The following is a 45923-nucleotide window of genomic DNA, read 5'->3' as shown; positions in this document are numbered from 1 at the left end:
GTGCCCAGTGCCCAGTGCCCAGTGCCCAGTGCCGCCGAGTGCCGTCGCAGCCGCAGCGGCCGCCGCCTGCAGCCACAGCCGCCGCCAGCCGCAGCCAGCCGCCGCCAGCCGCCGCGAAACCGCAGACGCTCTACCGCCAGTGCGCGCGAACAATGACGAACACAGACCAGACACCTCCCGCGTCCAGCGCCATTCGCCACCGTCCCCAACCCGCCGCATACCAGTTCACTTCAACCACTTATCCCTCACAGCCTGATACTCGCCGGTGGCCCGCGCCAGATGCAGCCACTGATCGACGTACTGCTGGAATGCCACATCGCCGCGTGGCAGCAGCCAGGCCTTTTCGCCGTACTGGAACGGCTTGTCGGGGTGCACCGAACAAAGTCCCGGATTCAGCTTCTGCTGCAGCAGGGTCTCGGACGCGTCGGTCACCATCACATCGGCCTTGCCAGCAAGAATCTGCTTGAAGATCGTCACGTTGTCCGGATAGACCGTCAGGTTTGCGTGCGAAAAGAACTGCTTCGCGAAGCGCTCGTTGGTGCCGCCCGGATTCACGATCACGCGGGTCGCCGGCTGGTCGATCTGCGTGACGGTCTGATACTTGTCGACGTCGTCACATCGAACAATGGGGGTCTTGCCGTCGACCATATACGCCTGCGTGAAGAACGCGCGCTTTTGCCGCTCGAGCGTAGGCGACACCCCGCCCACGCCGATGTCGCATCTGGCGACGAAATCGTTCATCAAATTTGGCCATGAGGTCTTGACGTACTCTGCCTTCACGCCGAGCGACTTGGCGAGCGACTCGGTCATGTCGATGTCGATTCCCTCGAACTGGCCATCCGTCTTGTAAAACGAGTACGGCTTGTAGTCCCCGGTAGTGCATGCGCGCAGCGTGCCGCGAGCGAGAATTTCGTCGAGCCGCGAAGCCGCGGAAGCCGCGGAAGCCGTGGAAGCCGCGGGCGCCATGCCGCCAGCGCCGGACGCCTGCGCCTGAGCGGCGCCGTTGTGAATCAGCACGCCTGCCAGCGTCCCGAGCAGTGAGAGTGCAACTCTATTCATGATGTCTCCTTCCGTTATCTCTTGTTGTGTAGGTTTGGCGGATCATAGCCCTGCAAGCCGCCGCTGAACATCGGTCGTTCGGCCAGGTTGCGTTAGGGCAGCAGGGTGCGCAAAATGGCCGCGAATATCGAGTTCCGCAGTGATTGCCCGCATCCAGCCGAATGCGGCGGGCCCCCGTCCGGTAAAATGCCCCTTTGCCCTCAGTCGCACGCAACGTGGCCCATAACCTCCTGAACGACACCTTCCTGCGCGCGCTGCTGCGCCAGCCCACCGACTACACACCTGTCTGGCTGATGCGGCAGGCCGGCCGCTACCTGCCGGAGTACAACGCCACGCGTTCTCGTGCGGGCAGTTTTCTCGGTCTGGCGAAAAATCCGGCGTTCGCGACGGAAGTTACGCTGCAGCCCCTCGAGCGCTATCCGCTCGACGCCGCGATTCTGTTTTCCGACATTCTCACGGTGCCGGACGCAATGGGCCTCGGCCTTGAGTTCGTCGCCGGCGAAGGGCCGACATTCGCGCGCCCCGTCCGCACGGAAGACGACGTGGCGCGCCTCGCGGTGCCGGACATCGACGCCACCTTGCGCTACGTGACCGACGCGGTGCGTGAGATCCGCCGCGCGCTAACGGACGCGCAGGGTCGGCAGCGCGTGCCGCTCATCGGCTTTTCGGGCAGCCCATGGACCTTGGCCTGCTACATGGTGGAAGGCGGCGGCTCCGCGGACTTTCGCATCGTCAAGTCGATGCTGTATGCGCGCCCGGATCTCATGCATCGCATTCTCGAAATCAATGCGAATGCGGTCGCGGCTTATCTGAACGCGCAGATCGAAGCCGGCGCGCAGGCCGTGATGATCTTCGACACGTGGGGCGGAGCGCTGGCGGACGGCGCGTATCAACGCTTCTCGCTGCACTACATCCAGCGTGTCGTGAATCAGTTGACACGCGAGCGCGACGGCGAAAAGGTGCCGGTCATCGCGTTCACGAAGGGCGGCGGGCTCTGGCTGGACGAAATCGCCGACACGGGCGTCGATGCCGTAGGTCTCGACTGGACGGTCAACCTGCGTAAGGCGCGCGAACTCGTGGGCGGCAAGGTCGCTCTGCAGGGCAATATCGACCCTTCCGTGCTGTTTGCGCCGCCGGCGTCGGTCCGCATGGAAGCCCGCGCGGTGCTGGACAGCTTCGGGAATCATCCGGGACATGTCTTCAACCTCGGTCACGGCATTTCGCAGTTCACGCCTCCGGAAAACGTCGCAGAACTCGTGGACGAAGTGCATCGTCACAGCCGCGCCATTCGCAGCGGCGCTCATACGCCGGGCTAATGCCGTAAGTTCTACCGCTTTTTTGCTGCATTGCAATGCGCTGGGCTCCGGGACTAAGGAAAATTCGCGGTACGCGGGCCGTCCACAGGCACTCTTGCAGTTGTCAAGACTTGACTTATACACATTCATCACGTTGCGGCGCGGTAGAACGTTTAGTCGTGTCCCGACCCTTGCAAAGTGCTGGCGCGCATGATCTCCGCCTTGTCTGGCAAGGCTTTGACGGCTTCGGCGGGAAGTGTGCGGAACCCCACAGAAGGCCGCTGCGACGCGGTTTTCGGGCCGTTCGGGCGAAGTTCTCAACAAAGTTATCCACAGGCGCGCGGGGGCGAAACCAATTGTTCAGCGGAATCCAAAACTTAGCGCCGAATTTGAAGTTTTACTTTAACTTCGGCCAGGCGGCTTACCATCCCGCGAACCTCGGCGCCGAATGCGGCCCCATGACGCGGCTCGCCGCTGCGGAAAATCACGCCGCCGAATGACGGAACTGTTCGTTCGCGTCGCGCTGGACCACCCACTGCCGACTCTATTCGACTACCGCTGGGGAGCGTCGCAACCTGCCGTCCCCGGCACGCTGGTCAGCGTGCCGTTCGGCCGGCGCGACGTGGTGGGGCTCGTGTGCGAAGTGACTACTCACAGCGAGGTTCCCGCCGATCGCCTGCGCTCAGTCAACGCAGTGTGCACCGCGTGTCCTCCGCTATCGGCCGAATGGCTGGCGCTTGCTGCGTTCGCCGCGGATTACTATCAACGCGGCCTGGGCGAAGTGGCGCTGCCGGCGCTGCCGCAGGCACTGCGCGACGCTTCACGCTGGCAGCGCCTGCTGGCTCCCGAGGAACGCTATAGCCTGACGCCGCAAGGTCGGGCCGCTCTGCCCGACGTCTTGCCGGCCCGCGCGACGGCGTTGCGCAATCTCGCGCAGGCGTTGGCCGGCGCGGACTTTCTCCCTGCCGCAGACGCCCGGGCGCTGCACCCGAAGGCCATCGCGACGCTCGCTGCATGGCAGGCGGAGGGCTGGGTGGCGCTCGATCTAGTCGATGCCGCCACGGCGCTGCCCGCAGCATCGTCCACGACTACGCCGCCGCGAGCACCCCAAGCGCTGCCCACGCTCACCGGCGAACAGTCCGTTGCCGTCGAAGCGATTCGCGACGCGCGCGGTTTCGCGCCCTTCCTGCTGCACGGCGTGACCGGCAGCGGCAAGACGGAAGTCTATCTGCGCGCGCTCGCCGAGATTCTCGCCGCCGACGCACACGCGCAGGCGCTCTTGCTGGTGCCCGAAATCAACCTGACGCCGCAATTCGAGGCGGCGTTCCGCGCCCGCTTCGCGGCGCTGGCCGATAGCGCCATCGTCACGCTGCACAGCGGCCTTGCCGAAGGCGAGCGGGCGCGCAACTGGTTTGCGGCGCACGCGGGCCGCGCGCGGATCGTGCTCGGCACGCGCCTCGCGGTGCTCGCGTCGCTGCCGCGGCTTGCGGTCATCGTGGTCGACGAGGAGCACGATCCCGCTTACAAGCAGCAGGAAGGCTTGCGCTATTCGGCGCGCGATCTGGCGATCTATCGTGCGAAGCAGCTCGGCTTGCCGGTCGTGCTCGGCTCGGCCACGCCGTCGCTGGAAAGCTGGTGGCAGGCGGAGCAGGGGCGCTACCGGCGGCTCACGTTGTCGCGCCGCGCCGTCGCGGACGCGGCGCTGCCCACCGTGCGCCTGATCGATCTTGAGGAGGAACGTCGCCGTGGACGCGCGTCGGTGGAAGGACTGTCGGGCCCGCTGATCGCGGCGCTGAAAGCGCGGCTCGCGCGCGGCGAGCAGAGCCTGGTGTTTCTGAACCGGCGCGGCTACGCGCCGCAGCTCGCGTGCGACGCCTGCGGCTGGGTCGCCGGTTGTCCGCGTTGCAGCGCCTATGTCGTGCTGCACAAGCCCGAGCGCGCGTTGCGCTGCCATCACTGCGGCTGGGAGTCGCGCATTCCGCGCTCGTGTCCGGACTGCGGCAATGTGGATATCGCGCCGATGGGCCGAGGCACGCAACGCGTCGAGGAAACCCTCGCGAGCGCGGTGCCGGGAGCGCGCGTGCTGCGCATCGACGCGGACAGCACGCGGCGCAAAGGCAGCGCTCAGGCGCTTTTCTCCGACGTGCACGCGGGCGAAGTCGACATTCTCGTCGGCACGCAGATGATCGCGAAGGGTCATGACTTTCAACGCGTGTCGCTAGTCGGCGTGCTGAATGCGGACACCGCGCTCTTTTCCCACGACTTCCGCGCGAGCGAACGCCTCTTTGCGCAACTCATGCAGGTAAGCGGGCGGGCTGGCCGTGCCGGCTTGCCCGGCGAGGTGCTGGTGCAGACGCGCTACCCGCGTCATGCGCTTTATCACGCGCTGGGGCGTCACGATTACGTGGGTTTCGCCAATTCGACGCTGGCCGAGCGACGCGACGCGCATTTGCCGCCGTTCGTCTATCAGGCATTGTTGCGCGCCGAGGGCCGCACGCTCGAAGCGGCGCTCGCCTTTTTACAGCAGGCCGCGGCGGGGCTCGCGGGCATTGCCGCTGCCGAACGCGTGACCGTCTACGATGCGGTGCCGCTCACCATCGTCAAGGTGATGCATGTGCACCGCGCGCAATTACTGGTGGAGAGCGCGTCGCGTGCCGCGTTGCAGGCCACGCTGCGCGCGTGGCAGCCGTTGCTGCGCAACTTGAAGGGCGTATTGCGCTGGAGCCTCGAAGTCGATCCGCTCGACATCTGAGCGCCGCCCCGTGCGCGGCGGCGCGGCATGCGTCAGTACCGGCAGCGACTGCGCGCGGTACGAGCGCGGGCCCGCACCGAATTCGAATAACTCGCAGCGGGAACCGCGACGGGCGCTGCGGTGCGCCTCGCCAGTACAGCCGATGCGCGCGAGGAAGCATGCGTACCACGCGCCGCGAGTTGCCGGTAGCGCGCGGAAGACCTGTAGTCGCTGGAACAAAGCATGATGGATCTCACAGTATTTGCTTCTTCGCGTCACTGACGGCAATGGCCGCCAGAACCCGCGCGCCAGCTCGCGCAGAGCTGGCACGGCCCGGCGGCTCGCCGCCGTGCTCACTTCCATGCCGGTTCGTCTACTCGTGCAGCGCGGCCTGCGCCTGACCCGCCGATTCACGCGCTTCGGCCGCTTCGCGTTTGTCCGACCTGCCGGTCGCGCCGCGGATGAACAGCACGGCGCAACTTGCGCACATCGCCCAAATGCCCAACACAACGAGCCACTTTTCCATTTCTGTCCTCAACCCCGTACCTGTTGTTGTGCGCGCCGTGAAGCTGTGCCCGCCATGACTTCTATAACGGCGCGCCATCCGCTTTGATAAGGGCTCGACGCAAAAGAAATCGCGCCAGGGAAAATACCGATCCTTACCGCCGTCGACGGCGCTGCCGGTATTTGCCGCAAACCCCCGCCAGGCAAGGGTTACGCCGGGGTGCAACCAATCCTGTGCGGCGGTTGCACCTTTTTATTGAGAAGGGTACGATTCGCCAACTTTTAGTCTTTCACCAGCATTGCGTCTGGTCTCCGAAGAAGGAAACATGGCTAGCACCACCCTTGGCGTCAAGGTCGACGACCTCCTGCGTTCCCGGCTGAGAGATGCCGCTACTCGCCTCGAACGCACTCCGCACTGGCTCATCAAGCAGGCGATTTTCGCGTACCTCGAAAAGATCGAGCAGGGCCAATTGCCGCCGGAGTTGTCGGGCGCGGTGGGTTCGGCCGATATGGCAGACGGCGCGGCCGTCGAACACGACGAGGACAGCGCGGCTCATCCGTTCCTCGACTTTGCGCAGAACGTGCAACCGCAGTCGGTGCTGCGCGCGGCGATCACGGCGGCCTACCGGCGGCCCGAGCCGGAGTGTGTGCCGTTTCTGCTCGGTCAGGCGCGTCTGCCGGCGAAACTCGCAGGCGATGTGCAGGCGCTTGCCGGCAAGCTCGTCGAGACGCTGCGCGGCAAGAGCCGCGGCGGCGGCGTCGAAGGTCTGATTCACGAATTCTCGCTGTCGAGCCAGGAAGGCGTCGCGCTGATGTGCCTCGCCGAGGCTTTGCTGCGCATCCCCGACCGCGCCACGCGCGACGCGCTGATTCGCGACAAGATCAGCAAGGGCGACTGGAAGTCGCACGTCGGCCAGGCGCCGTCGCTGTTCGTCAACGCCGCTACGTGGGGCTTGATGATTACCGGAAAGCTGGTCACCACCAACAGCGAGACGAACCTTTCGTCGGCGCTCACGCGCCTGATCGGCAAGGGCGGCGAGCCGCTGATCCGCAAGGGCGTGGACATGGCGATGCGCCTGATGGGCGAGCAGTTCGTCACCGGTGAGAACATTTCCGAAGCGCTCGCCAACAGCCGCAAATACGAAGCACGCGGTTTCCGCTACTCGTACGACATGCTCGGCGAAGCGGCCACGACCGAAGCCGACGCGCAGCGCTACTACGCCTCATACGAGCAGGCGATCCACGCGATCGGCAAGGCGGCCGGCGGCCGCGGCATCTACGAAGGTCCGGGCATCTCGATCAAGCTCTCGGCGCTGCACCCGCGCTACTCGCGCTCGCAGCAGGAGCGCACGATGAGCGAGCTGCTGCCGCGTGTACGTTCGCTCGCGATCCTCGCACGCCGCTATGACATCGGCCTGAATATCGACGCTGAAGAAGCCGACCGCCTCGAACTGTCGCTGGATCTGCTCGAGGCGCTGTGCTTCGATCCGGAACTGGCCGGCTGGAACGGCATCGGCTTCGTGGTGCAGGCTTATCAGAAGCGTTGCCCGTTCGTGATCGACTACATCGTCGATCTGGCGCGCCGCAGCCGTCACCGCATCATGGTGCGCCTCGTGAAGGGCGCGTATTGGGACACCGAGATCAAGCGCGCGCAAGTGGACGGACTGGAAGGCTACCCGGTCTACACGCGCAAGGTCTACACGGACGTCTCGTATCTCGCGTGCGCGAAGAAACTGCTCGGCGCGCCTGACGCGGTGTATCCGCAATTCGCCACGCACAACGCGCACACCCTGTCGGCGATCTATCACCTCGCGGGCAACAACTACTATCCCGGCCAGTACGAGTTCCAGTGCCTGCACGGCATGGGCGAGCCGCTGTACGAGGAAGTCACGGGCCCCGTCTCGGCCGGAAAGCTGAACCGTCCGTGCCGGGTGTATGCACCGGTAGGCACGCACGAAACGCTGCTTGCCTACCTTGTGCGCCGTCTGCTGGAAAACGGCGCGAACACCTCGTTCGTGAACCGCATTGCCGATGAAAACGTCGCGATCCAGGACCTGATCGCCGATCCGGTGGAAGAAGCGTCGAAGATCATGCCGCTTGGCGCGCCGCACGCGAAGATTCCGCTGCCGCGCAATCTGTATGGTGCCGAGCGTCTCAATTCGATGGGCCTCGATCTGTCGAACGAGCATCGTCTGGCATCGCTGTCGTCGGCACTGCTGGCAAGCGCGAATCATCCGTGGCGCGCCGCGCCGATGCTCGCCGACGATCAGATCGCGTTGGGCAATGCCCGCGACGTGCGCAATCCGGCGGATCATCGCGACCTCGTCGGTACCGTGGTGGAAGCGAGCGCCGAACACGTGAGCGCCGCCCTGACACACGCGGTCGCCGCCGCGCCGATCTGGCAGGCCACGCCGGTCGAAGCGCGTGCCGATTGCCTCGCGCGCGCCGCCGATCTGCTCGAAGCGCAAATGCATACGCTGATGGGCCTCGTCGTGCGCGAAGCGGGCAAGTCGCTCGCCAACGCGGTGTCGGAGATCCGCGAAGCCATCGACTTCCTGCGCTATTACTCGACGCAGATTCGCAGCGAGTTTTCGAACGACACGCATCGTCCGCTCGGGCCGGTGGTGTGCATCAGCCCGTGGAACTTCCCGCTTGCCATCTTCATGGGCCAGGTGGCGGCTGCGCTCGCGGCCGGCAACACCGTGCTCGCGAAGCCGGCCGAACAGACGCCGCTGATCGCCGCGCAAGCTGTGCGCATTCTGCGCGAGGCCGGTGTGCCGGCCGGCGCGGTGCAACTGCTGCCGGGCGACGGCGAGACGGTAGGTGCGGCGCTGGTTGCCGACGCACGCACGCGCGCCGTGATGTTTACCGGTTCGACGGAAGTGGCGCGGCTCATCAACAAGACGCTTTCGGGCCGTCTCGATCCGGAAGGCAAGCCGATTCCGCTGATCGCCGAAACGGGCGGCCAGAATGCGATGATCGTCGACTCGTCGGCGCTCGCCGAACAGGTCGTGGCCGACGTGCTGCAGTCATCGTTCGATTCGGCCGGTCAACGCTGTTCGGCGTTGCGCGTTCTCTGCCTGCAGGACGACGTCGCCGACCGCACGCTCGAAATGCTGACGGGCGCCATGCGCGAACTGAGCGTCGGCAACCCGGATCGCCTGTCGACGGACGTGGGCCCGGTGATCGACGTGGAAGCGAAGCGCGGCATCGACGCGCACATTGCCGCGATGCGCGAGAAAGGCCGCAAGGTCGAGCAGTTGCCGCTGCCGGAAAGCTGCGCACAAGGCACGTTCGTGCCGCCCACGCTGATTGAGCTCGACAGCATCGACGAATTGAAGCGCGAAGTGTTCGGCCCGGTGCTTCATGTGGTGCGCTATCGCCGCAGCCAGCTCGACACGTTGCTCGAACAGATTCGCGCAACCGGCTATGGCCTGACGCTCGGCATTCATACGCGAATCGACGAAACCATCGCTCACGTGATCAGCCGCGCACATGTCGGCAACATCTACGTGAACCGTAATGTGATCGGCGCAGTGGTCGGCGTGCAGCCGTTCGGTGGGGAAGGACTGTCGGGCACGGGTCCGAAAGCCGGCGGCGCGCTGTATTTGCAGCGCCTGCTGTCCACCCGTCCGGCCGGTTTGCCGAAGTCGCTTGCGCAGGCGCTCGTCGCCGATGTACCGCAAGCGGCGGAAAAGGGCGACAATCCGTCCGCCGCGCTGACCGCGCTGCGCGACTGGCTGATCGCCGAGCGTGAGCCGCAACTTGCGGCGCGCTGCGACGGCTACCTGTCGCACATGCCGGCCGGCGCGACCGCGGTGCTGTCCGGACCGACCGGCGAGCGCAACACTTACACGCTCGGCGCGCGCGGCACGGTGCTGTGCATCGCGTCAACGGCAAGCGGTGCGCGGCTGCAACTGGCCGCCGTGCTGGCTACGGGAAATCGCGCGTTGTTCGAGGGCGCTGCTGGTGAACAATTGGTTGCGCAGTTGCCGGCGTCGCTCAAGTCTTATGCAAGCGTGCGCAAGAGCGCCGACACACCGTTCGACGCCGTGCTGTTCGAAGGCGATAGCGACGAACTGCTGACGCTCGTGAAGGAAGTGGCAAAGCGTCCCGGTCCCATCGTGTCGGTACAAGGCGCCGCTTCGCGTGCGCTCGAAAACGGCGACGAAGACTATGCGCTCGAGCGTCTGTTGACCGAGCGCTCGGTCAGCGTGAACACGGCAGCTGCCGGCGGTAATGCGAATTTGATGACGATCGGTTGAGCGAACCTCGACGGTTGAAGCAGTCATTAAAACGGAAGCGGTAACGGCGATCCCGAAAGCCGCTCCATCCACACCTGGTACCAAGGAGAAGATATGCAACACAAGATGAAACAGCTGGCAGGCGCAGCATTGGTTGCGGCGATGTCGCTGGCGGGGACGGCCAACGCTCAATCCACGGAAGACGTGAAGATCGGTTTTGCCGGTCCGATGACGGGCGCACAGGCTCACTACGGCAAGGACTTCCAGAACGGCATCACGCTCGCAGTGGAAGAAATGAACGCGACGAAGCCGGTGATCGGCGGCAAGCCGGTTCGCTTCGTGCTCGACTCGGCCGACGACCAGGCTGACCCGCGCACCGGCACGACCGTCGCGCAGAAGCTCGTGGACGACGGCATCAAGGGCATGCTCGGCCACTTCAACTCGGGCACGACCATTCCGGCATCGCGCATTTACGCGAACGCGGGCATTCCCGAAATCGCAATGGCGACGGCGCCGGAATACACGCAACAAGGTTTCAAGACCACGTTCCGCATGATGACGTCCGACACGCAGCAAGGTTCGGTTGCCGGCGCGTTCGCGGTCAAGACGCTGGGCGTGAAGAAGATCGTGATCATCGACGACCGCACGGCATACGGCCAGGGTCTCGCCGACCAGTTCGAAAAGGCAGCGAAGGCGGCGGGCGGCACGATCGTCGATCGTGAATTCACGAACGACAAGGCTGTGGACTTCAAGTCGATTCTGACCAAGGTGAAGTCGGTCAATCCGGATCTGATCTACTACGGCGGCGCGGATTCGCAAGCAGCGCCGATGGCCAAGCAGATGAAGGCGCTTGGCATCAAGGCGCCGCTGATGGGCGGCGAAATGGTTCACACGCCGACCTTCATCAAGATTGCAGGCGACGCAGCGAACGGCACGGTGGCTTCACTCGCCGGCCTGCCGCTGGAAGAAATGCCGGGCGGCAAGGACTACGTTGCGAAGTACAAGAAGCGGTTTAACGAGGACGTGCAAACGTACTCGCCGTACGCTTACGACGGCGCAATGGCGATGTTCGCAGCAATGAAGAAGGCGAACTCGACCGATCCGGCGAAATACCTGCCGGAACTCGCGAAGACGTCGATGCCGGCTGTGACGTCGTCGAACCTCTCGTACGACGCCAAGGGCGACCTGAAGAACGGCGGCATCACGCTGTACAAGGTTGTCGACGGCAAGTGGACGACGCTGCAAAGCGTGGGCGGCAAGTAAGTCTCCGAAATCTGAAGTAACGCCTCGCCGCGTCAGAATGGAGCGGCGGGTCGTGGCAAGTTGCTGGAAAACCCCGTGAGCGCATGAGCTTGCGGGGTTTTTTTGTTTCTGTTGAATCCCGCGCATTCATCTCCGTTCATTCCATTTCCTGCATCAAGTCTTGCAGAGTTCTCAATTGGCTGATCTTCGTCAAGCCGTCTGATGTATTCCTAGTGGCCACTGCGGTTATGCTGGCCCTTCGATTCACAGTCACAGCGCAGAAAAAACTTAGTACGACTACGCAAAAAAATCGAGTTCCTGAAGGGATGAAGGCGCCGCGCACTTGTGCGCCGGGCGCGTTCCGACCATATAAAAAAGGGCGGCCTGAATGTCGAATACAAACACAAGAGAAGTCACTGCATGGCTGATGGAATACACCCGTTCAAATTTTCAGAGCCAATGGGACGGTGCGAACACAAGTCTGGCCGATCTCGGAATTGACTCTCTCACTGGCGTGGATCTCATTTGCGCGTTGGAACGCCGGTTCGCTGTTTCTATTCCTGCAGATCTGTTGACGCTTATTTCCACCTCAGACGATCTCGTCGATGCGCTCGCAACCATGCGCGAGCATCGGCAAGGCGATGTCGCCGAAGCAAGTCTATATCAATCGTTTGTTAACCCCTGGCTTGCCGGAAAGCTTCAGCAACTGAAGATCGACCGCTCTTTCGTTCGTGCGCATGGGCCTTTTCTTTACGATGAGGACGGCGTGCAGTACCTCGACTTTCTGGCGCAATACGGAGCCGTGCCGTTCGGCCATCATCCGGACGAGATATGGCAGGCCGTGAAAGCTCTGCACGACGACGGCGAGCCGGTCTTTGCGCAGCCCTCACTGTTGCCGGCTGCAGGGCGTCTTGCAGCGCGCTTGATAGAACTGGCGCCAGCCGGCCTCCGGTATGTGACGTTCACCAACAGCGGCGCCGAATGCGTCGAAGCGGCGCTGAAGATGGCACGACTCGCGACCGGTCGCCTGCGCATCCTCGCCACGCACAACGCGTTTCATGGCAAGACGTTCGGGGCTTTATCGGCAACCGGCAAGCCTGATTATCAGACGCACTTCGGCTTGCCCCTCGCCGGCTTCGATCACATCGAATACGGTGACGCAGCCAGGCTCGACGAGCACCTCACAGCGCTTGCGCAGCAGTACGCAGCTTTCATTGTCGAGCCAATCCAGGGGGAGGGCGGCGTTTGCGTTCCACCTAAAGGTTACCTCGCGCAGGTCGAAGCAATATGCCGACGGCACGGCGTTGTATTGATTGTCGACGAGGTGCAGACGGGGCTGGGACGAACCGGCGCTATGTTCGCCTGCGACTATGAAGGCGTGCGTCCGGACATTCTTCTGCTTTCCAAAGCGCTAGGCGGCGGCCTGGTGCCCGTCGGCGCCGTGCTATGCAGCGAGGCGGTGTACCGCGAAAAATTTGCATTGAAGCACTCATCGACCTTTGCCGGGAATGCTTTAGCCGCACGTGTAGGCCTTGCCACGATAGAACGCCTCGCGCGCAACCAGGGCGAGCTATTGCAACAGATCCGCGAACAGGGCGCCTATCTGAAGCAAGGGCTTGAAGCGCTGCGTGAGCGCTATCCGCTTCTAATAGAGGAAATTCGCGGCCGCGGCCTGATGCTCGGTATTCGCTTCAGTTCCGACCGCAGCGGCTGGCCGGAGAACTTCCTTGGCATCGCGGCGCAGGAAGGCGAGCTCGCACAGTTTGTCGCCAGCTATCTGCTTAACGTCGAGCGAATCCGCTTCGCGCCGACGCTCAACCGTGGTGACGTGTTGCGGGTGCAGCCGCCGCTCACTGTTACGCGAGAGCAGTGCGACATGGCCGTCGAGGCGCTCGATCGAACGCTTCGCGTCCTGTCGACACGCGACACCGGACTTTTCTATCGCGCGCTGCTGCGGCGCGAAGCTCCGTCAACGCAAGCCGTCGAGACAGTAAACGCGGCGCTGGAGCGTACTTCCACCGCAGCGGTCAAAACCTCGCCGCACGTGTCGGTGCCTCCGGACACGCATCGCTTCGCATTTCTGCTCCATCCGCTCGACGCCCAAAGCTACGCAGACTATGACATCAGCCTGCGAGGGCTCGATGCAGAGGAGCTCGCCGAGTTCGAGCAAAGCATGGACGGCATGGTCGATCCGGTAGTCGGCTCCACTGTCGATATCCGCTCCGCTACCGGAGCGCATGCGCGTGGTGACTTCATCATGATCAGCCACACCGCCGCTCAACTGAGGCGACTCTCGCAACGCGATGCAGTCGTGGCGCTGCAACAGGCCGTCGCGCTCGCTCACGCGCGGGGTGCACAGATTGTCGGGCTCGGTGCCTACACGTCTGTCGTGAGCGGAGGGGGCGCCCAGTTGCTCAACTCGGAGGTGCCGTTGACATCGGGCAACTCCTACACCGTTGCCGCTGGCATCGAGGCGCTAGACGATGTCATCGTGCGTATCGGACAACGCTGGGATACCCGCACGGCTGCGGTCGTCGGCGCAGCTGGTGCGATCGGCGCGTGTATGGCAGTTTTGCTTTCGCGGCGCGCGCAACGGATTATTCTCATCGGCAATCCGGCTCATACGAGGGCAATCGGCCGCGAGCGCCTTTTGGGCACTGCCCGGATGATTATCGAGGACGCCCTCGCCGCGCCGTTCGGCGCCGCTCATGACGGCTCCGTCGCCGCACACATCGTCAACGCAGTGAGGGGCTCTCGCCCTGCGAACGCTGACTCGGTCATCGCACAGATGGAGGCAGACGGCGTGCTCGTGCTGAGCGCAGATATCTCGTCGTTGCGTGGCGCGAATGTGGTGCTTGCTGCGACCAGTTTTCCGGGCGAAGTCGTTCCCGCCGATGCACTCAGTTCGGGTGCAGTTGTTTGCGACATATCGAGACCTCGCTCAATTCCTGCATCGATCGCGGAAGGTCGTGACGACATTCTCGTCATCGACGGCGGGATCATCGCTCTGCCAGGTGCACCGCGAATTGGTCCTTATGGGATAGCTCCAGGTACTTCCTACGCCTGCATGGCAGAGACGATATTGCTTGCACTCGAAGGACGGTTCGAGAACGTAAGTATCGGCAGCACCTTGAGCATCGTGGAGATCGCGCGCCAACAGGAGCTGGCCAGGAAGCATGGTTTCTCGCTCGCAGGTCTACAGAGTTTTGGCCGCCCGCTCGCCGATTCCGTATTGCAACGATACATGCAGTGCACGCGCGAGCCAGCATTCGACAGCATAGTCGAGCTCGCCTGAGCCTTCCTGCCCACCGCCCTGATTTCCGTGGATTCTTTATGAGTATTCAACTCGCCCCACTCGAACTATTGGTTCCAGCAAGCCCCTACAAAAGTTCGAGTCTCGTGGATGTGGCTCGTGACTATGCACATATCGCACCGTCAGCCACGCCGTTCACCTTCGTCGACTTCTCGTTTGCCGAACCGCAGGACCGTGGAATCACCTACGCGCAACTCGACGCGAGGGCCCGTCGCATCGCCGCACTGCTTCAAATGACCGGCAAGATCGGCGACCGCGTGCTGTTGCTCTACCCGGCGGGGCTTGATTACCTGTGCGCGCTGTTTGGTTGCCTCTATGCAGGCATGATTGCGGTGCCCTCCTATCCACCGCTCAATCCGCGTCTGCGTGACCGTTTGTGCTCGGTTGCCGCGGATTGCGGTGCAACTGCCGCACTGACCACTGCGGCAACCCTCACGCAATGCGGCGAAGCGGTGAATGCGCTGCCTACGCTGCGTTGGCTTGCATCCGACGGCGCGCTCGATCACCTCGAAGGCGAATGGTGCGATCCGTTTGTATCTCGCGAACATATTGCCATTCTGCAGTACACGTCTGGCTCCACCGGCACGCCGAAGGGCGTCGTGCTCACGCACCGTAACCTGCTCCATAACGTTTATCTGATCGCGCTGCATCTCCAGTTCAGGCCCGGCGATCATCACCTGACGTGGCTGCCGCCTTATCACGACATGGGGCTCATTGGCGCGCTGCTGGGTTCCTTCTGCGCCGGCGTGACGGTCAGTTTCATGGCGCCTGCGGCGTTCCTGCGGCGTCCCGAGCGTTGGTTCAGAGAACTTTCGAAGCGGCGTTGCACCGTGAGCGGCGCGCCGAACTTCGCGTACGAGTTGTGTATCGACAAGGTGCCGGACGAGGCTTTGCACGAGTTCGACCTCTCTTGTTGGCAGCTCGCTTATTCGGGCGCGGAGCCCGTGCGAGCCGACACGCTGACACGTTTCGCTGCGCGCTTCGGTCAATGCGGATTCAACCGGCATGCTTTCTATCCGTGTTACGGCATGGCCGAGACCACCCTTTTTGTCACCGGCAAGCGGCGCGACGAAGCGCCTCGCACCAAATGGGTGGATAGCGTTGCCTATGCAAACGAAGGACGCGCGATTGCCTGTGAACCATCGGGTGCCGGCGTGCCCGCAAGCGAATTCGTGAGTTGCGGCCAGACGGCTATAGACCTCGACGTGCGGATTGTCGCGGTGGAGAGCAGGCAGGAGCTTCCCGCGGGTCGCGTCGGCGAGATATGGGTGGCGGGCGCGTCGGTGACGGCTGGCTACTGGCAACGCGAAGAAGAGACAGCCGCTGCGTTCAACACACGCCTTGCCGGTCGTTCCGAAGCCTATCTGCGTACCGGCGACCTGGGGTTCATGGACGAAGGACAACTGTACGTGAGCGGGCGGCTCAAGGACTTGATCATCATTCGCGGCGTCAATCATTATCCGCACGACATCGAACATACCGTCGACGAGTGCCACGATGCGGTCCGTCCAGGCTGTGGAATCGCGTTTAGCGTCGGCGTCCGCAACGACGAACAACTGGTGTTCGTGCAGGAGGTGGGCCGCCGCGACGAACTGCGCGCCGACGAGATCATCTCCTGCATGCGCGGCGCGATCTATACGCATCACGGCATCCAACCCTATGCGGTTGTGCTGATCGCTAATGGAAGCATTCCAAAAACGACGAGCGGCAAGCTGTCGCGCCGGCCTTGCCGTCAGCAGTTTCTGGAGGGCCGTCTGCAAGTGGTGTCGCAATGGATTAACGCGGCATTTACAGGCGAAAACGCCGCTGGCCCGACCCATACCACGGCCACAGTCGCCGCCTGAAGCGTCGCTTCAAAAGGAGGTTTTGATGTCTATGTCCCTGATGCAACCGGCTGCCTTCGCGCCGGCGTTCGACCCGCTCGTCCCCCATCCCGCTCATGTGCGCGATCCCTACCGCGTCTATGCGCAACTGCGCGAGCACGCGCCGATGTACCGGTCGCCACACGGCGTATGGATAGCGAGCAGGTATGCCGAGGTAGCGTTCATGCTGAAGGACGCCCGTTTCGGCCGCGGCTATTTCTACTTCGAAAATCTCGCACACCGTCTCGGCGCGGGCATCGTTGACCAGCCGGTGTATTCGTCCGCGCGCAACATGATGGTGATGAAAGACGGCCGCGATCATCTGCGCCTGCGCGAAGTCGTGGCGCGGTCCTTTTTGCCTCGACGGATCGAGGCGATGCGTCCGTTCATGTTGTCGGTCATGTACGAGCTCATCGAAGCGGCACGTAAGAAACCCACCTTCGACGTGATGCTCGATCTCGCCTTTCCGCTTCCTAGTGCAGTGATCTGTCACATGATCGGCGTTCCGAAAGAAGACTGGCAGAAGTTCTGCCAGCGCAAGGCCAACGGTTCGCGCGCCTTGGAGCCTGCGCCCTTGAGCCCGCTTGAGATGTTCGAGCAGAACGAAGCAGTCAACGAGGCTCGCCAATATTTTGAATGGCTGCTCGAACTGCGCCGACAGCACCCGGGCGATGACCTCACCTCTCAACTTGCCGCGGCCGAAACCGCCGGTTTGATCACACGAGCCGAGGCCGTGGACAACCTGCGGATGATGTTCGTGGGCGGCCAGGAAACCACGGTGAACACAATTGGCAACGGTCTTCTCGCGCTCTACCGCAACCCTGAGCAACTGCATGCGCTCCGGAACGACCTGACGCTGCTGCCTCGCGCCGTAAGCGAGATGGTGCGCTACGACTCTGCCGTTCAGATGACGCCCCGGCAGGCTCGCGAAGACGTCGAGGTCGCCGGGGCGTCCATCCAATCCGGCGAGACGATCCTTTGCATTCTCGCGTCGGCCAACCGCGACGCAGCGGCGTGGCCAGACGCTGAGCGCTTCGACGTCACACGCACGAGCAACCACCCGCTCTCTTTTGGCGGCGGCCCACATTTCTGCCTCGGTGCGCACCTGGGGCAAGTAGAGGCCGAGGTAGCTCTTCGAGCCATTTTTGAGCATCTGCCAAACCTCCAGCCAGATATCGAGGAGCCGCGCTGGCTGCCGGGCACGGTGGTATTCCGTGGACTGCAAACGCTGCCGGCTACAGCGTAAGAGGAGCCCGACATGATCCGCAAGTTTCTCACCGGTCTCGCCGCCGTCGCGTTGATCTTCGCGCTGCCGGCCTTGCTGCTTCAGCCGCAGGCGCTTCTCTCGTCGAAACTCTGGGCGGTCGCCCTGGCAGGCATGCTCGCCTCGCTGACGCAGCCAGCGTATAGCCCACTCGATCATGATGCGCCGCCCGAAGATCGAGGCACGGCGAAGCAGCTCGTGTGGACGGTCTACCTAACCCTGCTCGCGGGCATGGTCGAGTCTTTGACACTGCGCTACCCCGAGAGCATGTCATGGGACGCGTTCGCGGTTGGCGCGTTTGGCGTCGCGATTGCCGGGGCGTTGCTGCGCGGATGGGCTGTGGCGGCCTTGGGACGGTTTTTCACCTGGCACGTTCGGGTCCAGAGCGGACAGCAGGTCGTATCGAGCGGACCTTATCGTCTGATGCGTCATCCGGGCTACACCGGAGCGTGGTTCCTCTACGTCGGAATTCTTCTTGGCATGCACGCCCCGCTTGCCGCGGCGCTGGCTGGCTTCCTTCTGCTGGTCGCATTCGTGAGGCGCATCGGGTACGAAGAACAACTGATGCTGCAGACCTTCGGCGACGAGTACCTCAGCTATAGCCGCCGCGTAAAACGCCTCCTTCCACTCGTCTGGTAATTTCGGAGAGATACACCGTGCTGACACTTCATCACTCGCCGTTTTCAGTTGCTTCACAAAAGGTCCGGCTCGCGCTTGCCGAAAAGCAGCTGGAATGGAACGACAGACTCATCGATCTCCTTGCGGGGGAGCATCTTTCGGCGGACTTTCTCCAACTCAACGCCCGCGCCGAGGTTCCCGTCCTCGAGCACGACGGACGCGTGCTGACTGACTCGTGGTTCATCTGCGAGTACCTCGACGAGGCTTTTGCACAGCATCCGCTAATGCCTGCCGCCGCACCGGATCGCTATGTGGCGCGCCAATGGAATCAGTGGATAGAGCGCGAATTGCATCATGCGTCAGGTGTGGTGACGTATGCCGTGCTCGCGCGGCCTTTGCTGCTCGAGCAGCCACATGAGGTCGTGAGCGCTTTGCTGGAGGCGATCCCCGATTCGAAGGTTCGTGCCTGGCGCACGAGCGTGCTCGAGCATGGTCTCGACGCACCGGATCTGAAGCACTGTGTTGGCCAGTATCGCGCGTTCTTCAGGCGCATGGAGGCGCAACTCGGCGACGCACACGCATGGCTCGCCGGCCCCACATGCAGTCTTGCTGACTTTGCGGCCCTGCCCTATGTCATGCGCGCCGAACACGTGGGACTGAGTGACATGATGACTTTTGAGGAAGTGCCGAACGTCCGCGCGTGGTATCTGCGGATGCTCGCAAGGCCCTCCATGCAGGCGTCGTTCGTACGGTACGTGGATGCAAACTCGCAGAGTCTGCTGACGCAGTTGGTGATCGCGGCACATCACAAGTTAGCGGCGCTAGTGCAGCAGACGGCCTGACGAGGAACCGATGGATCACCACAACCTCTTTGAGACGCCGGTTACGTACAGACTGATCCGCCTCGAGTACCTGGCCGCGCTCACCATATGCGTCGGGTTGCTCGTCGCGCACTGGACACAGATTCGCTGGTGGGCGTTCGCGTTCCTGTTTCTATATATCGATTTGATCGGTTATCTGCCAGGCGCCGTCGCACACCGGCGTCAGTATGGAAGAAGAATCGCGCGTCGTTTTTATGTTCTGTACAACGTTGCGCACAGCGCTTTATCAGGGATTTTCGTCGCAGCGGCGTGGGCCTGGTTTGTCGAGCCCGAATGGGCCCTGCTGGCCATTCCCATTCACCTGTGCGGCGACCGGGCGATATTTGGCAATTTCCTGAAGCCGTTCGGGCTGAGTTTCGAGCCTGCGTTGCATCCGGACTTCGCGGCATTCAAGACAAGCTATGCACAAAGTGTCGCGCACGAGAGAGGAGGCGCAGATGCAGCCTGAGCTTTGTGTGACCACGTCAGTGGCTACCACGCCTGCAGGAGCGTTGAACACGCTGCGGGCATACGCTGATCATCCATCCGCACTTCTGGCATTGAACCGGCACACCTTACGATTTCAAGTGCCGGATATCGGCGGCATGATCGCCTATCGGTTCGCGGGGCGGGCGCACGTGGTGATGGTCGCGGGGATTACCGCGGCACCCGACAAGCGCGCCGCATTGCTCGATCGGTTTTTGCAATGGGCGTGCCGTGAGCGCCGCAAAGTTGTCGCGGTGCAGTTGCTGCGCGGCGACGCGGAGCTGTTTGTGAGCCGCGGGTTCAGCGTTAATCAGATCGGCGCTTCGTATAGCGTGACGCTCGAGCAATTCAAGCTTTCGGGCACGCCGTTCATCAAGCTCCGCAACAAGATTTCCCGCGCCCGCCGCAGCGGCGTGCGCGTGCTCGAACTCGGTGCCGACCTGTCGGCCACGGCCCCTATGTGGGACGCCATCGCAACTATCGACCGCGAATGGATCGGCGAAAAAGGCGCGAAAGAGCTGGCGTTCCTGATAGGCGAGGTAGGTGCTCCTGCAGACTTCGACCGGTCCTGCAAGCGGATATTGGTGGCCATGCTGAACGACACACCGGTTGCATATGTGCTCTATACCGCGAGCTTCGGTCAGCACGCGGGCTGGATGCACGACCTCAGCCGTCGCAAGCCCGACGCCCCGAGCGGGGTGATGGAACTGATCAACGTAACGGCCGTCGAGCGCTTTATCGCCGAAGGCGCCCGCATGCTGAACTTTGGTTTTACGCCGCTGACGTCGCTGAATCCCGCGCATGAGTTGCCAGCATTCAGCCGAATGACGGCGTGGGCCTTCCAGCAACTGGCTCAGCACGGCAGCTTTATCTACCCCGCGCAGGCGCAACTGCAATACAAACTCAAGTGGGCACCGGACCTGGTTCAGCCTGAGTACGTGGCGTTCGAGCGAGGCGGCACGCTCGGGGGATTGTGGCAATTCCTGCGTCTGACGAGGGCCATCTGATGGCGCGTGTCGTTCCGCCAGCCGTTCAGGGTGCTCATACAAGCGTGTGGCTCGACAGTCCAATCGACGAGCTCACTGCCGCTGCGCCCGGCGACACAGCTTGCGACGTTGCGATCGTCGGCGGAGGTCTCGCGGGACTGTCCACGGCCTTGCATCTCAAGCTGCTTGCGCCGCGGCTCGATGTACTAGTGCTCGAAGCGGGTCGCATCGGATATGGGCAGAGCGGCTTGAATTCGGGCCAGTGCGCGCCGCGAATCGGCCCGCCGATAGAAACGCAGGTGAGATCGCTCGGAGCTGAGTTCGCAAGAGCGGCGCATCAATATTCGCTCGATGCAGTTGAGCTGGTGCGGCAGGTCGTGGCGGAATTCGCCATCGACTGTGAGATGCACCACGCGGGCCAGTGGCAGGTCGCGTTGCGGGACACCGACGCATTGCAGCTTGAGAAGCGCGCGCAGATTTTCTCTTCACTGGGCTTCGACCTGCCGTTGCTTTCGGCTGATGCAGTGCGCGCGTCGCTACCGGATGCCCACCGCATTCGCAACGCGCTCGTGTTTCCGGCGAGCACGCTTAATCCCGCGCGACTGTGCATCGGCCTGAAGCGAGCTGCGCTCGCACTCGGCGTTCGCATTCACGAAAACACTTGCGTTATCCGCATCGAGCGCAGCATCAGCGCACTCGTGACAGCTCGCGGCGCGGTTCGGGCGTCGCGCGTCGTCCTGGCGGTGGACAGCGGCATCGGCAAGCTGGGTCTGCTGCGGCTCAACGTCATACCGGTCGCTGCGTTCGGCGCGCGCACGCGGCCGCTCTCGGAGGCGGAGCGCGCTTCGATTGGCTGGACCGATGGGCAAGGTATTTTCGATGCGCGTCCTCTCTTCAATTTCATGCGTCCTCTCGCTGACGGACGTCTGCTGATTGGGGGTAGTTACCGGTTCGCTGGCAATAACGCTATTGCTCCGCCCCTAGCCGCGCGCTGCACAGAAGAACTCAGCGAACAGTTAGCGATGTTTTTCCCGTCTCTTCGCTCGGTACCGTTCGACGCCCGCTGGCATGGCTTACTCGGATGCACGCTCAACGACTGGCCAATTGTCGCGCCGCTCGACCTGGACTGCCGCCATTGGCATGTCGGAGCGTGGAACGGGCACGGCATTGCGCTGGCCATGTCGGCCGGGCGGGATCTCGCTCGCACGCTGGCCGGGCTCAGCCCCATGCCCGAGGTTCCGTGGTGTTGTCCGCGTGCGCCTCGCGTTCCGCGCCGCCTGCTCGCACGGTTGTTGCCTCTTTACCTCGGATGGCTGCGCCGTTCGAGCCGAATCACCTACTAGAAAAGGAAAACTCATGCTTCTGCAAGATTCCCGCGCCGTGCTCGAACAGTACGCGCCAGGATTGGATGGCGAACTCGCTGAGCAAGGCCTGCTCGTCATGGAAGGCAAAGAACCTGCGGCTATCAGAGCTCTTATCCGAAGGTACCGGTTGCCGCGCCTGTGGGTGCCATCGTCGCTAGGCGGTGCGGCGATCTCGCCATATGACGGCATTCGCATGCAGCGCGCCGTGGCGGCACGCGCGCCGTCCATGGCGCTCATGCTGACCATGCACAATTTCACGGTGAGTTTCTGTAACGCACTTGCGGCCTATGTGCCATGCTGCGAGAGAATGTTGCGCGACGTCGCGCATGACGACCTGCTTGTCGCGTCCGCTTTCGCTGAAGGACGGCGCGGAGCTGGCATCCTCGACTCCACGGTCTACATGACGCCAGACGGTGCTGACTTCCTGATCGACGGCAGCAAGAAGCCCTGTACGATGTCGGGCTGCATGGACATCATCACGGTGGGGGTGGCGGTGAAGACGCCGGACGGCGGCAAACGGACCGGCCTTGCGGTTCTTCCCGCTGGCGAGCCGGGCGTCACGCAGCGGCCATTCTGGAGCGTGCCGCTGCTCGCCGCCGCTGATAACCACGAGCTGCGCTTCGACAAGGTCAGGGTCTCAGCGGATCAGGTGCTGCTTGCAGCCGAAGGCGACAACGAGACCGCGCAAGTCGTGGCGTCCGCCGAGGTGTTGGGTCTGTGCTGGTTCGAGATCGTTGCATCGGCCAGTTACCTCGGCGCGGTGAGCGGCATGGCAGAGCGCGTTGTGGCTGATACGGGCGTTGACGAGACCGAGCGCGTGCTGCTTGGCGGTGAGCTGGAGTCGGCGCAGGCGGCGCTGGACGGCGCGGTTCATCTGATGCAGACGTGTGAGCCTAACGAAAGCCTGCTTGCACGGGTGCTGATGATCCGCTTCGGCGTGCAACGCATTATCGAGCGATGCGCGATGCAGGCAGCGGAGCTCGCAGGCGGCCTTGCCTTCGTTCGTGACCGCGAGCTTATGACGCAATTGGCAATTAGTCGCTGTCTTGCGTTCCATCCCATCAGCCGCAAGGCCGCGCGCCCGCTGCTCGCGGCATGGCTGGAGGCCGGCGCGAGCGGCCCGTCGGCGGCAGTCGCGGCCGCAAACTAGGCAATCGGGCGAGCACCGCGTATGGAAATCCACGCGGTTCGCCGCCGCACGCTCTGCTGAGTCATTCGACGAGGACTATATGAAGCTAGTTGTTTCGGCGTCGCTGATGTTCGCCGCCGTAATCCATCTTTTGCCGCTCTCGGGCGTGCTGGGCGTGCGCCGGCTTGCCAGCCTCTATGGAATCGAGGTTGGCGAGCCGAATCTGTCAGTTCTCATGCGGCATCGCGCGGTGTTGTTTGGGCTGCTTGGCTTGTTTGTCTTTCACGCCGCCTTCAATGCTGAGTTGCAGCCGCTCGCGTTCGTCGGCGCTTTCGTGAGCGTCTGCGCTTTTCTGTGCCTCGCATGGCTCGGCGGCCCGGTCAATGCGTACTTGCGTCGCGTCGTCTGGATAGATCTCATTGCAGTAGTCGTGCTGGCGTGCGGCGCCGCGGTACGCATATGGGCCGGTGCTGGCGAGTGAGGCCGACTACTCTCCGCGCAACTTTCTCCCTTGCTCGCGAATCTGTTCCAGCGTCGCGCCCGGCGTGCTCGCCTCTTGCGGCATGCGGATCTCGATCACCGCGGCGCGCTCTGCTTGCAGTGAACGCTGCAGCGCCGGCAGAAAATCTTCAGTGCGCTCGACAAGCTCACCATGCGCGCCGAACGAGCGAGCGAACGCTGCGAAGTCCGGATTGGTGAGCCCGGTGCCATGCACGCGATGCGGATAATGCCGTTCTTGGTGCATGCGGATCGTGCCGAACTGACTGTTATTCACGACGATGAAAAGCACGTGCAGATCGTATTGCATCGCGGTGGCAAGTTCCTGCGCGGCCATCATGAAGCAGCCGTCGCCGGCCAGAGCGACCACCGCACGCTGCGGATACAGCGACTTCGCGGCAATCGCTGCGGGCACGCCGTAACCCATCGCACCGCTCGTCGGCGCAAGTTGCGAGCGGTACTGGCGATACGAAAAGTGCCGATGCAGCCACGTCGCGTAGTTGCCGGCGCCGTTGGTGAGGATCGCGTCGTCGGGTAGATGCGCGCGCAACTGTTGGATGACTTCGCCCATTTGCACGTTGCCGGGAATGGGCCGAGGCTTGCGCCATTCGAGATACGCGCCATGCGCTTCTTGCGCCGCGCCGGCCCATGCGAGCGGACCTGCTGAAGGTTGCAAGCCCGCAAGCGCCGCCGCGAGTTCCGGCATGCCGGAGACGATCGGCAGATCGGCGGCATACACACGCCCCAGTTCCTCCGCGCCCTGATGCACGTGAACGAGCGTCTGCTTCGTCTTCGGAATGTCGAGCAGCGTGTAGCCGTTCGTCGTGGCCTCGCCCAGACGCGGTCCCAGCGCGAGCAACAGGTCGGCGTCGCGAATACGCTGCGCCAGCGCCGGATTGATGCCGAGGCCGACATCGCCCGCATAATTCGGGTGCTCGTTATCCAAAGTGTCCTGGAAGCGGAATGCGAGGCCGATCGGCAATTGCCAGTTTTCGACGAAGCGTTGCAGGTCCGCACACGCGGCGGCCGTCCAGCCGCTGCCGCCCGCGATCACCATGGGCCGCTGCGCGCGTTCGAGCAGCTCACGCAGCCGGTCGATCTGCGCGGCCGAGGGCGAGGCCGCCACGCGTTGATAAGCGGGCGCGCCCGGCACGGCGGCGCAAGCATCGCTCAGCACGTCTTCAGGCAAGGAAAGCACCACGGGCCCGGGCCGCCCCGAAGTCGCGGTATGAAACGCGTGGCTCAGATACTCGGGAATGCGCTTCGCATCGTCGATTTGCGCCACCCACTTTGCCATCTGCCCGAACATGCGCCGGTAGTCGATCTCCTGAAACGCTTCGCGGTCGAGATGCTCGCGCGCGCACTGGCCGATCAGCAGAATCATCGGCGTGGAGTCCTGGAACGCGGTGTGCACGCCGATGGACGCATGCGTCGCGCCGGGGCCGCGCGTGACGAGCGCCACGCCCGGGCGGCCGGTCAGTTTGCCGACCGCTTCTGCCATGTTGGCGGCCGCCGCTTCATGACGGCAGACGATTGTCTGAATGCGTCCGGTTTCATCGTGCAGCGAATCGAGCACCGCGAGAAAGCTTTCGCCGGGCACGCAGAAAACACGCTCGACACCGTGCGTGAGCAAAGCATCTACGACGAGGCGTGCGCCAGTCGTTTGGGCGACAGCGGATTCGGAAACGGGAGCATTCGGCAGCGACATCGCGATGGAGCCTCCAGGCTATGAGTGCATGAGTGCGGTGAGAGCAATGAATAGCCGGCTCGATAGCATGCCTGCTGACCGGCGCCCCGACAGCTTACGCCGACAGCGCGCGCAGTGTCACGGCGCAGCGCAATGCAATGTGAGTTCGCGCAAGGTGCTGGTGGTTGCGATGAGCAAACAAAAACGCGGGCCCGAGGGCCCGCGTTTGCCTGTTGCTGCACGTGGTCCGATAGATGTCCGGTTTAGCCGGACGAACCCCGGACAAACCCCGGACAAACACGGCGCAAACACCGGTCAGCATTCGACGATATTGACCGCCAGGCCGCCGCGCGACGTCTCCTTGTACTTCGTCTTCATATCCGCGCCGGTTTCGCGCATCGTCTTGATCACGGAATCGAGCGATACGTAATGGCTGCCGTCGCCGCGCAATGCCATGCGCGCCGCGTTGACCGCCTTCACCGACGCCATCGCATTACGCTCGATGCAGGGAATCTGCACCATGCCGCCAACCGGATCGCAGGTGAGCCCGAGGTTGTGCTCCATGCCGATCTCCGCTGCGTTTTCGACCTGCCTCGGCGTGCCGCCCATTACCGCCGCGAGCGCGCCCGCGGCCATGGAGCACGCGACGCCCACCTCGCCCTGACACCCCACTTCCGCGCCGGAAATCGAGGCGTTCAGCTTGTACAGAATGCCGATGGCTGCCGCCGTCATCAGGAAGTCGATCACGCCCTGCTCGTTCGCGCCGGGCATGAAGCGCGTGTAGTAATGCAGCACGGCCGGAATGATGCCGGCCGCGCCGTTGGTCGGCGCGGTGACGACGCGCCCGCCCGCGGCGTTTTCCTCATTGACGGCAATGGCGTACAGATTGATCCAGTCGACCATGGAAAGCGGATCACGTAGCGCGAGTTCCGGGTGGCCCGACAGCGCGCGGTACAACTGCGGCGCGCGGCGCTTGACCTGGAACGGGCCGGGCAAGTTGCCGTCCGCGTCCGGATTATTGATGCCGCAACCGCGCGCCACGCACGACTGCATCACGTCCCAGATTTTCAGCAGGCCCGCGCGTGTTTCCTCTTCCGTGTGCCACGCGCGTTCGTTGTCCCACATCAATTGCGCGATGCTTTTGCCGGTGGATTCGCACAGCGCGAGCAACTCGTTGCCGCTGCGAAAAGAATGCGGCAATTGATCCACGGCCGCGAGCACCCTGGTATTAGGCGCGCCGGCCGTCACCACGAAGCCGCCGCCCACGGATAGATACGTCGACTCGCGCAACGTCTCGCCTTGCGCGTCGAAAGCACGCAGCTTCAGGCCGTTCGGGTGTTCGGGCAGCGCCTGGCGATAGAACGCAATGTGTTCTTTCTGCGCGAACGGCACCTCATGCGTGCCGAGCAAGGCCAGCTTGCGCGTGCTGCGCACCGCTTCAAGGCGCTCGCCGATCGTGTCGGGGTTCACGGTGTCGGGTGCGTCGCCCATCAGGCCGAGCATCACGCCGCGGTCGGTGCCGTGGCCCTTGCCCGTCGCGCCGAGCGAGCCATACAGATCCACCTTGACGGACGCGGTATTCGCCAGCAGCCCGTCGCGTTCGAGCCCTTGCGCGAACATCAGCGCCGCGCGCATCGGCCCGACCGTATGCGAGCTTGACGGACCAATGCCGATTTTGAAGAGATCGAACACACTGACTGCCATTTACTGCTCCTGCTGATGATGTTGGTTTAGCGCGCCGTCATGGGCAAACACACGGCAAGCCATGCGGGCGGCGTTGCTGCGAGTTGCAGCGCGATTGGCGTGTAGCGCCCGTCGAGGCGCGCCGCGAGATGAAAGAGTTCCGCCGCGTTCTTCGGATCCCACTGACCGGAATAGCCGGGTAAGCCGGCTTCACGGCGTTTTGCGTCGAATGCCACGCTCGAATGCACGAATTCCTCATGCGTCTTGTTGCCGGACGCATAGGGTGCGAGCCAGTTGAGCGCGGCTTGCAGCGACGCGCCGTTCGCCCCTTTCTCTGGCAGCCAGTTGCGGTTGTGACGACGCGCCGCGAGCGCGGCCGTGACGAGCGGCTGCAGATCGTACGTGACGTAGTGCAGCGCGTCGCGTTCGGCGAAATCGATAGTCGAGCCGTCCGGCTCGATGTTGTCGCCGATATGCTCGACAAAGAGACGCTGCGCCGCGTTGATCATCTTGCGGTTATCGAGCGTGAACGCGGCCATTGCGATCAGTTTGATGCGGTGGCTTTGCCAGTTGTTGCGGTAATTGCCTTTGAGCGGGCGTGGCTGCTCGTCGATCTGCCCGATATAGCCGTTGGCGAGTTTCGTCAGAAACGCCATTGACGCATTGCGCGTTTTCACGGGCAGCGCGCTCGCGGTCATGTCGTACGCGAGGATCAAGCCTTCGAAATGCGTTTCGTCGATGGGATTGAAGCTCGGCTGATAGGTCGTGACCCACGCGTAAAGCAAGCGGTCGACGAGCTTCAGATAGCGGTCGTCGCTGGTGGCGCGCCAGGCGAGCGCGGCGTCGCGCAGCAGCGCGAGGTCCTTCTCCGCTTCCACGCTCTGATCGTAAATGCCTTCGTGCGGCAGCGTGCCTTCCGTATGCAGTTTGGCCTGCGCATGGGGCGGGTCGTTCAGATGCGCCTGCACATTGCTCACCAAAGCCTTCACGCCCGGATCGGCGTTCGTGCGCTCGCTGGTTTGCCACGCGGGGGCCGCACAGAAATTCATGGCGGCCTGCGCGTGCCGCAGCGGCAGCCAGGCCATAGCGCCGGCAATGAGCCATGCACAAGCCTGCCGCTGCCTACGGATTCGCGTTGCTTCGGCCGGGCCTTGCATCAATCGCACCTTTCGCACCATGCGGAACTCCTCGTTGGGCTGATTCGGTGTGAGATGTTAGCCGTTTGCGGCGTGAAGCGACAGAACCGCGCAGCGCCCGCCTCGCAGCAGTACGGACGATGCGCGGCAAAGCCAGCGCTTACTCGTAGTCGGCGACCGGCACGCAGGAGCAGAACAGATTGCGATCGCCATACGCGTTGTCCGCGCGGCCGACCGGCGGCCAGTACTTCTTCGCGATCAACGTGGGCAGCGGATACGCCGCGGTTTCGCGTGCATACGCATGTTTCCACTCGTCGGCGATCACGACTGCCGCGGTGTGCGGCGCGTGCTTCAGCGGGTTGTCCTCGCGGTCCGCGCGACCTTCTTCCACGTCGCGAATTTCCTGGCGGATCGCGATCATGGCTTCGATGAAACGGTCGAGTTCTTCCTTCGATTCCGATTCGGTCGGCTCGACCATCAGCGTGCCGGGCACCGGGAAGCTCATGGTCGGCGCGTGGAAGCCGTAGTCGGCGAGGCGCTTGGCGACGTCGTCGACGGTAATGCCGCTTGTTTCCTTGATGGGACGCAGGTCCAGAATGCATTCGTGCGCAACGAGGCCGCCGGGGCCGGAGTACAGCACCGGGTAATGCGGCGCCAGTTTCTTCGCTACGTAGTTTGCATTGAGGATCGCCGTTTCGGTCGCGGCCGTGAGGTTCCTGGCGCCCATCATCGCGATGTACATCCACGAAATCGGCAGGATCGACGCCGAGCCGTACGGTGCGCCGGACACCGCGCCGATGCCGTTCGGCGCGCGTTCATAGCCCGACGAAATCTGGTTGGGCAGGAACTGCGCGAGATGCGCGCCGACCGCGACCGGGCCGACGCCCGGTCCGCCGCCGCCGTGCGGAATGCAGAAGGTCTTGTGCAGGTTCAGGTGCGAGACGTCGCCGCCGAACTGGCCCGGCGCCGTCAAGCCGACCATGGCGTTCATGTTCGCGCCGTCCACATACACCTGGCCGCCGCGCGCATGCACGATCTCGCAGATTTCGCGCACGTTCGCCTCGAACACGCCGTGCGTGGACGGATACGTGATCATGATTGCCGCGAGTTTGTCCGCGTGCTGATCGGCCTTCTTCTTCAGGTCTTCAATGTCGACGTTGCCCTGCGCGTCGCAGGCCACCACGACAACCTGCATGCCGGCCATTTGCGCCGACGCCGGATTGGTGCCGTGCGCCGACGCGGGAATCAGGCACACGTTGCGATGCGCTTCGCCGCGCGACGCGTGATACGCGTGGATGATCAACAGGCCCGCGTACTCGCCTTGCGAGCCGGCGTTCGGCTGCAAGGACACGGCTGCATAGCCGGTAGCGGCGACCAGCATCGCTTCGAGCTGATCGATCATTTCCCGATAGCCAACGGTTTGCTCAGCCGGCGCGAACGGATGAATCTGGCCGAATTCCGGCCAGGTGACCGGCAGCATTTCCGAAGTCGCGTTCAGCTTCATCGTGCAGGAGCCGAGCGGAATCATCGAACGGTCGAGTGCGAGGTCCTTGTCGGAGAGGCTGCGCAAATAGCGCAGCATTTCCGTTTCGGAGTGGTGACGGTTGAACACGTGGTGCGTGAGATACGCGCTCGTGCGTTCGAGCGATTGAGGCACCGAGGCGGCGTTCGAAGCGGTCAAGGCTGCGTCGAGTGCATCGACTTGCGGCACTTCGCTCGCGCCGGCGGCTTGCGCGAACACCGCGAGCAGATCGGCGAGATCGCCGCGTGTGGTGGTTTCGTCGATCGACACGCCGACTCGCGTAGCGCTCACACGGCGCAGATTGATGCGCTTCGCTTTGGCCGCGTCGTGCAGCGCTTCGGTGCGCGCGCCGCTTTCGAACGTGAGCGTGTCGAAGAACGTTTCGTTGACGAGCGGGTAGCCGAGCTGCCTTGCGCCCTGCGCGAGCAAAGCGGCGATGCGGTTCACGCGCAGCGCAATGGTCTTCAGTCCGCGCGGGCCGTGATAGACCGCGTACATGCTGGCCATGATGGCAAGCAGCGCCTGCGCCGTACACACGTTCGACGTGGCCTTCTCGCGACGGATATGCTGTTCGCGCGTTTGCAGCGCGAGACGCAGCGCGGGGTTGCCTTGCGCGTCGACCGTCACGCCGACCAGACGGCCCGGCATCTGACGCTTGAATTCGTCGCGCACCGCGAGGTAAGCCGCATGCGGGCCGCCGAAACCGACCGGCACGCCAAAGCGCTGGGTATTGCCCACGGCCACGTCCGCGCCCCATTCGCCGGGCGGCGTGAGCACGGTCAGCGCGAGCAGGTCGGCGGCGACTACCACGTGGCCGCCGGCTGTGTGGATCGCTTCGGTGAGCGCGCGGTAGTCGCGCACGTCGCCGTTCACGCCCGGATACTGCAGCAGCACGCCGAACGCGTTGGCGTTCGCGGCTTCGTCTGCCGGGCCCACTTTCACTTCAATGCCGACCGGCGTGGCGCGCGTTTTCACCACTTCTATGGTTTGCGGCAGCACGTCGTCGGCCACGTAGAACACGTTCGACTTCGGCTTGCCGACGCGCTGCAGCAGCGTCATGGCTTCGGCCGCGGCGGTCGCCTCGTCGAGCAGCGAGGCGTTCGAAATGGCGAGGCCCGTCAGATCCACCACCATCTGCTGGAAGTTCAGCAGCGCTTCCAGTCGGCCTTGCGAGATTTCCGGCTGATACGGCGTGTAGGCCGTGTACCACGCCGGATTTTCGAGCACGTTACGCAGAATCACCGTCGGCGTGTGCGCGTTGTAATAGCCTTGGCCGATGTAGGAGCGGAACACCTGATTCTTGTCCGCGAGTTCGCGCAATGCGGCGAGCGCTTCCGCTTCGCTCTTTGGCTGCGCGAAGGGACCGAGCGGCAGCGGCTCGGTGCGGCGGATCGTCTGCGGAATGACGGCGTCGATCAACGCGGCGCGCGACGCGAAGCCGAGTGCTTCGAGCATGGCCTGCTGGTCGGCCGAATCCGGGCCGATGTGCCGTTCGGCGAAGGCGTCATGCACTTCGAGCGCGGCAAGCGAGAGAGGAGTGCGGTTCATCAGACGATCCGGGTGTTCGAGCTTCATGGTGTTCCTGGCGGTGCGGCTGTCCTTGTGCGAAGGGCGCGCCGCACCTGACGGTTAGACGAGATAAGACTCAGCGACAGATCGCTCAGGCGCCGATGGACTTCGTGTACGCGTCGGCGTCGATCAGGCGATCTTGCGTGGCGCCGGCAGCCGGCTTGATCTTGAAGAGCCAGCTTTCGTACGGGGTGCTGTTGACCGAATCCGGCGAGTCTGCGACGGCGCTGTTCGCCTCGATGACTTCGCCCGAGACCGGCGCGTAAATGTCCGAAGCGGCTTTGACCGACTCGATCACAGCGACCGTGTCGCCGGCCGTCACGGTTTTGCCCAGTTGCTGGACTTCGAAGAAGACGATGTCGCCGAGCGCTTCCTGCGCGTGGTCGGTAATGCCGACCGTCAGCGTGCCGTCCGCTTCGGTGCGGACCCACTCGTGCGATTCGGTGTATTTCAGATCGGCCGGGATGCTCATCGGATGCTCCTATGCGGTGTGATTCGGTAATGGCTAATAAAGGGACGTGCGTGGTATTGCCCGCAGCGGCTCAAACCGCCGCGAGCACTTTCCCGTTGCGCACGAACGGCAGTTTTACCACGCTTGCAGGAACGGACTTGTCGCGAATCTGCACGTGGACGGTATCGCCCGGCTGCACGCCCTTCGGCACGCGCGCGAAGGCGATGGATTCCTGCATCGTGGGGGAGAAAGTGCCGCTGGTGATTTCGCCTTCGCCGTGCGGCGTGACGACCTTCTGATGCGCGCGCAGCACGCCCGCGGCCTTGCCGTTTTCCTTGCGCAAGATCAGGCCGACGAAGGCAGCCTTGGAGCCGTCGACTTCCAGCCTGCTCTTGCCGACGAATTCGCGCGGCGAAGCCAGGTCGACGGTCCACGCGAGACCGGCGTCGAGCGGCGAGATGTTGTCGTCCATGTCCTGGCCGTACAGGTTCATGCCGGCCTCGAGGCGCAGCGTGTCGCGCGCGCCAAGTCCGGCCGGGCGCACGCCTTGCGCTTGCAACGCATTCCACAGCGCGACCACGTGATCTGCCGGCACGATGATCTCAAAGCCGTCTTCGCCGGTGTAACCGGTGCGGGCGACGGTCAGTTCGCCGAACGGGGTGCCTTCGACGCGCGCCGCGTTGAACGGCTTGAGCGCCTCGGTGGCGGCGCGCGTGGCGGGCACCGTTTGCCAGAACTTCTCACGCGCGTTCGGCCCCTGCACGGCGACAATCGCGAGATCGCGGCGCGGCGTGATGGTCAGGCCGAAGCCGCCTTCGTTCAACTGATTGAACCACGCGATGTCTTTGTCGGCGGTGCCGGCGTTCACCACCACGCGGAAATGCTGCTCGCCGAAGTAATAGACGATCAGATCATCGATCACGCCGCCTTCCGGATTCAGCAGGCACGAGTACAGCGCGCGGCCCGGCGTTTGCAGCTTGGCGACGTTGTTGGCCAGCGCGTATTCGAAGAAGGCACGCACGCGCTCGCCGGTGAAGTCGACGACGCACATGTGCGAGACGTCGAACATGCCCGCGTCGGTGCGCACCGCGCGGTGTTCGTCGATTTGCGAGCCGTAGTTGACGGGCATGTCCCAGCCGCCGAAATCGACCATGCGGGCATTGAGCGCACGATGGGTGGCGTTGAGCGGGGTGTGTTTGAGTTCGGTCATGGGGCCTCGGGCGTCTCGCGAAACAAAAAAGGCCATGCGGCGCCGCGCCTCGCGCCTTGTGGCTGCGAGCGTGGTGCTGCATGGCCCCTCTGTCCTCGATACCTGAGAGATTGCGCTGCCGTGGCGATGACTCGCCGCGGTTGAACGCGCGCCCCTTCGGTGGGCAGCTTGCCGGGTCTGCGCGCCGTATGCGGTGCATGCGGTGCAGACGGCTACTGCCGCTCTCCAGAGTGCGAAAAACGGCGCCTAGGTGTTGCCAGGTGCTGCGTGACTGATACTTTGGCGGAGTTCTTCGACGCGTTCGGTCCTTTTGCCTGAGAGTTTGCGGGTGTGCCCCTTCGGCGGCGCGGCCTGCGAATTTCAGCGGCCAGCGCGCTCTCCCGACGCGTGCGGCGAATTTACGCGAGGCCCGGGGGCTTGTCAAATAAAGGTCTGATCCGGCGACGTCTGGCCCTGCGTCGTCATTCCCCGATTGCGCGCGCCGCGCCGTCCAATTCCTCGTTGAGCACGCGCTGTTCGTCGGCGGACAGGCCGCCGCCGTGGTTGGCGGCCATGTCGTGCGCTTCGCGACGGATTACATCGAGCCGGTGATGCAGATCGCCGCCCTGCGGGGGCGGGTAATAGCCGAGGCTCACGCGCCTGTCGATACGGCGGCTCAGATTGTCGATGCGGCCGTCGACCTGGCGCAGGCGTTTGTCGGCAATCTGCTGAGGGCTCGGACGCGGTGCCGGCTCGGGCTGAGGCGCAAGCGCGCAGGCGGCGAGCGAACTAAGCAACGCGCAGGCGGCGAGCGCGCGGATGGTACGTGGCATGGACTCTCCGTGAAGTCGTTGTCGCTTTGGTTGTCGTTTTCGTTGTGCGGTGCTACACGCGTACCAACGGATCACTGCTGGATCGCGCTGACTTTGGAAGCTCGCGACTTTGTAACGTTATATTGCTTTCGGGCTTGTCAGCTTGCGCCTGGCGGGGCCGCCGCGAGGTTCCGCGACAGGCGCCCGCCATGCCGCATTTAGCGGATACGCTGGAACGGCAGGCGCAAGCCTTCGTCCGAGCTGCGTGCCGCGAGTTCGATGACGGTCATCACGTCGACGGCGTCCTGCGACGTCACCGGGAACTTCGCGCCATGTTGAATCGTGTCGGCAAGGGCAATGTAGAAGTTCACATATTCGCCGTTGCGGGTGGGCAGTTCGCGTTCCACTTCGCGGCCGCCGTCGAGTACGCGCAGCGTGCCTGCCGCATTGCCCGCGGCGAAACCTTCGTCGCCCGGACGCAGGCCCGCTTTCAACTGGTCTTCCTGGGTGTCGAGTCCGTACTTGACGTAACTGCCACGCGTGCCGTGAATGACGAAGCGCGGCGCGACGATTGCGGTCAGCGCGCTCGCATGCAGCACCACTTCGAATTCGCCGTAGCCAAGCTGGATGTGCACGTAGTCGGGTGCGCTTGCCTGGTCGCGATGCGTGCGCACAGTTGCGGCCACGGTCTGCGGCGCCCCGAACAGCGCGAGCGCCTGGTCGATCAGATGCGGGCCGAGGTCGAACAGCAGGCCGCCGCCGCGCGACGCTTCCTCGCGCCAACGCTGGCGCACTTCGGGCCGGAAGCGGTCGAAATGCGACTCATAGTGCGTGATCCGCCCCAACTCGCCGCTTGCGAGCAGGTCGCGCACGGTCAGAAAGTCGCCGTCCCAGCGACGGTTGTGAAACGGCACGAACAGCTTGCCGCGCGCCAGTGCAATGTTGGCAAGCGTGTGCGCGTCGGCGGCGCTCAATGTGACCGGCTTGTCGACCACCACGTGCTTGCCCGCTTCCAGCGTGCGGCGCGCGAGGTCGAAGTGGGTGTCGTTGGGCGTGGCGATCACCACGCAGTCGATTTCGTCGAGCGCAAGCAGCGCGTCGAGGTCGGCGACGACCTTCGCGTGCGGATAGTCGGCGAGCGCGGCTTCCGGGCGGCCCGTGGCGATGGCCGCGACTCTCGCGCGGCCGCAGTGCTCGATTACCGGCGCATGAAAGGTCGCGCCTGCGAACCCGTAACCCATCAATCCAATTTTCAGCGATGCGGACATGCGTGTCTTCCTGCAAAAACGGCGCGCCGCTTTGCCACCGCGGCGGCGGCGCGCTACGCCGTCATTGTGGCATGGCGCGAATAGCGATTGCGCGAGAGGGGCGCTCAGGCGCTTTTGCGGCGCCAGCCGGCCGGTGACGAAGCGGTCCGGCAGCGGTCCGGAAGCGGTCCGAAAGCGGTCCGCCCGACTCGACGGCGCGAATTCATGCGCGGTTTTCATCCGTGATAGCATCGCTCCTCTCGCGCAAAACGGCGCGTGCCGCAGCGTCTTCGCAGCCGCATTTCAACCGCAACACCCATCCACACAAGATGTCCGCAGGCCTGAATCCCGCTCAAAGTGAAGCGGTCCGTTATCTCGACGGGCCGTGTCTCGTGCTCGCCGGCGCAGGCAGCGGCAAGACGCGCGTCATTACGCAGAAAATCGCGCATCTGATCGAGGCGAAAGGCTTCGAGCCGCGCCACATCGCGGCTGTTACGTTCACCAACAAGGCCGCGGCCGAAATGCGAGAGCGCGTGGGCAAGCTGCTGGAAGGCAAGACCCTCACCACGCCCGGCAAGGAAGGCCGCAAGGTGCCCGTCAATCAGTTGACGGTCTGCACGTTCCACTCGCTCGGCGTGCAGATTCTGCGGCAGGAAGCGGAGCACGTCGGCCTGAAGCCGCAGTTCTCGATCATGGATTCCGACGACTGCTTCGGCATGATCCAGGAGCAGGTCGGCTCGACCGACAAGGGCTTTATCCGCAAGATCCAGTCGATCATTTCGCTGTGGAAAAACGGGCTCATCATGCCCGAAGAGGCCATTGCGATTGCCGCGAACGAGGACGAGCACCAGGCCGCGATCGTCTATCGCAACTATGTGGCGACGCTGCACGCATACCAGGCGGTGGATTTCGACGATCTGATCCGTCTGCCCGCGGAGCTCTTCGCGAAGAACGAACAGGTGCGCGAGCGCTGGCAAAACAAGTTGCGTTATCTGCTGATCGACGAGTATCAGGACACCAACGCGTGCCAGTACGAGTTGCTCAAACTGCTGGCCGGGCCGCGTGCGGCATTCACGGCGGTGGGCGACGACGACCAGGCCATCTACGGCTGGCGCGGCGCGACGCTCGAAAATCTCGCGCAGCTCGGCAAGGATTTTCCGAAGCTGCACGTGATCAAGCTCGAGCAGAACTATCGTTCGACGGTGCGCATTCTCACGGCCGCGAACAACGTGATTGCCAATAATCCAAAGCTGTTCGAAAAGAAGCTGTGGTCCGAGCACGGCATGGGCGATTCGATCACCGTGACTGCCTGCAACGACGAAGAGCACGAAGCCGAGTCCGTGGTGTTCCGGCTGTCCGCGCATAAATTCGAGCGGCGCGCGAACTTCCGCGATTACGCGATTCTTTATCGCGGCAATTTCCAGGCGCGCATTTTCGAGCAGGTGTTGCGCCGCGAGCGGATTCCGTACGTGCTGTCCGGCGGACAATCGTTCTTCGACAAGGCCGAGATCAAGGACATCTGCGCGTATCTGCGTCTGATTGCTAACGCCAACGACGATCCCGCGTTCATTCGCGCGATCACCACGCCGCGCCGCGGCGTCGGCAATACGACGCTCGAGGCGCTCGGCTCGTTCGCGGGGCAGGCGAAGGTGTCGCTATTCGAGGCCGTGTATATGGGCGGCATCGAGGCGCGCCTGTCGCCACGGCAGATCGAACCGATGCGCGTGTTTTGCGACTTCATGCAGCGCCTGACCGAGCGCGCCGAAAAAGATGCGGCGGGCACGCTACTCGACGAGCTGATGGACGCGATTCACTACGAAGCGTACCTGTACGACGCATTCGACGAACGTCAGGCGCAGGCGAAGTGGCAGAACGTGCTGGAGTTCATCGAATGGCTCAAGCGCAAGGGTACCAAGGCGGAGCCGGAAGACGCGACGGGCGGCGGCGACGGCGAGGCCACCGGTTATGACACGGCGGACGGTCTTGCCGATACGGGCAAGAACCTGCTCGGTCTGATTCAGACGGTTGCGCTGATGTCCATGCTGGAGGGCCGCGAAGAAGATCCCGACGCCGTCAGGCTTTCGACCGTGCACGCGTCGAAGGGCCTCGAGTATCCGCATGTGTTTCTGGTGGGCGTCGAGGAAGGCATCATGCCGCATCGCGGCGGCGCGGACGACGAACCTGTCGACGACGCGCGCATCGAGGAAGAGCGCCGCCTCATGTACGTGGCGATTACGCGTGCGCAGCGCAGCCTGCATCTGAACTGGTGCAAGAAGAGAAAGCGCGCGCGGGAAACGGTGGTGTGCGAGCCGTCGCGGTTTATCCCTGAAATGCTGCTGGACGATGCGCCGCCTCCTACGGCGGAAGAAGCGCCAATGTCGCCGAAAGACCGGCTCGCGAGTTTGAAAGCGCTGTTGCAGAAGCCGTGAGCGGTGTGGGCGGGGCGCGCGAGTTTGCAAAACCCCGTTGGCGTTGGGTGCGCCGAGGGTTATCAAAAATCCCTGCCCGCATGACGGCGGCACAGGGATTCGTGTGGGCGGCAAGCGCCGCCACTATCTTTGCGCAAGCTGAGCGCGCGCGTTATTTCACGGCGCTGACCATGTAATCCACGGCAGCTTTCACGTCCGCATCCGACGCGTTCGAGCCGCCTTTGGGCGGCATCGCGCCCTTGCCGTGCAGTGCATAGTTGTAGACCGTGTCCATCGGCTCTTTCAGACGCGGCGCCCATGCTTCCTTGTCGCCGAACTTCGGTGCGTTGAGCACGCCGGCCGCGTGACATGCCTGGCAGACCTGCTGATACAAAGCCTTGCCCGCTTGCGATGCGTCGGCGCTTTGCGTCGCGCCCGACGCCGGAGCAGCAGCGGCTTGCGGAACGCTGGCCATGGCGGCCATTGCCGCGGCCGCTTGCGCCGCACCTGCGTCGGAAGCGCCGCCAGCGCCGGCTGTTGCAGCCGATGCGCCAGCCGCCGCCGATGCAGCCGCCGCGCCCGATGCCGGCTGTGCCGGTTCAGGGAAGCTTGCCCCCGAATTGTTCGCCATGTACGCAACCGCGCGGGCGATTTCAAAGTCGCTGTAATCGTCCGGGCTCGTGCCGCCGCGCGGGGGCATGGCGCCTTTGCCTGCCAGCGCCGTGTGCAACAGCGTGTCGAAGCCTTGCGAAATGCGCGGCGCCCAGTCGGCGGTGTTGGTGAACTTCGGCGCGCCCGCGGCGCCCGACGCGTGACAGGCCGAACAGACCGCCTTGTAGACTTCCTCGCCGGTCTTGTAGACGCGCGGCGCGTTCGCGTCGCGAATCTCGACCTGGGCGATCGGCTTGATGCGCGCGGTGACTTCGGCTTCGGAGAGACTGTCGGTGCCGGCGCCGGTGCGTGTCGAATTGTCGACGTAGTAGGCCAGCAGCACGATGATAATGATCGGCACAGCAAACCCGGCGATGACCGCGGCGACGAGCTGTCCTGGGGTTTTGATCGGGGCTCCGTGTGGTGCTTCGCTCATGCTTGTCTCGTCTCCGTGGGTATGTGAGCGGTACAGCGCGACGGCAACTTCTTGTTCTTGATCAGCCACGGACGATTATAGACGCAAGCTTTCGACGGCGGCGAGAGGCGCGGCGAGCTGTTCAGCAGGCGTTTACCCGCATCGTGCGAAGTGAAGCGGGTGGGTCGGAAAGACGTGTTCAAGCGCTCGCAAGAGCCGGAAAAGGGCTCCGGAGGCCGTGCGGTGGACGGTATGGCGGAAACCGGGTATGCTTTCGGTCTCGCTTTGGCGCCGCACCCGCTCGGGTCGCCGCGCTGTCAAGTCGAAGCGCCCGTAGCTCAATGGATAGAGTACTGCCCTCCGAAGGCAGGGGTTGCTGGTTCGATCCCAGCCGGGCGCGCCATACTGGATATGGTTTTCAGGCCATTTCGCTTCCGCTTAAAGGCTCCGCCCTCCCTACGTAGGGCAGGGGTAGGGCAGATCACGCATCCTAGCTGTCCTTGGCCGGGAGCCTGTCTCCGTCGATGTGGTAGTCAGCACGCCCTGCTTTTTGTAGTGCGTTATTGAACTGTCGGGCGAGCTGGGCATTTTTCTTAAAATGCAAGGGACGGTCTGCGGTCTGATCCAATGCTGTGCAGAGATGTCCGTGAATTGTTTCTATTTCGGACGAAACGTCGGGTGCAGTTTTATAGTAATCGTTGGCGCTAAAATCCGCAAAAACGTCGATATAAGCGGGACCGTCCTCAGCGCGCTTAATGTGAGTGTTCAGAAAGGCCGTTAATTTACTGTCCGGCATCAAATCGCACTTTCGTCGGATATGCTCTCGGACCGAATTTTCCAGGATGATCCGCGGACCGTCCGCGTGGGTCGATTCGAACACGTAGGCGGCGACAAAGGCGGGGCCGAAGACCATCGGGGGACCAGCGTTCGAGGAGGAAGAGCCATCTTCGTGGTAGAGCAACCCCTTCGCGATGCCTCCGCGACTAAGAAACCCAGCCATCAGCAGCTGTCGAGAGATCTTAAAAACAATATAGACAAGCAGCCCGATTTCTCGAATGTCCGGCTTGACTGAAATAACAACACAGTCCGAGAAGGAATTGATCCTTTCCTCGAAGTCGCGAGACGTCATTTCAAGGCCGACTTCTTTCGCGAAGTTATCGGCCCAGTCGTCATTGCTTACGGTTAATGCGTAATGAATTCTTCGGACCAACTCAGCATTTGTAGCGGACTTTGTGATTATGTCCTTGAATCCAAGAACGTCGACAAACGCTACCACACGTTGCTCGTATTTAACGTGCTTCGGAGCATCAGCCACGAAACCCGCTTCGCTCGGCGGCGCGTCCGTTGCGGCGGGTGGTGCGACAACTCGAATGTCGGAAACGCTAAGGCCCTCTTCAAGAGGGCCTTTTTTTTGTTCTGGCACGTCGGGCACTGCGCCCCCTAGCGAAATTAGTGCTTGATCAACGACTTAAAGTATTTTTCGATGCTTTCGTCTTGAATCTCGTCGGCATTTGCCTTCCACGCCTTGTCCCATGGGCCACCAGAGGTATGGGACATAGTGACAAGTTGCGGGCCGGTGTAGCGATCGTAAAGTTCGAGAACTTTGTCGACAATTTGGCTCGATGTCTGATCCAGCGCGACAGCCTCTCCTTGCACAATAGGATGCTCTGGAGGAATGGGATTGGACGAGAACACCTTCAGCTTGTGATACACGCTCGGCAGAACCGGGCCAAACTTCCATGCCGCGAATTGTTCGCCGCCAACCAACGGATGGCCGGTCAAAGCCAAGTGCCATCCGTGGCAAAAATAGGCGAGCTTTTGGACCGAGAGATTAGTAAGCAAACGGCCCCTCGCCCCCGAGCGGCGAATTATCTCGCCGGCGAGCTGCAATGCCGAAACCGTCATGTCTTTCTCCGTCATGCCGCATTGTGCGGCGCATGTAACTACTGTATGCCTGTACAGTAGTTCTATCAAGTTTACTTTGCTACTACCACGACGGGCGCCCCATAAACCCCATGGGGCGCCCGTCGTGGTGAACGGAGGGTAGCAGGCTCTGTTTGCGCTGTCAAGACTAGGCGGCATTCCTAGTCTCGAACCGATCATTTCCGTAAACGGCTCGCTTCTCAGAACCTTTAACATCTCTTAGCGAATTAACCGGTTTCTGATGCCGCTATTAGCGCCAAAACCTTTGCCAGTGTTGGAGGCAACTATCCACTAGGTGTTAAAGGGCTTTAACAAAATCTGAAAAAGGGAAAATTTTCTGTCCGTGCGGGAACGGTCGGTCTAGGCGGCCGGGGCGGCCAGACTTTTCTATGCCCCGGCCGTCAGCGCCTTACGCGGCCGCTGAGGCGACGCCTTCAATAACGGTGATCGCTTGCGGGTAGTACGCGACCACGTCGACGCGGGCGTGACACAGGAAGCCTATCTCACCGGTCTTTGCATACGCCTCGCGCAGCACGCCGATGTTCAGGCGTTCGCGCATCACGTATTGCACCGTGCTGAAGTTACCAACAAAGACCAGGCTCTTGTTGGTGCCGGTGCCAAGGTTGGTGGGCACGCCGTTGGTGGACAACTGGCGGACAGTCGACAGCAAAGGCGGAGCGTTGAGCGGTTGCCCCGTCGTATCCACCATGCCAGCCAAGCCCGTCAGCGTGCGCGGAGCCATGATTGCCGCCGTAGGCGCCGGCGCCTTGTGCTCGAGCTGGGTCCGATATGCGGCCAGCATGTCGGCATACCCGAACGTCGCGCCGATCTGCTCAATCTTCGTCACAGCTTCCATGCCGTAAAGGCCAAGCGGTTCAGGCGCGGTGCCTGAGCCAACAAGGCCGACGCGATCCAACTCCAAGGCAAACGCCTGGGAGATTGCCTGAGTCACGGCCCGCGAGATGTCGGTCGAATCGGCCAGCAGCTCACGCGAGAAGCGCACGATGCAGGCCAGCGAGCGCGGCGTCGCCACGATGGGCCGCAACGTTGGATCGGTCTCAGCGATCGCGCCCAACTCATTCCGCCACGCGGGAACCGGAAGTGTGTCGATGCCGGCCGTCGTGAAGCTCTTGCCGCCTTCGCCGACAGGGATAATGCTCGCGCCAGCCGACAGCAACGCACTCTGATCGACCAGTGCGTCCAGAATCGTCGGCATCACGACATTCGGCACAGAAAAGCCGCCTGCGGTGTCGGTGCCGACAGCGAGCGACGCCTTCACGCCCTCGGTCGTCTTCATGCCGGCCACGCCACGCATGAAATCGCCCATCGTGATCCCGGTATCTTCGTCCGCCGCCTTGGCTGCCTGCTTGTAATGCGCTGCGATCTCAGCCGCGCGCATACCCGGCGCCGCATAAATCGGCTGTTGTTCAGTGCGCGCCGCCGCGCCGCCGCCGTTCATCTGCTGCGCCGCTGCAGCGATGGCAAGACCGTCCATTGCTTCGCGAAGCTCGGCGACTTCGCCTTGATGCTTTTCCTTGAAGGCCGCGAAAGCGCCTGTCATTGCTTCGAGTGCCGCGCGGACGTCGTTCGGGTTGCCGCCTTCAGCGCGAACAGACTGGATGCCGCGCGCGATCGGTTTTTGGGTAAACGAGTGCATGTGATGCCTCACAAAAAAGGGAATTGGGGAGTTTCGTCACGGCTCGCCCAGCAGCGCTCGGCTTTGCTGTTCGGTGTGGTTACTGCAGCGCGGGGCATGCAGCCTTATCCAGGAACGTCCTCAAGTTGAGGATGGCCCGCAGGTAGCGCACGGCATACATGCGGGTGTTCTGTCAAGCCAAATCGTACAGGACTACTCAGTGGTTTACAACGCCTGTCTCGGTGTGCATGAGATTTACAGCCTGGCCGGTCGCGTCCACTATTGAGATGTTGACCTCGAACAGGCCGGCAGTGGATAGGCCAGTCTCGATCTTGAACATACCGCCAGCTTTCGCGACTACTGCAACGTCACTGTACTGCTGCGGGTCTTCGGCCTTCAGTTGCTCAAGCCCGGCTTGCAGCAGACCGCGTGCCGCCGTCAGATATTGGCCGAGAAGTTCCGTGGTACTGGTGCTCATGAGATTCCCCTTAGAAGACGCCATAGAAAACGTAACCGGTGAGCGGATGCGGGTTGTTCATGCCCGCCGTCGAGCTGTATGTCCAACTGATACCGCTGGAGTTGATGGTGAAGATCGGCGGCGGCGTCTGGTTGTCGATGTGCGCGAACAGGAAATCCGGTTGAAATGAGTAGAACGGCGTGCCGTCCGACAGGTCAATCGCGCGTGCGTCGGCAAATCCATCTACACGCGCCATCCCTTTCATGCGGCCGATTCGATGCGTACCGTCCAGCATCAGCACGCCATCCTGATTCCAGATTTGCAGGCCAGCGGTCATCGGTCGAACCTCCAGGTACGCTTGTCGGCAGCATCGCGCGCCGCCGCTTCGGCGTTCGCTTCCGTCAATCTCTCTTTGAAGTGGGCAATGTTCGGCAGCAAGTCGCTCACCGGGCCGCGAATCGCGCGAGTCAGCACGTCTTCGCGGTGCTCCTCCGGCCACGCTTCTAGGTCGGCCAAGTGTTCGATGATCCAGACCAACTCGACGCGCAGCACGCGGATGTTGTCGGCGGTGAGGTATGGCCCCCATGGTAGATAGAACCCACCATCCTCCGACTGCAAGGCGCCGTCGCATTCCTGCTGCTCCGCTGCTAGCAGATAAGCGCGAATCTCGTCACGGTGCGGCGCCAGCGCCGGACGTAGTGCTTCCTGCGCCTCGACCGGACCGCGCATCTTGACCTTGCCATTGCGCACGTACAGTTGGACGCCAGCAGCGAGTGCCTTCTCGATAAGAGCGGGAATGTTCACAGATCGCCCCCGTCGTCGGCTTCGGCATCAACTCCGCAGTGGCTTTCGCGCTGCGGAGTTGATTGCGGAGTTGAATCCCTTGCCGGGCTTGGGTTTGCGGGCAAGTCCGCAAGACCGCAAAGGTTTTGGGACGCTGCGGAGTTGCTCCTCTGTTGCGGAGTTGAACCAGCGACTCCGGCGACTCCCGAAACTGACTGCGGAGTTGCGGACTTGCCCTGAAAGCCTTGCAGGACAAGGTTCTCAACTCCGCAGTCCACTTTGCGGACTTGATTTTCTTGCGGACTTGAAACCAGATGCAATTGCGGAGTTGAATCTCCGTGCTTTATCTCGTAGTGGTCCCAAATCCAGCCCCACGCGTTGCCGTGCTTCACTGCGCGAATCTTGTTTCCGGCGGCGACTTCGGCAGCCTTGGCGGCTTCTACCATTCGCCAGCTCACGCCTTCGGCTTGCGCTGCTGCCTTCATCTCTTTCGTGCTCATGAACGGGGTGAGCCATTCATAGATCATGCAACGCGCTCGTTCGAATTTCGATTCGCGGTCGTCATGCTGCTCGCCTTCGTTGTCGTCTGCCTCCAGCTCACGCAGGATTTCTTTCGCGGAGCCGTCGAGCGGTTCGCCCCACGCGATGCGGCTGGATGCCAACCCGTCTTGCGCATCGAGTGTCTCGATTGCGTATTCAAAGCCGCCGGTGTCGCCGGCAATGTTGCACTTTGACTTGGCGAAGATGCGGCGGTCTGACGACTCGTCCTTGCCTGCAATCAGGATCATCCGCGCCGCGGCGCCGAACGCCTGCGAGCCGAGAATGCGCTCGGTAGGTGATGAGCCTTTCGAGCCTTTGCTGAAGTGCGTGATGCCTAGAATTGCGCAGCCGTGCGCTGCGCCAATGTCGATCAGCGGCTGCAGTGACTTGCGCACGTCGCCGCTCTTGTGAGAGTCACCATTGACCACACTGATAACTGGATCGACCACCAGCAGACTTGCACCGCCCATCTGTTCGATTCGCTCGGCGAGGATAGGAACGTCACGGCTCGGGTCAAACGGTTGCAGTTCGCCGATCTCGTCGGTCACGGACTCCACGAAGAAAACTCGCCTCAGGTCGGCGCCGGCAGCAATGAGCCGAGGAACCAGCGTATCCGCAAGGCCGTCCTCGCCGGTCCAGATGAGGATGTTCCCGGGCGCTTTGCAGTGCGTGCCGTCCGGCCACTCCGCGCCCTTCGAGATAGCCGCCGACAAAGAAATGGCGATGGTTGTTTTGCCGCAGCCCGGTTGACCGGCGAGGATCGAGAGCTTCCCGGCTGGGAGCCATCCCGGCCACAGCCAATGGATCGGCTCTGGAACGATGTCGGCGGCGCAAGACAGGTTGACCGTGGGCGGCGTTCGCTTCTTCGAGCTAGCGACACCACCGGGCGCGGTGGCGGCCTCGATGCAACTGCGCAGCGCGGCATGTCCGTCGAGCGCGGCCAGGTCGTTGAAATCCGTGGCACCGTCTGGCCGACTCGGACCGAAGTCCGGCACGGCGAGCAACGCGCCGACCGCGCGCGCGGCCTCCGTGGCCTTCGTCATGCCCGGATTGCCCGCCGTCTCGGTGTCGTCGTCGGCACAGATCACGATGCGCACGCGCGGATACTTCGCCCGCCATGCCTTCGCGACGTTCAGCAGGTTGCCGGCGTTCATCGCTGCGGCCACCGGATAGCCGGTCGCCTCGTGCAGACTGCACGCCGTCGCGAAGCCTTCGGCGATCAGCAGCGGTGTACTGGCGTTCGGCTTGGCGCCGGCCGTCACCGCCGCAAAGCATCCGCTGATGCGCCCGCCAGTCTGGAACGTCTTGCTTCCATCGGCCTGAATGTACTGAGCCGAATGGTGGGCGCCGTCCACGTCCTGAATCCTGATGACGAGCTGCTCGCGCAGCTGCTTCGCGCCGTAGGGCTTGATTTTCTTCGCGCGGATATAGGCGTGGTCGGCGTGAACCTTCCCGGCCTTCTCCCACAGTTCCCGCGCCTTGTCGGCGGCTTCTGCCTGGGTGCGCTCATGCTGCGCCGCTGCGTCCCTCGCTTCCTGCGCGCGCGCCGCTCGCCGCCGGGCGCTCTCGGCTGGATCGATCGGCTTGAGCGGCTCGCTCTCTGTGTAGCCGTGGGCGATAGCTTCCTTGAACAGCGTGGCAATCGTGATGCCACCTGCCTTGAACGAGCGCCAGACAGCGCGTGTATCGCTCTCGCTGTAGGCGTCGCTGGTTTGCGACCAGCTATCCCAAAGATCGAAGCCGCCTTCGCCGAGTTCTGCCTTGACCGCCATGCCTATCTGCACCCAGGTATCGCGACTATCGGCCGGAATGTGGCTCAGCGCCGCACGAATGCGGCCTTCTTCGGTCTGCACTGTCATGCGTCACCTCGTGAGGACTGCTTAGCGCTGGAAAGACGACGAGACTTGATGCGCGCTTTTTTAGGGGGGCCGATGGGGTCGCCGTCTTCGTCGGTTCTCTGGATGGTCCAACCCGGTTCGCCTTCGTACAGGCTCCGGTCGCGAATCTCTGCATAGGCTTCCGCCAGTGTGCGGCACGGCGGGAAATAGAGAAGGCCGCACGGTGCAATGATCGCGAATCCGGCAAACGACACAGGTTCGCGCCGCGCAGCGGGAGTGTGATGGGCTGCGTTAGCCATGGCTGCGGCCCTCCGCGCGAGCCAGCGTCGCGAGGGCGGCGAGAGCCGTTGCGAGGGTGTCGATGGCGTCGTTGGGCCGATCTGACAGGGCCGCGTCGCGCAGGGCGCGATTGATAATCTGGATAGGGGATTCGGTTTGCTCAGGACGAGCGAGGGCTTGACGCATATACGGCCTCCAACGTTGGTGCTGTCTCTTCTACACATCTCCGAGCACACGAGACC

At 63.1% G+C, this 45923-nt stretch carries 35 protein-coding genes, 1 tRNA gene and 2 riboswitches; of the genes, 16 read left to right on the top strand and 20 right to left on the bottom strand.

Annotated elements, in window-relative coordinates; genetic code table 11:
* Positions 1-225: 225 nt before the first annotated feature.
* Entirely contained in the window at positions 226-1059 is an 834-nt protein-coding gene (locus JNB89_RS29070; protein ID WP_220364489.1) for a transporter substrate-binding domain-containing protein, read from the bottom strand.
* Between the two features lie 215 nt (positions 1060-1274).
* On the opposite strand from JNB89_RS29070, the gene hemE reads away from it, so the two are divergent.
* Both hemE and JNB89_RS29060 read left to right on the top strand, forming a co-directional pair.
* Positions 1275-2375 carry a uroporphyrinogen decarboxylase gene (gene hemE / locus JNB89_RS29065; RefSeq protein WP_220364488.1) on the top strand — a complete coding sequence of 367 codons (1101 nt, stop codon included), beginning with the start codon at positions 1275-1277 and terminating at the stop codon, positions 2373-2375.
* Positions 2376-2850: 475 nt separating this feature from the next.
* Entirely contained in the window at positions 2851-5106 is a 2256-nt protein-coding gene (locus JNB89_RS29060; protein WP_220364487.1) for a primosomal protein N', read from the top strand.
* Positions 5107-5458: 352 nt separating this feature from the next.
* Here JNB89_RS29060 and JNB89_RS29055 read toward each other — a convergent pair whose 3' ends face one another.
* Positions 5459-5815, bottom strand: a complete 357-nt coding sequence (locus tag JNB89_RS29055; RefSeq protein WP_220364491.1) for a hypothetical protein — start codon at positions 5813-5815, stop codon at positions 5459-5461.
* 100 nt (positions 5816-5915) lie between these two features.
* Here JNB89_RS29055 and putA point away from each other — a divergent pair, with 100 nt between their 5' ends.
* The 12 genes from putA (at position 5916) to JNB89_RS28995 (ending at position 23438) form a co-directional block, all read left to right on the top strand.
* Positions 5916-9854, top strand: a complete 3939-nt coding sequence (putA, locus tag JNB89_RS29050; protein ID WP_220364486.1) for a trifunctional transcriptional regulator/proline dehydrogenase/L-glutamate gamma-semialdehyde dehydrogenase — start codon at positions 5916-5918, stop codon at positions 9852-9854.
* 93 nt (positions 9855-9947) lie between these two features.
* Positions 9948-11096 (top strand): branched-chain amino acid ABC transporter substrate-binding protein, encoded by a 1149-nt coding sequence (locus JNB89_RS29045; RefSeq protein WP_013340928.1) that lies wholly within the window; start codon positions 9948-9950, stop codon positions 11094-11096.
* A 367-nt stretch (positions 11097-11463) separates the two neighbouring features.
* Complete coding sequence (locus JNB89_RS29040; RefSeq protein ID WP_220364485.1) at positions 11464-14370, top strand: aminotransferase class III-fold pyridoxal phosphate-dependent enzyme; 2907 nt, start codon at positions 11464-11466, stop codon at positions 14368-14370.
* 38 nt (positions 14371-14408) lie between these two features.
* Positions 14409-16232 (top strand): fatty acyl-AMP ligase, encoded by a 1824-nt coding sequence (locus tag JNB89_RS29035; RefSeq protein ID WP_220364484.1) that lies wholly within the window; start codon positions 14409-14411, stop codon positions 16230-16232.
* Between the two features lie 25 nt (positions 16233-16257).
* Positions 16258-17496 carry a cytochrome P450 gene (locus JNB89_RS29030; RefSeq protein WP_220364483.1) on the top strand — a complete coding sequence of 413 codons (1239 nt, stop codon included), beginning with the start codon at positions 16258-16260 and terminating at the stop codon, positions 17494-17496.
* A 12-nt stretch (positions 17497-17508) separates the two neighbouring features.
* Complete coding sequence (locus JNB89_RS29025) at positions 17509-18153, top strand: methyltransferase family protein (protein ID WP_220364482.1); 645 nt, start codon at positions 17509-17511, stop codon at positions 18151-18153.
* Between the two features lie 17 nt (positions 18154-18170).
* Positions 18171-18974, top strand: a complete 804-nt coding sequence (locus tag JNB89_RS29020) for a glutathione S-transferase family protein (protein ID WP_220364481.1) — start codon at positions 18171-18173, stop codon at positions 18972-18974.
* Between the two features lie 10 nt (positions 18975-18984).
* Positions 18985-19461, top strand: a complete 477-nt coding sequence (locus JNB89_RS29015) for a hypothetical protein (RefSeq protein ID WP_220364480.1) — start codon at positions 18985-18987, stop codon at positions 19459-19461.
* Positions 19415-20485, top strand: a complete 1071-nt coding sequence (locus tag JNB89_RS29010; protein ID WP_346656236.1) for a DUF2156 domain-containing protein — start codon at positions 19415-19417, stop codon at positions 20483-20485. Before JNB89_RS29015 ends, JNB89_RS29010 begins: the two co-directional genes overlap by 47 nt.
* The gene (locus JNB89_RS29005; protein WP_220364478.1) at positions 20485-21807 is read left to right on the top strand and encodes an NAD(P)/FAD-dependent oxidoreductase; all 1323 of its coding nucleotides are present in this window, start codon (positions 20485-20487) and stop codon (positions 21805-21807) included. The genes JNB89_RS29010 and JNB89_RS29005 overlap by 1 nt, the downstream gene beginning before the upstream one ends.
* A gap of 13 nt (positions 21808-21820) precedes the next feature.
* Complete coding sequence (locus JNB89_RS29000; protein WP_220364477.1) at positions 21821-22978, top strand: acyl-CoA dehydrogenase family protein; 1158 nt, start codon at positions 21821-21823, stop codon at positions 22976-22978.
* 79 nt (positions 22979-23057) lie between these two features.
* Complete coding sequence (locus tag JNB89_RS28995) at positions 23058-23438, top strand: hypothetical protein (RefSeq protein WP_013590037.1); 381 nt, start codon at positions 23058-23060, stop codon at positions 23436-23438.
* Between the two features lie 6 nt (positions 23439-23444).
* On the opposite strand, the gene JNB89_RS28990 is transcribed toward JNB89_RS28995, so the two are convergent.
* The 8 genes from JNB89_RS28990 to JNB89_RS28955 all read right to left on the bottom strand — a co-directional run bounded on the left by JNB89_RS28990 (position 23445) and on the right by JNB89_RS28955 (position 34772).
* Positions 23445-25163: a thiamine pyrophosphate-binding protein gene (locus JNB89_RS28990; RefSeq protein ID WP_220364476.1), complete on the bottom strand. Its 1719-nt coding sequence runs from the start codon at positions 25161-25163 to the stop codon at positions 23445-23447.
* Positions 25164-25457: 294 nt separating this feature from the next.
* Positions 25458-26846: an L-serine ammonia-lyase gene (locus JNB89_RS28985; RefSeq protein ID WP_220364475.1), complete on the bottom strand. Its 1389-nt coding sequence runs from the start codon at positions 26844-26846 to the stop codon at positions 25458-25460.
* 26 nt (positions 26847-26872) lie between these two features.
* Positions 26873-28003: an alginate lyase family protein gene (locus JNB89_RS28980; RefSeq protein WP_013340915.1), complete on the bottom strand. Its 1131-nt coding sequence runs from the start codon at positions 28001-28003 to the stop codon at positions 26873-26875.
* Positions 28004-28121: 118 nt separating this feature from the next.
* On the bottom strand, positions 28122-31058 hold the full coding sequence (gcvP, locus tag JNB89_RS28975) for an aminomethyl-transferring glycine dehydrogenase (RefSeq protein WP_220364474.1): 2937 nt from the start codon (positions 31056-31058) through the stop codon (positions 28122-28124).
* Between the two features lie 85 nt (positions 31059-31143).
* On the bottom strand, positions 31144-31524 hold the full coding sequence (gcvH, locus tag JNB89_RS28970) for a glycine cleavage system protein GcvH (RefSeq protein WP_013340913.1): 381 nt from the start codon (positions 31522-31524) through the stop codon (positions 31144-31146).
* A 70-nt stretch (positions 31525-31594) separates the two neighbouring features.
* Positions 31595-32713 carry a glycine cleavage system aminomethyltransferase GcvT gene (gene gcvT / locus JNB89_RS28965; protein ID WP_220364473.1) on the bottom strand — a complete coding sequence of 373 codons (1119 nt, stop codon included), beginning with the start codon at positions 32711-32713 and terminating at the stop codon, positions 31595-31597.
* A 79-nt stretch (positions 32714-32792) separates the two neighbouring features.
* Positions 32793-32952, bottom strand: a riboswitch (glycine riboswitch).
* A 53-nt stretch (positions 32953-33005) separates the two neighbouring features.
* A riboswitch (glycine riboswitch) is annotated at positions 33006-33105 on the bottom strand.
* A 69-nt stretch (positions 33106-33174) separates the two neighbouring features.
* Positions 33175-33525 (bottom strand): hypothetical protein, encoded by a 351-nt coding sequence (locus JNB89_RS28960; RefSeq protein ID WP_135892590.1) that lies wholly within the window; start codon positions 33523-33525, stop codon positions 33175-33177.
* A 197-nt stretch (positions 33526-33722) separates the two neighbouring features.
* The gene (locus tag JNB89_RS28955) at positions 33723-34772 is read right to left on the bottom strand and encodes an oxidoreductase (protein WP_220364472.1); all 1050 of its coding nucleotides are present in this window, start codon (positions 34770-34772) and stop codon (positions 33723-33725) included.
* A 308-nt stretch (positions 34773-35080) separates the two neighbouring features.
* On the opposite strand from JNB89_RS28955, the gene JNB89_RS28950 reads away from it, so the two are divergent.
* Positions 35081-37180 carry a UvrD-helicase domain-containing protein gene (locus tag JNB89_RS28950; protein WP_220364471.1) on the top strand — a complete coding sequence of 700 codons (2100 nt, stop codon included), beginning with the start codon at positions 35081-35083 and terminating at the stop codon, positions 37178-37180.
* Between the two features lie 151 nt (positions 37181-37331).
* On the opposite strand, the gene JNB89_RS28945 is transcribed toward JNB89_RS28950, so the two are convergent.
* Entirely contained in the window at positions 37332-38246 is a 915-nt protein-coding gene (locus JNB89_RS28945) for a c-type cytochrome (protein WP_220364470.1), read from the bottom strand.
* A gap of 306 nt (positions 38247-38552) precedes the next feature.
* Between JNB89_RS28945 and JNB89_RS28940 the strand changes: the two genes are divergently transcribed.
* A tRNA-Arg gene (locus JNB89_RS28940) sits at positions 38553-38628 on the top strand.
* Between the two features lie 87 nt (positions 38629-38715).
* Here the strand turns inward: JNB89_RS28940 and JNB89_RS28935 are convergent.
* From JNB89_RS28935 to JNB89_RS28895, 9 genes are all read right to left on the bottom strand, one after another.
* Positions 38716-39648 (bottom strand): hypothetical protein, encoded by a 933-nt coding sequence (locus JNB89_RS28935; RefSeq protein ID WP_223216888.1) that lies wholly within the window; start codon positions 39646-39648, stop codon positions 38716-38718.
* 26 nt (positions 39649-39674) lie between these two features.
* Positions 39675-40130, bottom strand: a complete 456-nt coding sequence (locus tag JNB89_RS28930; RefSeq protein ID WP_220364469.1) for a Panacea domain-containing protein — start codon at positions 40128-40130, stop codon at positions 39675-39677.
* Positions 40131-40557: 427 nt separating this feature from the next.
* Complete coding sequence (locus JNB89_RS28925; RefSeq protein ID WP_220364468.1) at positions 40558-41805, bottom strand: phage major capsid protein; 1248 nt, start codon at positions 41803-41805, stop codon at positions 40558-40560.
* 196 nt (positions 41806-42001) lie between these two features.
* Positions 42002-42262 (bottom strand): hypothetical protein, encoded by a 261-nt coding sequence (locus JNB89_RS28920; protein ID WP_220364467.1) that lies wholly within the window; start codon positions 42260-42262, stop codon positions 42002-42004.
* A gap of 10 nt (positions 42263-42272) precedes the next feature.
* The gene (locus JNB89_RS28915; RefSeq protein ID WP_220364466.1) at positions 42273-42578 is read right to left on the bottom strand and encodes a hypothetical protein; all 306 of its coding nucleotides are present in this window, start codon (positions 42576-42578) and stop codon (positions 42273-42275) included.
* Complete coding sequence (locus JNB89_RS28910; RefSeq protein ID WP_220364465.1) at positions 42575-43045, bottom strand: hypothetical protein; 471 nt, start codon at positions 43043-43045, stop codon at positions 42575-42577. Before JNB89_RS28910 ends, JNB89_RS28915 begins: the two co-directional genes overlap by 4 nt.
* Positions 43042-45423, bottom strand: a complete 2382-nt coding sequence (locus JNB89_RS28905) for an AAA family ATPase (protein WP_220364464.1) — start codon at positions 45421-45423, stop codon at positions 43042-43044. The genes JNB89_RS28910 and JNB89_RS28905 overlap by 4 nt, the downstream gene beginning before the upstream one ends.
* Positions 45420-45701, bottom strand: coding sequence for a hypothetical protein (locus JNB89_RS28900; RefSeq protein ID WP_220364463.1), 282 nt, complete (start codon positions 45699-45701; stop codon positions 45420-45422). Before JNB89_RS28900 ends, JNB89_RS28905 begins: the two co-directional genes overlap by 4 nt.
* Positions 45694-45867 carry a hypothetical protein gene (locus JNB89_RS28895; RefSeq protein WP_220364462.1) on the bottom strand — a complete coding sequence of 58 codons (174 nt, stop codon included), beginning with the start codon at positions 45865-45867 and terminating at the stop codon, positions 45694-45696. The genes JNB89_RS28900 and JNB89_RS28895 overlap by 8 nt, the downstream gene beginning before the upstream one ends.
* Between the last annotated feature and the right edge of the window lie 56 nt (positions 45868-45923).

Origin of the sequence: Paraburkholderia phenoliruptrix, from assembly GCF_019511605.1 — a bacterium.
Lineage (GTDB): Bacteria > Pseudomonadota > Gammaproteobacteria > Burkholderiales > Burkholderiaceae > Paraburkholderia > Paraburkholderia phenoliruptrix_A.
This window is presented reverse-complemented; position numbering and strand designations above follow the sequence as displayed.

Bases quoted from the DNA above. Each gene is read 5' to 3' on its own strand.
- JNB89_RS29070 (WP_220364489.1), bottom strand. From the start codon at position 1,059: ATGAATAGAGTTGCACTCTCACTGCTCGGGACGCTGGCAGGCGTGCTG.
- JNB89_RS29060 (WP_220364487.1), top strand. From the start codon at position 2,851: ATGACGGAACTGTTCGTTCGCGTCGCGCTGGACCACCCACTGCCGACT.
- putA (WP_220364486.1), top strand. From the start codon at position 5,916: ATGGCTAGCACCACCCTTGGCGTCAAGGTCGACGACCTCCTGCGTTCC.
- JNB89_RS29045 (WP_013340928.1), top strand. From the start codon at position 9,948: ATGCAACACAAGATGAAACAGCTGGCAGGCGCAGCATTGGTTGCGGCG.
- JNB89_RS29040 (WP_220364485.1), top strand. From the start codon at position 11,464: ATGTCGAATACAAACACAAGAGAAGTCACTGCATGGCTGATGGAATAC.
- JNB89_RS29035 (WP_220364484.1), top strand. From the start codon at position 14,409: ATGAGTATTCAACTCGCCCCACTCGAACTATTGGTTCCAGCAAGCCCC.
- JNB89_RS29030 (WP_220364483.1), top strand. From the start codon at position 16,258: ATGTCTATGTCCCTGATGCAACCGGCTGCCTTCGCGCCGGCGTTCGAC.
- JNB89_RS29025 (WP_220364482.1), top strand. From the start codon at position 17,509: ATGATCCGCAAGTTTCTCACCGGTCTCGCCGCCGTCGCGTTGATCTTC.
- JNB89_RS29015 (WP_220364480.1), top strand. From the start codon at position 18,985: ATGGATCACCACAACCTCTTTGAGACGCCGGTTACGTACAGACTGATC.
- JNB89_RS29010 (WP_346656236.1), top strand. From the start codon at position 19,415: ATGCACAAAGTGTCGCGCACGAGAGAGGAGGCGCAGATGCAGCCTGAG.
- JNB89_RS29005 (WP_220364478.1), top strand. From the start codon at position 20,485: ATGGCGCGTGTCGTTCCGCCAGCCGTTCAGGGTGCTCATACAAGCGTG.
- JNB89_RS29000 (WP_220364477.1), top strand. From the start codon at position 21,821: ATGCTTCTGCAAGATTCCCGCGCCGTGCTCGAACAGTACGCGCCAGGA.
- JNB89_RS28995 (WP_013590037.1), top strand. From the start codon at position 23,058: ATGAAGCTAGTTGTTTCGGCGTCGCTGATGTTCGCCGCCGTAATCCAT.
- JNB89_RS28990 (WP_220364476.1), bottom strand. From the start codon at position 25,163: ATGTCGCTGCCGAATGCTCCCGTTTCCGAATCCGCTGTCGCCCAAACG.
- JNB89_RS28985 (WP_220364475.1), bottom strand. From the start codon at position 26,846: ATGGCAGTCAGTGTGTTCGATCTCTTCAAAATCGGCATTGGTCCGTCA.
- JNB89_RS28980 (WP_013340915.1), bottom strand. From the start codon at position 28,003: ATGGTGCGAAAGGTGCGATTGATGCAAGGCCCGGCCGAAGCAACGCGA.
- gcvP (WP_220364474.1), bottom strand. From the start codon at position 31,058: ATGAAGCTCGAACACCCGGATCGTCTGATGAACCGCACTCCTCTCTCG.
- gcvH (WP_013340913.1), bottom strand. From the start codon at position 31,524: ATGAGCATCCCGGCCGATCTGAAATACACCGAATCGCACGAGTGGGTC.
- gcvT (WP_220364473.1), bottom strand. From the start codon at position 32,713: ATGACCGAACTCAAACACACCCCGCTCAACGCCACCCATCGTGCGCTC.
- JNB89_RS28960 (WP_135892590.1), bottom strand. From the start codon at position 33,525: ATGCCACGTACCATCCGCGCGCTCGCCGCCTGCGCGTTGCTTAGTTCG.
- JNB89_RS28955 (WP_220364472.1), bottom strand. From the start codon at position 34,772: ATGTCCGCATCGCTGAAAATTGGATTGATGGGTTACGGGTTCGCAGGC.
- JNB89_RS28950 (WP_220364471.1), top strand. From the start codon at position 35,081: ATGTCCGCAGGCCTGAATCCCGCTCAAAGTGAAGCGGTCCGTTATCTC.
- JNB89_RS28945 (WP_220364470.1), bottom strand. From the start codon at position 38,246: ATGAGCGAAGCACCACACGGAGCCCCGATCAAAACCCCAGGACAGCTC.
- JNB89_RS28930 (WP_220364469.1), bottom strand. From the start codon at position 40,130: ATGACGGTTTCGGCATTGCAGCTCGCCGGCGAGATAATTCGCCGCTCG.
- JNB89_RS28925 (WP_220364468.1), bottom strand. From the start codon at position 41,805: ATGCACTCGTTTACCCAAAAACCGATCGCGCGCGGCATCCAGTCTGTT.
- JNB89_RS28920 (WP_220364467.1), bottom strand. From the start codon at position 42,262: ATGAGCACCAGTACCACGGAACTTCTCGGCCAATATCTGACGGCGGCA.
- JNB89_RS28915 (WP_220364466.1), bottom strand. From the start codon at position 42,578: ATGACCGCTGGCCTGCAAATCTGGAATCAGGATGGCGTGCTGATGCTG.
- JNB89_RS28905 (WP_220364464.1), bottom strand. From the start codon at position 45,423: ATGACAGTGCAGACCGAAGAAGGCCGCATTCGTGCGGCGCTGAGCCAC.
- JNB89_RS28900 (WP_220364463.1), bottom strand. From the start codon at position 45,701: ATGGCTAACGCAGCCCATCACACTCCCGCTGCGCGGCGCGAACCTGTG.
- JNB89_RS28895 (WP_220364462.1), bottom strand. From the start codon at position 45,867: ATGCGTCAAGCCCTCGCTCGTCCTGAGCAAACCGAATCCCCTATCCAG.